Consider the following 47,163-nt stretch of genomic DNA (forward strand, 5'->3'; position numbering starts at 1 on the left):
GTGCTCAACAAACTGCCCAAACGGCAGCAACCGGAGGCGAAACAAGCCCTCTGGGAGATTTATCGAGCCGACACCAAAACCGAGGCCCATCAAGCCTTCAACCGGTTTATCCAGACCTACCAGGCCAAGTATCCGGAGGCCACCCAGTGTCTGGCCAAAGACCGGGATGTCCTGCTCACCTTCTTCGATTTCCCCGCTGAGCATTGGGCGCACATTCGCACCACCAACCCCATTGAGTCCACCTTCGCCACTGTCCGCCTCCGAACCGACAAAACCCGAGGCTGTGTCTCCAAGGACACCATCCTAGCCTTGGTGTTCAAGCTGGTCGAAAGTGCCCAGAAACGCTGGCTCAGAATTCGAGGCTTCAAACACCTCGCGGACGTGATTGAAGGCGTCCCGTTCAAGGATGGATACCGGATGGATGACAACCCCGATATGACTCCAATGCAGGACGTCGCCTAGATCCTAGCCATACACCAGATTTGACAATATCTCCGCAGTTTTCCACAACGAAGTCAGGACAAAGGGGGGCAAAACCCTGGCGCTGTTCCGGCGTCAGGGCGTCCCAGCGATCTGGGCTCACCCATGAGGCATCGGGGGATCGGGTCGCACCGTTGGGCAACTCAAATCCACTCGACGAATCAAAGGCTTTACCCGGCTCCCCAGCATTGCGCCACCATAGATACAACTCCCCCGAAAGGCTCCAATTTCGATAGCCTGTTTCACTCCCGGTCGGTGGGTTCACCATGAGTTCTCCGGTGGCGGTGCGTTCCAGCCTGAGATCGTGGTTAGCGGCGGCTAGGGCGGCAAACTGAGCCGGAGTAACCTGAAGCGCCAGCCGAGCGGGAACGCTGAGACGTAACAATTTTGGCGAAACGTATCCCATGCTTGCCCCCATGCCGTTGGACGAGGTTTATGCCCCCATTGTACTCACCCCGTCCCCTGTGCCTCTATCCCATCCCAGCCGCCTCGCCTGCTTCCTCAGCGGTTGCCGTTGAATCACCCTTATTGAATGCGTTTGCAGGCGTGGTATGGCCGCACCAGGGTTTTCGACAGGCTTCTTCGAGATGTTTTTTCGATATAGTAAGGGCTTGCAGAAACGATAGGGAATCAACCATGGCACGGCTGGCACTGCTGAGCGTATCGGACAAAACGGGGCTGGTGGAGTTGGCCCAGGCGCTCGTGAGCGAATTCGGGTTTGAGATTGTCAGCAGCGGCGGCACGGCTCGCACCTTGGCCGAAGCGGGTTTGCCCGTGACCAAGGTTTCAGACTACACCGGATCGCCAGAAATTTTGGGCGGACGGGTGAAGACCCTGCATCCCCGCATCCACGGCGGCATTTTGGCGCGGCCCGACATGGCCCAGGATGAGGCCGATCTCGTCGCCAACCACATTCGCCCCTTCGACCTGGTGGTGGTCAACCTCTACCCCTTCGAGCAAACCATCGCCAGGTTAGGCGTCACCCTGCCGGAGGCCACCGAACAGATCGACATCGGTGGCCCCACCATGGTGCGGGCGGCGGCGAAAAACCACGCCTATCTCACCATTCTCTGCCAGCCCAGCCAGTACGCCGATTATCTGGAAGCCCTACGCGCCAGCCAGGGCCAGGTGCCGCTGAGTTTCCGCCAAGCCTGCGCCCAGGCCGCGTTTTGGCACACCGCTAACTACGACCAAGCCATCGCCACCTACCTCACCCAGGCCAGCACCGACGGCGAAGGAATGCCGCCCCAGTGGGCCATGATCGGCCAGCAGCACGCCACCCTGCGCTATGGCGAAAACCCCCACCAAAGCGCCGCATGGTATCGCACAGGAGCCACCGCCACGGGCTGGGCCGGGGCCGAGCAGCTTCAGGGTAAGGAACTGAGCTACAACAACCTGGTGGACTTGGAAGCCGCCCGCCGCATCATTGCCGAATTCCCCGACGACCAACCCGCCGCCGCCGTCCTCAAGCACACCAACCCCTGCGGCGTGGCCATGGGCGATACCCTCGCCACCGCCTACCAGCGGGCCTACGAGGCCGATTCCACCTCCGCCTTTGGGGGCATTGTGGTGCTGAATCGGGCTATTGACGCCGACACCGCCCAACAACTCACGGGTACGTTCCTAGAATGCATTGTCGCCCCCGGTTGCGATGCGGCGGCACGGGAAATCCTAGCCAAAAAGCAAAACCTGCGGGTGCTGGTGCTAGAAGACCTGCTGACCGGGCCAAAACAGGCGGTGATGGCCATTGCCGGAGGCTTCCTGCTGCAAAACCCCGACACCTACCGCGACGACCCCGCCACCTGGCAGATCGTCACCGAGGCCAAACCCAACGAGGCTGACCTGTCGGAGCTGCTGTTTGCGTGGCGGGTGGTGAAGCACGTTAAATCTAACGCCATTGTGGTGACGAACCAGCACCAAACCCTCGGCATTGGTGCTGGCCAAATGAACCGGGTCGGCTCCGTGGGCATTGCCCTCACCCAGGCCGGAGACAAGGCTAAGGGTGCCATCCTCGCCAGCGATGGCTTCTTCCCCTTCGATGATTCCGTCCGCACCGCCGCCGCCGCTGGCATTCGCGCCATCGTACAACCGGGGGGCAGCCGCAAGGACGAAGACTCCATCAAAGCCGCCAACGAACTAGGCATGATCATGGCCCTCACCGGAGTGCGGCATTTCCTGCACTAGTCCAAAAAGTTAACGATGCTAACCCCGGTTCATCGCTATCCTCAGGGTGATCATGATTGGTTGCTGCTATGGCGAACTCCCGGTTGCTCACCTCAACCACCCCCACTTCGCACGGGGCCTCAACCACCTTGGTGGTGATCCTGCATGGTTTGGGGAAGCACGTTGAAGATTGGTGCCATGCCCTGAAGGAGGGACTACCCGATGCCGATGTGATGGTGCCCAAGTATCGGGCTGATCTGCTCTCGAACGTCGATCCTCGGCGGGTGGCCGATCAACTGGTGGAGTATATCCATGAGGCTGACCAAGCCCGTGCCCAGCGGGCCGATGGGGGGCAGTATGACCGGATTATCCTGATTGGCTATAGCATTGGCGGGCTGATTATCCGCAAAACCTACCTGATTGCCATGGGCTACGGCGACGATGAAACCCTTGTGCGCAAGGCCAAACCCATGCCCTGGGCCACCAAGGTAGAACGCATTGTGCTGATGGCGGCGATTAATCGGGGCATTTCTAACCTCAAGCCCAAGGCCACCCCCTGGGGGCTGTATGCCCTGCAACAGATCGGTTGGGCCACCATTCCTCGGCTGGGGTTAGGGCAGTTGTTGGCCCAAATGCAGCGGGGATAGCCCTTTGTGGCCAATTTGCGCGTCCAGTGGATTCGCCTCAGCCAAGCCGCCGATTTTCAGTTGCCGCCCACCATTCAATTGTTGGGGGATTTGGATGATGTGGTAGCCGAGGAGGACAATGTGGATGTGCTGGCCGATGCCAACTTTCGGTACATCAAGCTGCGCGATACGGGGCATTCCTCGATCTGTAACTTCCAGGATGCCGAAATGGGAGCCTATCGCCGCACCAAGTTTCTGCAAGCCGTAACCACCCCCATTGCCCAACTAGAGGGAGACGGTGTGGTGAATGGGCAGGAGGTCGGCCAAACCATTGACCATGTGGTGTTTGTCATGCACGGCATTCGGGATATGGGGCTGTGGACGATTCGGGTGAGTGAGGCGGTTGAAACTGCCGCTCAGCAATTGGGCCAGTCGGTAGAAACGATTACGGCGGGGTATGGGTACTTTCCGATGCTTCGCTTTCTATTTTTTGGGGCGCGTCAGGTCAACGTCCGCTGGTTTATGGATCGCTACACCGAAGCTCTGGCCCGGTATCCCCACGCCAAGATTAGCTATGTGGGCCACAGCAATGGCACCTATTTGCTGGCCAGCGCCCTAGAACGATATCGGGCCTGCCGCATTCACCATGTCGCCTTTGCAGGCAGCGTCGTCCCCAAGCAATACCCCTGGGATCGGCTACGGGCGGAGGGACGGGTGCAAGCGATCCGTAATGATATTGCCTCGGCAGACTGGATTGTGGGGGTATTTCCCGGCCTGTTTGAGCTGCTGCACTGGGCCGACCTTGGCACCGCTGGGCACAATGGTTTCCAAGACGATACGCCCAAGGAAAGCTCCTTTGATCGCTACTTTCAGGGAGGGCACGGAGCCGCCCTTACCCCCGCCAACCACCCGTCCCTGGCCTGGTTCATCCTCACCGGAGAACGTATCCCCCCCGACCCGACGCTTCTGGTTGATCAACAAAATGGCTTGATCGCCACCCTAGCGAAGCTGTGTTGGTTGGTATGGCTACTAATTGTCGTCGCGCTAGGGTTGGTGGGCCTGGGGGTAACCATGGGCCTCACGGGGCTAGGGCTTTCCCCAACTTTGGCATGGGGGGCATATGGGTTGCTAGTGCTGCTGTTGATGTACACGCTGTAAGGTCTGGGGGACTGGGCTAGGATGGAGGCGTTGCGCGTGCTCGATGCCCTATGGTTCCTGCCCAGTGGTTTACCAACAGTCGCCTAGCCCTGCCCACGAATCCTGCCGAGGTGGCGGAGTCTACTCTGCTTATGCCCCATCTAATCTAGCCGTCGTCCGCCACATCGCCCTCAATGCTGCCCCGTCAAGACTCTTCTGCCAAAGGAGGAGTCAAGGCCAAATGACTGCAAGCCGGAGGGGAAAGTGATTATCTACTTCGGCTACGCTCATCCTGAGGATGCGTTTGCCCTGGTGAATCTAGGGCACTGTCTTGGCATTTATCAAACTGCTGTGAGATAATGAAAGACTGTGTCTTAACTTCCATCCGCACTACTCTAGGTGAACTGTCATGGCTAAAGGCGTCCGCCTCGTCATTACCCTTGAGTGCACTGAATGCCGGACTAACCCGGACAAGCGCTCTAACGGTGTATCTCGCTACACCACCCAAAAGAACCGTCGCAACACGACGGGCCGCATCGAACTGAAGAAGTTCTGCACCCACTGCAACAAGCACACCGTCCACAAAGAAATCAAGTAAGCAACTCCCATGGCCTATTTTCGTCGTCGAGTATCTCCAATCAAGCCCGAAGAAAAAATTGATTACAAAGATGTAGACTTGCTCCGCAAGTTTGTCACCGAGCGCGGCAAAATTCTGCCCCGCCGCATCACTGGCTTGACCGCTCAGCAGCAGCGGGATCTCACCGTCGCCATCAAACGCGCCCGCATTCTGGCCCTACTCCCCTATGTGAACGGGGAAGGCTAGGCTAGGGTAGAAGGTGGCGATTGTAGGGTAGGGTTCTGGTGGAAAAGGGAACGTTAGTCGAATTCAAACACCAGGGCCAGCCCCGCCTGGGGGTCGTGGATCGGCCTGAGGGAAAGAAAAACTGGGTGGTCATCGACGAGCGTGGCCAATCCCACACCCTACATCCCAGAGAGATAGCCTACGAAGTGGTCGGCGAGAGGTACACTCCCGCCGACATTTCGGCATTTTTAAGCGAGGCGGAGGGCTATATTGATCCCTCTAGCCTGGAAGTGGCCTGGGAATTTTTGACGGAATCTGAGGAGTCTGCTGACCCGGTTTCCCTGGCGGCACTGCTGTTTTCTGACCAAAGCCCGCCCCTGTGCTACGCCGCCCATCGACTGCTGAGCGAAGACAAGATTTACTTTAAGCAAAAGGGCGACCGCTACGAACCCCGCCCTGCTTCCCAGGTTAACGAAATTAAGCACCAACAGGAGCGGGAAACCCAGCGCCAGCAGGAATGGGAATCCTTTATGGCCAAGGCGCGGCAGGGTTTGGCGGGGGAAGCTGTCGCTTGGGACAAGACGGATCGGCCCCGCATCGAGATTCTGGAGCGCTTTGCCCTGCTAGGCGAGGAATCCAGTCAGCGCAACCAGGCCGTGGAATTGCTGAATGCGATGGGCTGTGCCCCAACAGCGGCGGGCGCATTTGATACTCTAGTGGCATGGGGATTGTGGCAGCCCCACGAAAATCTGGCCCTCCGACGCAGCCAGATCCCCAGTCAATTCTCCGAGGATGTCCTAACTATGGTGCAGCAGCGGCTCCAGTCTCCGCCGCCGGATCTCGATGATCCCCAGCGCCTAGACCTGACCCACCTCAAGGTCTACACCGTTGACGATGCCAGCACCCAGGAAATTGACGATGGCCTCAGCCTAGAAACCCTGGAGGACGGTCGCCAGCGAGTTTGGATTCACATTGCCGACCCCACCCGCTGGGTCGTCCCTGGGGATGAGTTAGATTTGGAAGCCCGTCGCCGCTGCACCACGGTCTATCTGCCCACGGGCATCATCCCCATGTTCCCCGCCGAGCTGGCCACCGGGCCGATGAGTTTGATCCAGGGGCAAATTTGCTGCGCCCTCAGCTTTGGTATCGTCCTCGGCGAGGCTGGGGATGTGCAAGACTACACCATCGCCACCAGCTTGATTAAACCCACCTATCGCCTCACCTACGAGGATGTAGACGAACTGCTGGAACTGGGCATTACCGCCGAGCCGGAACTGCATGACCTGGCACGATGGTCGCAGGTGCGGGGGCAGTGGCGCGTCACCCAGGGGGCGATCACCATCAACATGCCGGAATCCAGCATTAAGGTGCTGGAGGCCGAAGACGACATTGTGATTGAGGTACTAGAGGATTCCCCCGCCCGTCAGATGGTGGCGGAGATGATGATTCTAGCTGGGGAAGTGGCCGCCCGCTATGGCCAAACCCACGATCTCGCCATTCCCTTCCGCAGCCAACCCCAGCCAGAATTGCCCTCCGATGAAGAACTGATTCAACTACCGACGGGCTGGGTGCGCGATTCCGCCATTCGCCGCTGCATGACCCGCAGTGAAGTAGGCGTTACCCCCAGCCGCCACGCCACCCTGGGTCTCGACAGTTACAGCCAAGTCACCTCCCCCATCCGCCGCTATCTGGATTTGCTGGTGCATTTCCAGATTAAGGCCCACCTGCGAGGGGATCCGCCGCCTTTCTCCTCCCACGAAGTGACTGAACTCGCCCAAGGAGCCAGCACCGCCGCCTACGAAGCCACCCTAGTGGAACGCCAAACCAAGCGCTACTGGGCCTTGGAATATCTGCGCCGTAACCAGAAGCAGGTGTGGGACGTGATGCTGCTGCGCTGGCTGCGGGAAGACGATGGCCTCGGCCTGATTATGGTGGAAGACCTGGGCCTCGAACTGGCTATGCGCTTCAATCGTTCCGTGATCCTAGGGGAACAGTTTCAGGTGCGGGTCAGCCATGCGAATCCTCGTCAGGACATCATCCGCTTCGAGGAAGTGGCCGTTGAGGATGTTGACCCCAGCCTAGCCACCCCCGCCTAATCTTCACCTAAGGCGCGACGCCCCAAAACTCCATCAGCGCTACAGCCCGTTCCGCGCCTTCGGTATTGCCCTGGCGCTCGTACATGGAACGGGCCAGTTCCACATTGGACACCGCCTGGGCCTGGAAGCCTTGGCCCCATAGCGCCAGACCCAGGTTGTAGAAGGCCGCCGGATCACCAGGGCGAGCCGCCACCACACGACGGTAGGACAACACGGCCTGAAGAAACTGCTCCCGTTCTAGCAGCAGTTCTCCTAGCAGGGCATGGGCCGCAATCAAATCAGGGTCGAGCCGTACCGCTCGCATCAGGTAGTCGAAGGCGGCGTCCCGGTTGCCCTCTTGGTAGAGGATATAGCCCATCTGGTGCTGGGCGCTGGCATTGGTGCTGTTGAGCGTGAGGGCTTGCTGGAGGGCCGCACGGGCGGCGGGAACGTTATCTTGCAACAGATAAAGGCTACCAATGCTGGCATAGAGCGTATCTTTGTTGCTGCTGGCGCGTAACCCTTGGTTAAGGTAAGTAAGCGCCTGGTCGTAGTTGCCCTGCTGAATGTAGAGGTTGCCGAGGGCTTCGTAGGCTTGGGCGTTGCCGGGGGCAAGGCGCACCAGTTCGCGGTAGGTGGCTAGGGCGGCGTCGCTGTCCCCTTGCTGAAGCTGAATGCTGCCGATGCCCAGGTAGGCGTTGGCTTCGCGGGGGTGGCTAGACAGGATCTCGCGGTAGGTGGCCAGGGCTTCCGTGAGTTGGTCGCTGTGGAAGAGGCTGTGGGCAAGGCCGTAGCGAAAGGCCAGGTTGCCCCGATCCAGGGCCACGGCGCGGCGGTAGGCGGTGACGGCTTCGGCATAATTGCCCTGCTGAATCTGGAGATAGCCGATGCCCGAAAAGATGCGAGCATTCTGGGGATCGATCTGGGCGGCCTGCTGGTAGATGACAATGGCCCCCGCCGGATCGTTGGCCGCAACTCTGGCTTGGCCCTGGCGCAGAAGCTCGTCTAGTTGCTCCTGCTGGGCTGCGCTAAGGTTACTGGAGGAGGCATTTTGGGCCAACCACAGAGGGGTCTGTTCGGCCCAGATTTCTAGCCGGGGCTGGGGGATTTCAGCCATGGCCCCCGGTGCAGCGGCCCAGGCTGCCGAAGCGCCTAAGCTCCCCACCAAACCGACCATCACCCCAGCAAAAACGTGACTCCGTTGCACAGGCCATTCTCCTTGATCGTACGTATCGATCATGCGTCGCAATTCTTCATAATAACCTTTTCATTGCCCGACCTTGAGTTGTGATGTCCCAGACCGTCCCCAGAACCCGGCCCTGGCTTTGGCTTTCGGGCCTCAGTGCCCTGGCCCTAGGGCTGCGGCTGTGGGGCTTGGGGCGCTTGAATTCTTTGATTTTCGATGAAATCTACTACGTCCCCTTTGCCCTGGGCTATCTCACCCATACCCCCCAGTTTGATGCCCACCCACCCCTCGGAAAGTACCTGATTGCCCTAGGACTTTGGCTGGGGCAATGGCTTGCGGATGGGCTTCACTGGCCCATGCTGACAGTGGAGGGGCAATCCACCAGCCTGATCGGAGGACGGGCGATGAATGCCGTTGTAGGAGCCACGATCCCTGGTTTGACGGCGATGTTGGCCGATGGCCTTAGCCACGGACAGATCCCCAGCCGACGGATTCGCTTTAGCCTGGTGGCCGCTACGTTGATGACCCTAGAGGGGCTGACCCTAGTGGAATCGCGGCTGGCCTTGATTAACCTCTACTGGCTGTGGTTTGGGTTGCTGGGACAAGTTTTCTGGGTAGTGGCTCCGCAGAAGGCGCATCCCTGCCGCTGGCGGATTCTGGCTGGGATCGCCCTGGGATCGGCCATCAATGTCAAATGGAATGGGGCGGCGTTTTGGTTGGGATTGCTGCTGTGGGAGGTCGTTCGTCCTCAATCTTGCTTACTGACCGCTGGGGTGGGTGGGGGAGGAGACCGTGCCCCTACGAGGTGGATGATTTCTGGTTGGGATGGGCAAGGAGACTGCGCCCCTAGGGGGTGGTGGGTTGGGACGCGGCGTTGGTGGTTGTATTTGGGGTTGATTCCCCTAGCGACCTACGGCCTACTCTGGTGGCCCCACCTGGCGATGACGGGGGACTCCTTTTGGGGTATTCATCACCAGCTTTGGCAGGTTCACCAAACCATTGGCGCAGGTGGTGCTTCCCATCCCTACTGTTCGCTCTGGTTGACCTGGCCACTGATGTTGCGCCCCGTCGCCTACTTTTACCAGGTTCTTTCCCCTGGGACGGTGGTGGCGATTCAGGCCATGGGCAACCCGATTTTGTGGTGGCTGTCCACGGCGGCAATGTTGGCCCTTGGTCTCATCTGGTTCAGCGGTCGGCGGCCATCGTGGGCCATCGCCCAGCCTAAATCTCAGCTTTCCCTGGAATCTTCCCTAGAATCGACGGCCCATGCAACTTCAGTAGACCCCGGTTCGGGAGAGGCTTCGTTCGGTGGAACTGCCCGTGAGTCATCCTTTGCCGTCGAGTCCTTCCTGGTGCTGAACTACCTAGCCCAGTGGCTACCGTGGCTCTTGGTGAGTCGTTGCACCTTTCTCTACCACGCCCTGGGCATGGTGGCCTTTAGCGCCCTGGCCTTGGCTTGGTTAATGTCGGTTTGGCTGGGTCATCACCGCCGATCCCATCGGGTCATGGCCTGGGCGATGCTGGGGCTAATTGTCCTGGGATTTCTCTTTTGGTTGCCCGTGTTCTTGAGTTGGCCGCTGTCTGCCGATGCCCTGCAACGCCGCTGGTGGCTCCCCACTTGGATTTAGCGTCAGGGCCAACGATAGCAGATTGCACTTGGGTGAAGTGCATTATGATGATCCCCCCTGCCCCCTTATCAAGGGGGGTACAGAAGGAAACTCAGACTACTAGGCACTGGGGGGATCTAGAACCCAGAAATGAGGTATCTCACCCCATCGAGAACCGCCATAGCAATACAATTTTTCTAGCCTATCCCCACTCTCCACTCCCTACTCCCCTTTCCCAACACCCATCAAATATAGCAGGGCCATGCGTACCGCCACGCCGTTGGTGACTTGTTCGCTGATCAGGCTGAGGGCGGGGTCGTCCATTAGGTCGGAGCTAATTTCGACGCCGCGATTGGTGGGGCCGGGGTGGAGCAGTTTGACGTTGGGTTCGCAGGCGTTGAGGCGGTTGCGGGTGAGGCCAAATTCGGCATGGTATTCGCGCAGGCTGGGTAGGCGGTGCTGGGTCATGCGCTCCTTTTGCAGGCGCAGGGTCATGACAAAATCGGCATTCTCTAGGGCGGGGGCGAGGCGGCTGTGCTGCACCACCTGGCGATGAATGGGCAGGGGCGATTGCCGCATAAAGGCTTCGGCAAAGCCCGGTGGTAGCAGGGTGGGCGGGGCAGCGAGGTGAACGTCGGCTCCGCAGGCGGTGAGTGCCCAGAGGTTAGACCGGGCTACCCTGGAATGGAGGATATCGCCGACGATGGCGATTTTGAGTCCGGCTAGGGCTTGGCTGGTGGGCTGGTCGGGGTTGAGGGATAGGGCCAGGGTGAACAGGTCGAGAAGGGCTTGAGAAGGGTGGGCATGGAGACCGTCGCCGCCGTTGAGGACACCGACGCCGCTCTGGAGGCGATCCATTTCATCGGCAATGGTTTGGGGCACCCCGGCATCCTGGTGGCGAATCACCATGAGATTGGTGCCCATGGCCAGGTAGGTTTTGGCCGTATCTAAAATGGTTTCGCCCTTGGTGAGGGAGGAGGTGCCGGGGGCAAAGTTCAGCACATCCGCCGACAGCCGTTTGGCCGCCAGTTCAAAGCTGCTGCGGGTGCGGGTGGAGGGTTCAAAGAACATATTGGTGACCACCAGCCCTTGCAGGGCGGGCACCTTGCGGGTGCGGCGCGACAGCACATCGCGAAAGCTGACGGCGGTTTGGGTCACGGTTTCCAATTCCGCCGCCGTAAAGTCTGCCAAAGACAACACATGTCGCCGTTCCCAGGTGGCTTCCGTCATGGCCTGTTTACCCTTTTACCCATCTGCTAACCCATGCCGTTTCTAACCATACCCGCAAGCGCCCCAGCCGATCTCTTCTTTTAGTGATTCGCTTTTAAAAATCTGCGCTAACATCCACTTGACGAAGGGCAGGAATGGTACACAACCATTTCTCAATTCAAGGTTTTGTGATGGCTCAGTTTTTGTGATGGGTAGGAGTGGTGATCCCTATGCAGCGTTACTCCCGGTTAGGTGAAGGGTTGAGTCGGTTTGGCCAGAAAGCCCAGAAAGCATCGATGTCCCCCCAGGCCCGTCGAGCTGGGTTGGGAATTCTGTCGGCCCTGACGCTGGCCTCGGTGATGGGTCAGGGATCGGCCCAGGCCCAGGGCTATGATATTGTGCCGCCGCTCCCCGCCGGGGTGGTGCCCGTGCCCGTCAGCCCCATGCCCCAGACTCCGGCCAGTGGTCAGCAGTTTGTGGTGTTTGTGAACGACACTAGCGAGGCCACCCTGCGCCAGGTGCAAATGGTTGAACCCACCGCCTTTCGGACGACCTTCCAAGGCCAGCCTGTGATCCAGGCGGGGCGTTTCAACCACTCCGCCAATGCCCAAATGCGGGTCAACGACCTGGCCAGTCGGGGGGTCTCAGCCCAGATGAGTGCGGCTCCAGCGGCTCAGCCCGTCTTTGCCCAAACGCCGACCATGCCCAATAATGTCTATGCCGCTTCGGGTACCCTGCCGCCACTGCCTGGGGTCACAGTCATTCCCCCCGGTGGTAGCGTATCGACCCTACCCATGCCCAGCGTTCAGCCGCCCCCGGTTAGCCCGTCCGCGTCCGGCAATGTGGAATTTGGCCAGCAGTTGTCCTACACCACTCCCGCCAGCCCTGCCAATAGCTACCCGGTGAATATGCCCCCCCCCAGTGGCAGCACCGCCATGGCCACTCCGGCGGAGGTTCCCAACGCGCCCTTTTATGTGGTGATTCCCACGGCTGAGTCCAACCTTCAGGCCGTTAGTGCACAGATTATTCAGCTCGGCACGCCAGCGGATCGGGTGCAGATGCGTACTGCCCCCCGTGGCCCCCATGTGGCCGTTGGCCCCTTTGCCGACCGAGGTTTGGCCAACCAGTGGAATAACTTTTACCGAGATGCGGGTCTTTCTAGCAGCCGAGTTTTCTTCGAGCGCTAGGATCATGGTTCATCCCATGACACTATGACGACCAAGCCATGACTCCAAAGCCGTTGTCACCCTCCTACCGGATATCCGCTAAGGATCCCGATTGGGTGGTAACGGCAGCGATCATGCAGGCCATTGAATCCGCCATGTTTGAGGCGGGGATGCCCGTGGCGGCGCTGATGGAAAAAGCAGCCCAGCGTATGGTGGCCTGGGTGATGGGGCGTTTCCCTTGTTCTACCCATGCCCAGGTGGGGGTGTTGGTTGGCCCCGGCCACAATGGCGGTGATGCTTTGGTGATGGCGCGGGAGTTGGCCCATGGGGGCTATAGCGTCCAGATTATTTCTCCCTTTGAGCGCCATAAACCTCTGACTGCTGACCATCTCCGTTATGTACACGCCCTAGGTTTGCCGATTACGTCAGCGTGGCCTCTAGGTGATGGGCGAGGAGACCTCGTCCCTACGGTGGGTTGGGCTGGGAACCAGGGTTTTCCAATGCGGATTGGGTATCAGACCGTGGATCTCTGGATTGACGGTCTGTTTGGTTTTGGCCTAGAACGTCCTGTGGAGGGGACAATAGCGGATCTGATCGCGGCCATCAACGCCCATCCGGCCCCGGTGGTCAGCTTAGATTTGCCCTCCGGTCTACACACCGACACCGGGCAGGTGCTCGGCACCGCCATCCAGGCCACCCACACCCTCTGCCTGGGGCTGTGGAAACGGGCTTTTTGTCAGGATGTCGCCCTGCCCTACCTCGGCCACCGCCATCGGATTGACTTCGATATTCCCCCCTTTGCCCTAGATGCGGGGTTGAGAAACGAGCCGCCTGTCCGTTGGATTAGTGCCCCAGAAGCCCTAGCCCGTCTACCCTTGCCGCGCCCTGTCAATACCCACAAATACCAGGTGGGGCAGATGTTGATTGTGGCTGGATCGCGGCAGTATGCCGGAGCGGCGCTGTTGGCAGGGTTGGGGGCCAGGGCCAGCGGCGTAGGGATGCTCACCCTGGCGGTTCCCGAATCTCTGCGGCTGATGGTGGTGGCCCAACTGCCCGAAGCCCTGGTGATTGGCTGTCCTGAAACCGATACCGGAGCCATCGCCCAGTTTCCGGTTGGCCTAGCCGATCAGATCAACCGCTACGACGCGATTGCCTGTGGCCCTGGTCTGTCGCGGCAGGCGGGGGCAGTGGTGGATACGGTTCTAGCCAGCGACCGTCCCCTGCTGCTGGATGCCGATGCCCTGAATCACCTAGCCGAAGGCGATCCGGTGACTACCCTGGCCCAGCGTCCGGCACCAACCCTCCTGACCCCTCACCTAGGCGAATTTCAGCGACTCTTCCCACATCTTTTGGCTCAATCCTCAGACCCCGGCCAAGCCGCCCAAACCTCCGCCGCCCAAAGCCGCAGTATCGTGGTGCTCAAGGGAGCTTGCACCGCCCTAGCCCACCCCGAGGGTCAACTTTGGTTCAACACCGAGAGCACCCCCGGCCTAGCCCGTGGCGGTAGCGGTGATGTGCTGACGGGGCTGATTGGCGGACTTTTGGCCCAGAGCATCGCGGATCAAAAAATCACGACCCAAGGCAACCGTTGGAATTTGGCCCTGGATGCGGCCCTTGCTGGCGTGTGGTGGCACAGTCAGACCGCCAGAGATCTAGCCACCCGTTACACTGATTTGGGCATTGATGGCCCCCGCCTAGCATCCGCCCTCACAGGCACCCTAGCCCATCGATGCTCAGATCCTATCCATTAACCCGATCCCATCCATTCAAGCGATCCTGATGACTAGCCTGCTTTCCCTACCACCGTTGCCAGAGGGGTTTCGCCAAGGTATTGCCTTGTTGACCTATGGGTTGCTGCTCATCTGGGCCTTGGCTGTGGTGGATTTGCTCACCGGACGGCGGCTGTGGCATCATCTGGGCATTCAGCCCCGTCGTCTAGCCGGATTGCCGGGGATTTTTGTGGCCCCCCTGCTGCACCAAGATTTTCGCCATACTGCCGCTAATTCGGCCCCTTTTATCATTTTGGGCAGCTTTATCCTACTCCAGGGGCTAGAGGTGCTGGGCCTGGTGACGGCCCTCTGCTGGCTACTCAGCGGCCTGGGCATTTGGCTGTTGGGGCGCAAGGGCACTGTCCACTTGGGGGCCAGTGGGGTCATTTTCGGCTACTTAGGCTACCTGCTGCTGCGAGGCTATTTTGATCGCAGCGTACCAGCCGTAGCCTTAGCGATTTTGGCAGGGTTGCTCTATGGCGGCACCCTTTGGGGTTTGCTTCCCCTGCAACGAGGCAAGTCTTGGATAGGCCATGGGGCGGGCTTTTTGTCCGGGGTCTGGGTGGCGCGTCACCTGGAGGCCATCCAGACCTGGTGGATGCAAAATTCTGGTTGGTAGGAGAGGGGCGAGGTCACCTCGTCCCTACCAGCCAAAGGCTGAAAATGCCCCACTGCTCAGGGCCAGATCTTCCTCCGATGGGGCTGGGGTGTCGGCCTCTACCACCCGCATTTCGGCACAGAAGGATGCCGTGCTAAAGCCGCCAAAACGTTTCACTACACTGGTTCGCAGGCGCAGATTGGGATTAGCAAACCAAAACCGCTCGATGGAACTCATGGTTTCATACTCGGTGGTGAGCAGCAGCCCTCCCTCGTCATCGATTTCGTAGCGACCAATGACGGGCACAATTTCGGCATAGCCCCGTTCGCGCAGCAGTTGACCCGTTTTGGGGTTGTCGGCATCGGGGACTAGGGAAAAGACGGTGCGCCCCTCGTGGTTTTCGTCGTCCTTATCCCAGGCCATTGACCCCTGCCAGGTCACCAGGGCACCGCCCACCGCCAGGGCTGGATCGACGCTGTGCAACTGGCAAATTTCGACAACGCTGGGGTCTTCGGCCTCCAGGGCTTCGACGGCGATGATTGATCCACCCAGTTCCGCCCGTCGGAAAGGGAGGTGGTGAGTGGTGCGCTGAGAGTTCCACTGGCCCGCGCTGAGGCGGAAGAAATCCATTACATCCATGGAGCTAGAGAGATGACAAGAAAACAACAAAACTGCCGCGAGCCTAAACTAGACTCAGACCGCACGAACCTTATGTTAACCAATCCCGCAGGCTAGGGCCAACGGTGGGAGGATCAGGAGCCGTAATGGTGATCATACGCGATGGCTGGCCCCCTGGGGCGGGCGGATGGGCGAATGCCTAGGCGCTGAGGACGGCCTGTTCAAAGGCGGCTCGATCTTCGTAGACCTCAAACACTCGATCCATGCTGGTGAGTTCAAACAGCATCCGCACCTGGTCATTGATAGAACAAATGCAAAGTTTGCGATCCAGCCCCCGCACCTGTTTCAGAATCACCACCAAGGTGCCCAGCCCGGAGCTATCGATGAAGGTAATGTCCTTGAGGTCAATCAAAATTACCTCAATCCCAGCGGCGAGCATTTCATCGACCATCTGCCGAAATTCCTCTGCCTTGGTGCTATCTAAGATGCCCTCAGGGGTAATTACTTCCAACTTCACGCTCATCGGGGGAATTCCTCTCAACAACCGACAGGGAATGCTGCCGTCCGGCATTTCGATAATACCTATTCTGGAGGAGCGTAAATCGCCCTTGGCGTTCGATCCAGGTTAATTTCTACCACGAGCTGGGTATGCCGCCGATCTTGCTTGAGGGGATCAATAAACAGGTTGGGGTGAAGGGCTCGCCAAAAATACGCTACGAATTCCTCAATTTCGGCGTTGTCCATGCCCGGTTTGCCCTGAGTTTTCATCTGCTGCTCGGCCTGCTGCCGCCACACGGTGCTAATCCGATAGTCTTGGGGATAGAGAATCATCAATCGATCCAGTCGATCCCACAGGGGCAGGTATTGGGCTAAGGCATCGTTCATATCACGGGCAAATTGGCGGTCTGCTGCCGTGCGGATGGGATCAGGGGCTTGGGCGAGTTGCTGTTCCAACAGGCCCGACGGCAGGGGCTGTGCCCCCAAAAACCAACCCTCAAACAGCACAATATCGATTCCTTGCACCACCTCCGGCGCGATTCGATCTCCCTCGCCGCCGTGGAGGGATTTATCAAAGCGGGGTACCGAAACCGCCTCCCCAGGTTGGGCTTGCCGCAGGTGATCCAGCACGGCAATACCGAGATCGACATCGTGGGTGCCCGGTGGGCCACGCCAGCGCAATCGGGGGTCGGCTTGGCGCAACTGTTGCCGATCCGCGTAGGTCTTGTATAGGTCGTCGATGGAGAAGCCTAGGGTGTCATAGTCCATGGCCCCCAGAATATGGCGCAGAATGCCGGAGAGGGTGGTTTTGCCCGTTCCCTGGCCACCTAGGATGCCTTGAATCAAGGGTCGAGGTTGGCGTTCGCGGGCCTGCTTTAGGTTGAGGGCCAGGGGCAACCAAAGCTGCCAATAGAGAATCAGGGTAGCCTCCAGGGGAGCCGGGGGAAGTGCCAGGGTGCCATGGTGGGGCATCAAGGTTCGTAGCCAGTGCAAACGCTCCTCCAGGGCGGCATCCACGGTATCTGAGGTAATGCCCCAAGCCCTAGCCCGTTCCCCATCGGCGAGTTCCCAAGCCCTTAGCGCCTGTCCCTGGGCGGGCGACACCGCCGATGTCGCCAACAGATCAGCAAGCAGCTTGGCAATGGGGAAATCGGTGGCCATGGCAAGGACTAGGATCGGCTATGGGTTCTGGAGTTGGATGAAAAGACCAGCGTGGTGTACCTGGGGGGTCTGGCCATAGCTGGCTAGGGTGACGGTCTGGACGTGCTTCAGGGCAGGTTTGGCCACAGTTTCCCACAGCCGGAACTGAGGAATCTGCTGGCGTAGATACCCTTCCAGGGCGATCCAGTCCACATGGACATAACTCTCTCCAGCCTGGGGAAACGCCTCAACGGCCTCAATCCAAGCCAGGGAACCATCCCAGCGTTGGTCAACCCCAAGGGCCTGTTCCATCAACTCCGCTGAGGTCGCAAACACTTGATCGTGACCAACCTCGGCCCGCAGCCCCGCCACCTCCGTTTGCACCTGCAAAGGCCGATTCGCACTGTCCCTAGCAACATTCTGCCGTAGGGATAGGCGCGTCCAAACCGTGGTGGGATAGCCCAAAATATCGAGACGCCCCCCACTCAACCCCTGAGCCTGAGCCCGCTCTTCTAGGGTGTCGATGGCCGCTAACACCCCAGGGCTACTCGGAGTCACCATCAACCCCTGGAGAGGTTTGTCTTTAGCGGAGAGATCGAGCCCTAGGGCATAGCGTTGGTCAACCTTCGCCCACAGTGGACTGGCTTCCCCTGACCCCAATTTATCCTCCACCCATTGGGTCAGCAACCCCTTAGAGGCAGACCCACCCAACCAGGGATCAAGCCAGGGGCTCAGGTGATCCTCCAGGTCAGGCAAGCTCAGCCCCACCGACGCTAGGCTGAGGGAATCCGACAGGTAGCGGGCCAGGGGATACCAATCTGTGATGACCTGCTGGTGAGGATCAAGCTGATGCCCAGGAGACACCACCCAAGCCGCTTCCGTCAACACTCCCTGCCGCTGAAGGCCCAGGGAAATCAGTCCCCAGTCTAGGGGAGGGCGATCCGCTGACCAAGGGGCATGGATGAACGCATTGGCCGATGGATCGGGGTGTAGCCACTGCGCTATCTGGGGCAGGTTCACCGCCAGTAGACCGATCCGGTGGCTGTCCAGGGTCTTGAGGGCCAACCGATAGCGTCCGTCGGTGCGCAGGTTATCGCCCACGGATTGCGCCGCTGCCAGTGCCCGACGCAGCACCCCCGGATCGTTGGCCACCAAAATAAACCGATTGGTGACCATGGCGGTGGCTAGGGGGGGAAACCCTGACGAAGCGGCTGATCGACCTGAGGCCCGACTGTAGATTAAACGGGTGCCACCCAGGTCTTCAAAGGCAAGGGGATCGCCAGCCAAGGCTCGATTTTGCCAAAACAATTCCAAGGTTGATCGGGCTAAATCCGCATCCCGGCAGGCCAGGGCCACCAAATACCCCGGTGCTAGGCCGTTGCTGGGATCTTGATCCAGGTCGGAAGTGACCAGAGCCACCGTGATTTCTTCCCCCAGCCAAGGCTGAAGATCCCGCTCGTAGGTTAATCCAGTCTGCGCCAGCATGGCCCGCTCTAAGCGTTCCCGGTCGGTGCGCAGGGTGGGCCGCTGCCTAGGATCCGCCAAATAATCCCATAGCTGGGCCAAACGATCCGGTCGAGCCAGCACCGACGCCACCAAGGCCGACTGCTTGGGGACAAACTGGAAGGCTTCCGGTATCGACTGCCCGCCCCGATCCAGCAGATACAGGGGAGTCCGTAGGGCCAGCCCACCTAAGAGCCCAACCCCCAACACCAAGACCAGCCCCGCCGCAAGGGCCAAGGGCAAGATAAACGTCCGAAACTTGATGGGCCGAAACTTCATGGGCGAAACCGTCAACACCGACAAGGCTCGAACCCCTAATGGGAGCGCAGCCAAGGACAACATCCCCAGTTTAGGGTGTGGCTGCATCCTTACGCACCTAGGGCCACTAGAGCGTGTTGAAATGCAACAATCTTGACGGCAAGGTCATGGTGCCCGCTGTTCTGGTCATTGGCCCTGGGTGATGTGCGACCGATCAAAGGGCTGGATCAAGCCGAAAAGTCGGGATCGATGCCGCGCCAAACCGCAATCAAACGGCCCTGAATATCCACCATATCGGCGGGGAATTCCATCACCGGGTAGCGAGGATTAGCAGGTTTGAGCTGCACCTGATTGCCGCTGCGATAGAAGGTTTTGAGGGTCGTACCACTCTCCACCCGCGCCGCCACGATGGTGCCTTCGCGTACCGCCTGGGGGTCAGTCACGGGCCGCATGATCACAATGTCGCCCTCCTGAATCATGGCGTTGATCATGCTGTCTCCGGTAACGCGCAGGGCGTAGTCACCGTGGCGAATGGGAAGCCCGTTCAGGTTTAGGCGCTCGACCGCATCGGTAAACACTTCGTTGACAAAGCCAGCGGCAATGCTACCCAGAATGGGCACACCACGCACATCCTCCCTCACCCGAATGGTTCGCGCCTTCCCTTCACTCCATTCGATGTAGCCCTTCTTTCTGAGGTGCTCTAGCCGACTTTGAATTGGAGCTGGCGACTTCAGATTCATCGCCTTCATCATCTGCCGGATGGAAGGGGAATGCTGGTTCTCTTGGATATAGTGAACCAACCAGTCGTAGAGCTCTTGCTGAGCGGAGGTTAAGGTTTCCATGGGAGATAACCGAGTCGGCGACAATAATTTTACAGAACAATTGTACCACTAATAATTGACAGATAGAACTCTGCCAGAGACTAAAACTTAGGATGCTGACCATGGACAATCGTTGATAGCGATGATCCGTAGATGTCCTGAGCCTTTAATCCGGCCCAACACTATGGAAAAAGTGGAGGTTGGCGCTGGGCTATATTTACTATAGTCCAGTTGTATTACAAAAGAAAGTTAATATCCATAGGATTTAGACATGGCCTTGTGCTTCTCCCATCCATGGTCTAAATAGAGCCTGCGCCAATGGTGTTTGACGCCGACCTTGGGGTGACCGTCTGGCGGCAACAAAAAAGACCGCCCCGTGGAGCGGCCTTGTCATTGCAGCCGTTGAACTAGGGATAGCCCAGACGACTAGCGAATGTATTCCTTGAGGATGCTGTTGCGGTTGGGGTGGCGCAATTTACGAAGGGCTTTGGCCTCGATCTGGCGGATGCGCTCGCGGGTGACGTTGAAGATCTGACCGATCTCCTCCAGGGTCTTCATGCGCCCATCATCTAGGCCATAGCGCAGACGCAAAACATCCCGCTCACGGGGGCTGAGGGTACCGAGGACGCTTTCGAGATCTTCCCGCAGTAGGCTCTTAGACACCTGATCTTCGGGGGTTTCGCCATCGGATTCAATGAAGTCTCCGAGGCGAGAATCCTCTTCCTTACCGATGGGGGTTTCTAGGGAAATGGGAAGTTGGGCCGACTTCGCAATGAAACGCAGCTTTTCGATGGTCATTTCCATGCGAGTGGCAATCTCTTCCTCGGTGGGCTTGCGGCCTAGTTCTTGGGAGAGCAGCTTGGTGGTTTTTTTAATGCGAGAAATGGTTTCGTAGAGGTGCACCGGGAGGCGGATGGTGCGGGATTGGTCGGCAATGGCGCGGGTGATGGCCTGACGAATCCACCAGGTGGCATAGGTGGAGAACTTATAGCCCTTTTCATGGTCAAACTTTTCAGCAGCGCGGATGAGCCCCAAGCTTCCTTCCTGAATCAAATCCTGGAAGGACAGTCCCCGATTCATATATTTCTTGGCGATGGACACTACTAGACGCAGGTTGGACTGCACCATTTTGTCCTTGGCCCGTCGTCCCACATGCACCCGATGCCGGAACGCACCCACGGTAAAGGTCGTGCCTTCCTCCTGCATGACCGCCGCTGCCCACTGTTCCCATTCTTCGGAGGTGAGCTCTTGACTTAGGCTTTGGAAATCTTCTTCTTCTAGGTTGTCAGAGAGGTCATCAAAAATGCGTTCCAGCTTCAGCAGATCGGCAATTTTGCGGGCCAGCTCAATTTCTTCCTCAGCCCTCAGGAGGCGAATACGGCCAATTTCCTGAAGATAGAGACGGATAGAATCTTCGGTGTAGTGACGTTTCTTAGCTGGAGCCCGACGGCGGGTGGTTTTCCCCTTAGCCCCCTTGGCGGTAGCATCTGCCTCGTCATCTTGAGCAACAAAATTCTCGTCCCCATCGGAATCGTCAACCAATAGATCGACATCGCTATCAGCTTCGATGGTTTCGAGCAGATGATTTGCTTGGGTCATACCGCGATCCTCGTGCTCCTTCACTTCAAGACAAAGGTGATTTCAAGCTAACAGTTTAGACCGTTGAATGCCCAGTACCCTGACCAGGTGAGGGGACATGGAACAGACAAGCCAGCCCTGATGCTGCTTGATTTGCCCCCACCGAGAGCCCGATGGCCCACGGTGCGCCGTGTTATCGATACCCTTCTGTCTATTGAAGGTATTGAACGAATTGGCGAGTGGCTTACTAATTCTAACCACAAAGTTTCGGGGCTGCACAAACTAGGGAGATGGCTTCCCGGCAGAATCGGCCAAATAACTGAAAAATCTATTTTTTTAGAAAATCCCCTCGACCCACCTAGTCACTAATGTAGTTCAAAGGAACTAAAAAACGTTCATTTTCCCCTGAGTCAAGCCCCTTTGGCCTTGGCCCTTAGGGGCTGGCCATGGCCTGAAGCTTGGCAACGGCATCAATCTGGGGGGCACTGAAGCCAGCCCGGTCGAGGTGGTCGAGGTGGGATCGGCTGAGGTAGCGACGGTCGATCTGGATGGCCTGCTGATAGGTGGTTTGGGCCGCAGCACTATCGCCGCTGGCCGCCAGGGCCAGGGCCAGGGCTACCCAAGGGTGAGGGTTTTGGGGTTCTAGAACAGTGGCTTCCTGGGCGTGGTGGATGGCGGCATCCCAGTTGCCAAGGCGTTGGTAGGCCAAGCTGAGGTTGTAATGAGCAATTTCGTTATCGGGCTTAAGTTCTAGGGCACGGTGATGGGTGGCGGTAGCTTGGTCGAGCTGGCCTTCCACTAAATAGACAATCCCCAGGGCATTGAGCGCTTGCACTTGGTCGGGATCCTGGCGCAAGGCGGTGGTGAGGGTGGTGATGGCGATGGGACGATCTCCCGCTAGATGCTGAGTCCAGCCCAGAATAATGTGGCTATTGGGGTTGTAGGGGTCGAGGGCGGCGGCAATTTTTAGGGTGGCCACGGATCGCTCCAGATCCCCCCCAGACCGATAGGCTAGCCCCTGCTGACGGTAGCGCTCGGCGGTGCCCGTATCCACCAAAAAGGCCGGATAGGCCAGGGCGGCCAGGGTGTCCTCAGCCCAGGTCGAGCCTTGCAGGGGGGTGATGGGTTCCGTTTGACAGCCCCCCAAGCCCCACAGTCCTGTGAGCAGTAACCCCATCCAGGTCAACCGAATGCGTCCCATAGGTGTTGACTCTATATGATTCCGAATGATTCCGATCATCCTGTAATTCCGAATCATCCCGACGCTGTTACTGTCGAGACTCATGCCTAGCCATGCCCTAGTGTTAGGGATGACGCGCCCCAGAACAAGCCCGGATCAAGCCATGGGGAAACAGCGGTTGGGAGCCAGGGGCAAATACGGGATTTCGATGGGATTTGGCGACGGACGCGGGGCATAATGGAAGGCATAAATACATCTCTATCCAAACCCTCTATCCAAGTCTCTACTCCAATCGAAAGCGTATTAACTTGTTCGCAGAGCGTTCTCCCTGAACTTTCTGGAGGTTCGCCTCTGTGGCACAACTGGGCCATATAAAAACGTCATAAAACTTTGCAATCAGGTTGGTCGGACGGGATACCGCCTAGCTAACCGTCACCGCTTAACTTTTGCTTTAGAATCTTGTCAACGGTTCATCCCGGCCCCATCAATCGGCATCCACAGTTCATTCCGCAACGGCACTCACCTATGGCTATCGGATATCTTGCCCTGGTTCTCCATGCCCACCTTCCCTACGTCCGGCATCCCGAAAGTGACTATGTGCTAGAGGAGGAGTGGCTCTACGAAGCCATCATCGAGACCTACGTGCCGCTGCTGACCATGTTTGATGGGCTGAAGCGGGACGGGGCGGATTTTAAGCTCACCATGAGCATGACGCCGCCGTTGGTGTCGATGCTGCGGGATCCCCTCTTGCAGGAGCGATTTGATGCCCACCTAGCCCAGCTCGAAGAATTGGCTGAATTAGAGGTGGAGCGTCATGCCCACAATGGCCACCTGCGGTATTTGGCGGAAACCTACGCCCAGGAGTTCAACCACGTCCGCAACACCTGGGAGAACTACAGCGGCGATTTGGTCACCGCCTTCAAGCAATACCAGGATTCTAACAACCTGGAGATCATCACCTGCGGGGCCACCCACGGCTATCTGCCCCTGATGAAGATGTACCCCGAAGCGGTGTGGGCGCAGATTCAGGTGGCGGCGGAGCATTACGAAGACACCTTTGGCCGCGCCCCCAACGGTATTTGGCTACCGGAATGCGCCTACTACGAAGGGCTAGAGCGCATGGTGGCCGATGCCGGAATGCGCTACTTCCTTACCGATGGTCACGGCATTCTCTACGCCCGCCCCCGCCCTCGCTTTGGCAGCTATGCCCCCATCTTCACCGAAACCGGGGTCGCCGCTTTCGGACGGGATCACGAATCGTCCCAGCAGGTGTGGTCGTCCCAGGTGGGCTATCCCGGCGCACCGGAATACCGCGAGTTCTACCGCGACCTAGGCTGGGATGCGGAGTATGAGTACATCAAGCCCTACATCATGCCCAATGGCCAGCGCAAGAATGTGGGCATCAAATATCACAAAATTACCGGGAAGGGGCTGGGCCTGTCCGACAAAGCCTTGTACGACCCCTACTGGGCCAAGGAAAAAGCCGCCGAGCACGCCGCTAACTTTATGTACAACCGGGAACAGCAGATCAGCCATCTCCATGGCCTGATGCAGCGCCCGCCGATTATTGTCTCCCCCTACGATGCCGAGCTGTTTGGCCACTGGTGGTACGAAGGCCCGTGGTTCCTCGATTACCTGTTCCGCAAGAGCTGGTTTGACCAAAACACCTACGACATGACCCACCTGGCCGACTACCTGAAGGCCAATCCTACCCAGCAGGTCTGCCGTCCTTCCCAATCGAGCTGGGGCTTTAAGGGCTTCCACGAATACTGGCTGAACGAAACCAACGCCTGGATTTACCCCCACCTGCACAAGGCCGCCGAGCGCATGATTGACCTGGCCAAGCGCGAACCCGAAGACGAACTGGAATGGCGCGCCTTGAACCAGGCGGCACGGGAACTGCTGTTAGCCCAATCCTCCGACTGGGCCTTCATCATGCGGACTGGGACGATGGTTCCCTACGCCGTGCGCCGCACCCGTACCCACCTGATGCGCTTCCAAAAGCTGTGGGACGACATCCTGCGCGGCAAGGTTGACTCCGGCTGGCTGGAAAAAATGGAGGCCATTGACAACATCTTCCCCAATATTAATTACCGGGTCTATCGGCCTCTGTAGGGGAAATACCTTCACGCAGCAACGCACTCGACGGGCTGACAACCCATTTCCCCTGGTTAAGAAGGGTGAGGCGATTTCGCTAGAATTCTGACCGTGCCAGCCTGAGCCCAGCAACCCATCCCCCAGGCCATCCGGGGGTATGAAGCAATGGGTTAGGGCCGTGGTGAGCAGCGCTAGGTGGAGAATCGTGACCACTATCGTCACCACGGATGACGAAGACTTTGTGGACTGGGCAGGCTCCTATCAACATGATTTGGGCCTGCACCAAGATCTAGAACGCAGGCTCCAAGATGTTGCGTAGGGTTCTGGTTGCCTCTTTTGAGGAGAACGATAGAAAACTGTGAATTCCTTGCCCTAATCCTATCCCTAGGAGGATCAGCCAGGGCCAAAAAGGGCTTAATATTGATTAACACATTGATGAACACTGGGTGCTCATGTTCCATGGATCGAGAGAATCGTACCGTGGATCAGTCGTCGTGTAATGGCCATGCTGCCAGGTGCCTAGTCACCAGGTAACCGTGTCGTGTGGTGACAGTGTCGTCAGGTGTCTAGGCGATCAGGACAATCGCAGGCTATTCGCGGTAGTCTGCGATCAGATCCCGACATCAGGTGGGTGAGGCGTGACATCAGTAAGGCAGGTATCCATGGAATCGTCGCAACAACCGGAAGACCCCAGGGTTTCCTTCCCCGCGTCTTCGGTATCTTCCCCTGGGGAGTCTCATACCGCCGCTGTCCTAGATCATTCCGATGATTCCCCATCACTCAACTCCGAAGCACCTACCCCAGAAGCCTTTCATCCAGTAGACTCCGGCTCAGCAACCTCCGGTCTAGAGGATCCTGATTCCCTCTCCGCTTACCGCTATGTCGCTCCCCGTCGCCACCGGGGCTGGTTGGGTCGTACTCTGAACGGGCTACTGTGGAGCGGTATCTTTTTAGGCACAGCGGCGACCTCCGCCTTCATTGGGGCCGGAGCGGCCTTGATGTTACCTCTGCCCGGTGTGCCAGAGGCCAATGGCGGCGGTGCAGGGCTGAGCGATCTCTGGAAAGCGGGCTTTCGCTACCAGGTGACTCGCCCGGTCAATATTTTGGTGATGGGGTTAGACGAAAATCTTGACGCCCCGTCGGGATCCGATGCTGTCTTTGGGGGCCGCACCGATACCCTGCTGCTCGTGCGCATCGACCCCCACAACGAGACTCTCCGGGTGATGTCTATCCCTCGGGATACTCGGGTGCAAATTCCAGGCTATGGTATGGCCAAAATTAACCATGCCAATGTGGAGGGTGGCCCTGCCCTGGTGGCCCAAACCATTGCCGACAATCTGGGCAATGTGCAGATTGACCGCTACGTGCGGGTCAATACGGTGGCCTTTCGCGAAATTGTAGACCTGGTGGGCGGCATTGACGTTGAAGTGCCCCACCGAATGCAGTACACCGACCAAACCCAAGGGTTGTACATCGATCTCTATCCCGGTTGGCAAACCCTCAACGGCGACCAAGCCGAACAGTTCGCCCGCTTCCGTAGCGACATGGGCGATGTGGGCCGGGTACAGCGACAGCAGGTATTGCTTAAGTCCCTACGCGAACGGTTAACCAACCCCATGGTGGTGCCCAGCTTGCCCCAGGCCGTCCGCGTGGTGCAGCGTTACGTAGACACCAACCTCACCCTAGAGGAAATGCTGGCCTTGGCTAACTTTGGCCTAGAAATTGACGCCGACGAATTTCAGATGGTAATGCTGCCGGGACGGTTTAGCAGTGCGACCGAGTTTGAAGCCAGCTATTGGCTCCCCGACTGGGAGGCCTCGGCTACGGTTCTGCGCACCTTCTTCCAAACGGAGGGGGTCGGTATCTATGCTGACAACAACAGTTCACGCTATGTCGCCAACCTCCGCATCGCCGTCCAAAACGCCTCGGACACCTCCGGGGCGGGGGCGGCTATGGCCCGCTATTTGCGGGAGAACGGCTTTGGCAATGTCTATCTCATTAACGACGCCCCCACAACCCACCGCGATACCAAGGTCATCGCCCAGCGGGGGGATCGCGATAGCGCCGAAATCCTTCAGTCGATGCTAGGTCAGGGGCGAGTGCTGTCTGAATCGACCGGAGACCTAGACTCCGATATCACCGTCCGCGTCGGTCAAGACTGGGCTACCCAGTGGGCCGAATCCCCTCCCTAGGTTCCCGGCTAGCTGGGATGCCTGTCAACGGGATGCATGTCAACGGCGGCTTGGAAGGCATCCCAGGCGAGTACATCCTGCATGAGGGATCGATAGCCGAGGACGTTGGGGTGCAGCCCATCGGCAGAGAGGCGATCCCGCCACCAGGCATCCCCTCGGTGTAGCCAGAGATCCATCACATCGAGGTAGGGAATATTGTGGCTTTCGCAGGCGAGACGGGTGGCCTCCTTGTAGCGCCACTGCTCCCGCTGGGAATAGTACAGTACTTCAGAAAAGGGCATGGCCGCTTCGTTGACGGGCACCATCCCCACAAACAGCACCGGACAAAGCTGACGGGCCTCGGCCAGCAGATCGGCGAGGGTTTGCTCAAACTCGTCAACGTCGGTGTAGTTGCGACCGAGGGCACGCCCCACGCGGGCGGAATCGTTGGTGCCCACGGAAATCACTAGGCGGTCGGGCAGACGGTTGCGAATTTCTCCCCGATAGCGAAACTCATGGGCGAGGCGTTCCCGCACCTGACTGGCCCGATCTCCCCGTACCCCTAGGTTATAAAACACCGCTCCGGGGGTGCCCGGTTCCATGGCCCTGCGTCGCAGCCGCTCCACCCAGCCGCCCCCCTCTGGATCACCATAGCCGTAGACCAAGCTATCGCCCACCACCACCACCTTCTGGGGATGGACGTGGCGCAGGGAAATGCCGGACTGGGGTTGGGCAGAACCAACGGGGGAAGGGGTTGCTAACATGCAGAGAGTCCCAAGACCGAAAACAGCAACGGCGGCGCGGCTATCGCACCGAACCCACCGGGCTAACACTGGGGGCATCCTAGCGTGACCGGGGATAATTGTTTCAATAGTTTACATAATTCCTTCCCAATTCCACGTTTCTCCAGCCCCTAGGCCGAGGGAAAGAGCTAGTTTTGGGGCTCAACCCCACCCAGGAAGGCGGTTACGTGCTGATGCACCTCTCCTCCCAGTTCAGCCATCCAAGCCTGGTAGGGGTTAACGTCGGCTAGGGGCGGGACGGGCACCAGCAGGGTGACCGCTACCCAGGGGGTGAGGGTGTGGGTGGTGAGTTGGGATCGCTGGTTGGCCCAGAACCAGCGCCGAGGAGCTGGGTGGCCTCCCCCCGGCCAGGCATACCACTGTAGGGCCACAAAGGTCTGCTGACGGTTGTGGCCCTGAATCCAATTGGCTTGGACGGGAAGGGGGTGTTGCCCATCGCGTAATTGGAGACGCTGTCGTCGTTCCACCCGCCAGTTTTGGACTCCGGCCAGGTCTACCCATTCCACCTGGGGTTGGTTGTTGTGCCAGGGCTGAGGATACAGCAATACCACCATCTGCTGGGCTAGGGCGGTGGCGTTGGTGGTGGTGTATTCATTCACGCTCCAGTCTTGGCGGTTGAGGGGAATTACCTGATGCTGAGGCGGCGACCAGTGGGGAATCTCCAGACCGTTGTTCCGCAGAGTGTTCAGGGCGGCAAGGTCAGCGTCTGTGAGTTGGGGAGCCGTCACCCAGGGCCATTGCCCCGTGAGGTAGGCGGGGGCCATCACCGCTGCCATCAGCACCATCAACAGCGCCACGAGGCCCGGTTTGACCCAGCGCATCGGCAGACTAGGGGCAGGGGAGGAACTGGGAGTCATCGCTTCGGGGTCGCTAGGGAACGGGAACGTAGGACGGCGGTTTCGGTGGTGGATAATGGCGGCTGAGGATCAGCGGCGGATAATGGCGGCAAGCCAGCCCCTATACCGAGGCTGGGGTACGGCCATCGAGCTTCAGGGTTGGCGGCACGTAATGGCGAATCAGCCGCAGCCACAGAATGAGCGACATCAGCAGCAGAGCCGAGTAGAGGTCGCCCCCCCAGCTATCGTGCAGCCAGACAAAAAGGTCGGTGTAGCCCATGCCATGGAAGTAGCTGAGCAGGGCATTGCGGATAATGTTGCCCACCACGCTAACGGCCACGGTGCCGCCAAAAAAGAGACCCATCCATAGCCTTGAGGTGTAGGCTCCCGTCCAGTAGGCCAGCATCAGGGCGACATAGAGACTGGTGAACAGCATTTTGAGCCCCGCACAGTGGGGGGCCACCTCCACGGTTTGGCCATTGACATAGAGATAAATCTGATCAACGGTGACGTTGACCCCCACCTGGGTGAGCAAAAACCCCGCCACAGCGGCAATAAACCGTTGCAGTGGCAGAATGTAGGGCTCAATCAGGTAGGGCAGTTGGGTGGGGGTGGCTAGGGCTACTAGCAGCAGGGGCATCTTTTGCAGCCGCAGCCCCGGCATCCCCTTCAGGGAGAGGCACAGTCCCGCCAGCATCAGCGGCAGGGAAAGGTTCATCCAGTCTGGGAGCCCGGTGAGGTACAGAAGACCAGCCAGCAGCACCAGCCCCGGCCCAACGGGATGACACTGGGGAGCCAGCCGTTGCCAATCCGTGCGCTTTTCCCAAACGATGTAGGCTGCAAAGGGCAACCCCAGCAGCCCATGGCTAAAGTACTCGTGCTGAATACTGATCGACTTATTCAGCCAGCCATCCACCCAATGCATCAGTAGCGGGCCATAGAGCAACGCGATCAAGGCCGTAATCAGCCAAGACAGGGAGGGGACAGGGCGACGGGAGAGCATAGGCCGGGTTGGGTTACAGCAGGAGATCGGACAATCTATCTGGGGTGGTGCGGCGGCAATCAGGAGAAACGGTCAAGACGTAACGGCTAACGTCTACCTCACCCCAGGGCCGAGGTCAGCGGGGCGGATGAGGCTGAGAGAACTGTCTCTAGCATAGCGTCTACCACCTGATCGACCTGGGCTTCTGTAAGGCCGGGGTACATCGGTAGGGAGAGAATTTCCTGGCTGAGGGCTTCGGACTGGGGAAAGGCACCGGGGCCATAGCCTAGGTTGGCAAAGGCGGGTTGTCGATGGCAGGGAATGGGGTAGTGAATGCCCGTTTGAATCTGCTGCTCCCCTAAACGGGCCTGGAGATCGTCGCGGCGGAGGGGGCAGTCCGCCGTGACCCGCACCACGTAGAGATGGTAGACATGGCCGGGGCCAGCCTCGTTGCGGATGGGAACAATGCCGTGTTCGACTAGGGGGGCGAGTTTGCGGTCGTAGGCTTGGCCCAGGGTATTACGGGCTTGGTTCCAGGCGGGCAGGTGGGGCAGTTTTACGTTCAAGACAGCGGCCTGGAGGGTATCTAAACGGCTGTTGGTGCCTGCGGGATCGGTGTGGTAGTACTTGCGGCTGGCCCCATAGTTACGCAGGGAACGCACGGTCTGGGCCACCGTTTCCTCGGAGGTCACCACCAGGCCCCCATCCCCGAAGGCACCGAGGTTTTTGCTGGGATAGAAACTAAAGGCCGCCCCCTGCCCTAGGGATCCCGCCCGTTGGCCTTCCCGTTCCGCCAGATGGGCCTGGGCGGCGTCTTCAAAGAGGATCAGATCATACTGTTCCGCCAGGGTGCGCAACCCCTGGGGCGACACCATTTGGCCATAGAGGTGGACGGGAATGATCGCCTTGGTGCGAGGGGTGATGGCCCGCTGGGCGGCGTCCAAATCGATCAGAGCGGTGGCCCGGTCGCAATCCACCAAGACGGGCGTTGCACCGCAGCGCAAGACGCCAATCAGCGTGGCCACAAAGGTATTGGCCGGAAGAATCACCTCATCCCCCGGCCCCAGGCCACAGGCGATTAGCCCCAGCGCCAAGGCATCGGTGCCACAGCCCACCCCCACCCCAAACCGCCCCTGGCAGGCGGCGGCAAAGCGGGCCTCAAAGTCCGCCACGGCTCGACCTAAGACAAAATCCCCGTCCGTCATCACCTGGGCCAGGGCCGCTTGTAGGGCGCTAGATAGGGGACGATGCTGCCAATCGAGATCCACAAAGGGGATGGGGGCCAGGGCGGTCATAGGCAAACCTGTCGGAGGGGAATAGGGTTAGGGTGCCCCAATTTTCGCCTAAGCCATCAGGGTTTCGGGATAGATGCCCAAAAAATTACCGTATATTTGCTGATTTTCCATGGCTCCGTAGGATTCATTCCCCAGGGATGCCAACACTCCCCTGGGGCGATAGACTGGGGGATCACACGCGGGCATCGCCACTGTTCTTTCATGATCGAGATCCCCCATGGACTTTGACACCGCCCACCAGTTTTTACTTCAGCAAACCCTCTCCCCCGCCGCCGACCAGCGGGAAACCTTCATCGCCTGTCTACACCAGGGGAAGCCTCCCATTCCCGGTCAGGTCACCTCGCTGTTGCTTGCCCTTAAGGTGATCTACGAAGCCCTCAAGGATGAACCCGTGCTAGATCGCACCCTGCTCAAGGCGCTGCTGGTGCTGATTGACGACAGCGGCCATCTCTATCGCCAGGGCACCACCGAGGGCGTGATTTGGCCCCCCCTGCTAGAGGACGACCTCACCCGCCTACGTCAATCGGCCCGCGCCATCGTCACCGGACAAACTGAGTAGGCCAACCATGACGTTATCGACCCGCGCCTGTGTGCTGGTGTTTGCCCGCTACCCCACCCCAGGGCAAGCCAAAACCCGCCTGATTCCTGCCCTGGGGCCAGCGGGGGCGGCGCAGTTATATCAACACCTGGCGGAACGGGTGATTACCCAGGCGCGAGCAATCCCCCACCCTGTGGACCTTGCCCTGTGGTACAGCGGGGCCACGGCAGATGCCATGCAGAATTGGTTAGGCGACGACCTGATCTACTGCCCCCAACCGGAGGGCGACCTGGGCCACCGCCTCGCCACTGCCATGGATTGGGCCTTTGCCCAGGGCTATACCGCCGCCCTCGTCATCGGCACCGACTGCCCCGCCCTAGAAGCCACTATCCTCCACCAGGCATTAGCGGCCCTCGCGGCAGGATCCGACCTCGTCCTTGGCCCCGCCCAGGATGGGGGCTATTATCTCCTAGGACTCACCTCCCCCCAGCCCGCCCTGTTTGAGAACATTACCTGGAGCACGGCGGCAGTCCTAACCCAAACCCTAGCCCAAGCCAAACGCCTCCACCTCACCCCCACCTACCTGCCCACCCTCCACGACATCGACACCCCAGCAGACTTAGTCCATCTCCCCCCCTCCTGTACCCCTCTGCGGCATGCCTAACGCCACGTCCTAACCCGACTCCCGACTCCCGACTCCCCACTCCCTAACCCGTGCCCCACCCCGCCACGATTTCCATCATCATCCCCACCCTCAACGAAGGGGCAACCCTGGGGCATACCCTAGAGCGCCTACCCTGGGGGCCAACCCTGGAGGTGATTGTGGCCGATGGCGGCAGTACGGATGAGACCTGCGCCATCGCCGAGGGCTGGGGTGCCCAGGTGGTGGTGGCTACGGGGGGACGGGGGGCGCAGCTTAACCAGGGGGCGGCGGTGGCCCAGGGCGAGATTGTGCTGTTTCTCCATGCCGATACCCAACTGCCGCCTAATTTTGAGCCCCTAGTGCGGCAAACCCTGGCTCAACCGGGGGTGGTGGCTGGAGCCTTTGACCTCGCGATTGATGGCCCTGGCTGGGGGTTGCGCTGGGTGGAATGGGGGGTGAAATGGCGTTCCCGTTGGCTGCATTTGCCCTACGGCGACCAAGCCCTCTTTCTCACCGCCGACCGCTTTCACCGGATGGGTGGTTTTGCCAAGCTGCCGATTATGGAAGACTTTGACCTCGTGCAGCGCCTCAACCGTCAGGGTCGCTTGGCCATGGTGCCTGTCCCTGTGCTCACCTCCAGTCGCCGTTGGCAGCGTCTAGGGGTATGGCGTACCACCCTGGCCAACCAGGTCATGGTGGCGGGGTATGGCCTAGGGCTGGATGTGCAGAACCTCGCCCACTGGTACCGTCGCCTAGGCTAGGTTGATCAGCCCATCGAGGCATGGAACCCTAGGGCGGGTTATCCAACGGCTTGAGTGAAGGTTGACCCGTTAGACACTTGGCCGATTTAAGGGCGCTGGAGCCAAACACCCCAGAGACCAGCGGCCTTTGCGCCGTGGAAGTCGTCCCCTTCGCTATCGCCCAGGTGCCAAGCTTGGGAGGGGTCGCAGCGGTGTTTTTGCAAGGCGGTTCGGAAAATCAGCGGGTTGGGTTTGGCGGCTCCGGCCTCAGAGGAAATAGTCACAGACTGGAAGAAGTCGGCCAGGTGCAGGGCTTCTAGCACCTTATATAAACGGGAATCGAAATTAGAAATAATTCCTAGCTCAATGCTGCGCCGCTGCCAACGTTGTAGGGCGACGGGCACATCGGGGTAGACCTTCCAGGGGGCGGCGGTGGCGAAGTGGGCGTAGAGGTCGGCAAAGAAGCTGTCGAAATCCACAAATTGGTCAATCACCCCGGCGCTGCTGAAGGTTTGCTGGGCCAGCACGCGCCACCAGTGGTATTCCCGCTGGGGAATGGTCGCAGGGTCGCAGCCGGGGAAGACCATTTCTGGGGCAGCGCTGAAGGTGCGGAAGAAAGCCTGGTTCAGAGCCTTGGCATCAGCCGTGACCCCATGGCGCTGGGCAATGTTGGCATAAATATCCCCTACACTGCCCGCCACCCCAAATAGGGTGCCCACGGCATCGAGAAAAATGACTTGGGGCAGGGGGGTGTAGGTCATGGCCGGAATGCTTCAAACTACGGGCGTTTTTGGGGTAGATGAGCCGATTATAAACGGCCCTAGCAGGAATGATCGGGCCAAAACGTCGAGTTGAAACAATATCCCTGCAAGACTTTCAGCGCTTGTGTTAGGAAAATCAGGCACTCTACCAAACACCGTCGCAGCACTCCAACCATAGCGGCTACCGTTGTCATCTCCTCGTCCAGGTGGGACAATCCCATGAACGATCCCACCCAGCTCACGTTTCTAGCACCGTCAGGATAGCCCATGGGTCAACCCTCTGCCCCTTCCGTACCCAGCCCCAGCCTTGTCCTGCGGGGAACCCTGATCGACTGCGTGGCCGACCCGTTTTTTGTGCCAGAATCCGAGGCTGTACGCTACATTCCCGATGGCCTGTTGGTGATCGAAAACGGCCACATTGCCGCCCTTGGCCCTTTTGCCGACCTGTATTCCGCCTATCAACACCTGCCCCTGGTGGACTATTCCGGCCACCTGATCACCCCCGGCTTTATTGATACCCACATTCACTATCCCCAAACCGGGATGATTGCCGCCTACGGGGAGCAGTTGTTGGCATGGCTGAACCAATACACCTTTCCCACCGAGCGCCAGTTCCAAGACCCGACCTACGCCCGCCAAGTGGCCGATCTGTTTTTGGATGAACTGCTGAAAAACGGCACCACCACGGCCCTAGTGTTCGCAGCGGTGTTTCCCGAATCCGTAGATGCTTTTTTTGAAGCGGCCCTGGCCCGTAATCTACGCATGATCAGCGGCAAGGTGCTGATGGATTGCAACGCGCCAGACTACCTGCGGGATACGGCCCAGACGGGCTATGACCAATCCAAAGCGCTCATCGAAAAGTGGCACGGTCGAGGTCGGCTGCTCTATGCCGTTACTCCCCGCTTTGCCGCCACCTCCACCGAGGCCCAACTGAAAGCTGCCGCAAAGCTGCTAGACGAATTCCCGGACCTGTATTTGCACACCCACCTCTCGGAAAATGTCAACGAAGTGGCCTGGATTCGGGAGTTGTTCCCCCAATACGACGGCTATTTAGATGTCTATGACCAAACGGGCCTCGTGCGGGAACGGTCGGTGTTTGCCCATGGCGTTCAGCTTACCGATGAGGAGTTTCGCCGCCTCTCCCAAGCCAAGGCCGCGATTTCCTTTTGCCCCACCTCCAACCTGTTTCTAGGCAGTGGGCTGTTTCGCATCGAGCAGGCCAAATCCACCGAACACCCGGTCAACGTGGGCTTAGGAACAGACGTGGGCGCAGGCACCAGTTTTTCCCTCCTGCAAACCGCCAACGAAGCCTACAAGGTTGCCCAACTGCGCGGCCAAAAGCTCTCGGCCTTCAAAGCCCTGTTTTTGGCCACCCTAGGCGGTGCCCAGGCCCTGTGTTTGGACGACAAAATCGGCAGCTTTAACCCCGGTAACGAGGCCGATATCGTTGTCCTCAACCCCCAGGCCACGCCCCTGCTGGCCCTCCGCAACCCAGCCCCCCTGGAGCATGACCTAGCCACCATCGCCGATCCCCTCTTCTCCCTGCTAATCATGGGCGACGACCGAGCCATCGCCGCCACCTACATCCTGGGTCAGCGGGTTAACCCGTAGGATCGTCCTGCCCTGGTTGGGATTCGCCCGGTCGTCCTAGTCCTCAGGTAGCACCCACTTGGGCGGCTGGGAGGCCCGCTCCAACATCTTGCGCCGCACCGCTTCGTCGGCCATCTCCAGCATTTTATCGAGGGAGGTGTCGGCAATAAATTTGCTGGCTTCCTCGGTGTACTTGAGGTTAGGGCATTCATCACCCAAAATACAGCCGTCTCGGCAATCTACCGCACAGTTAATGGCCATGGTGCTGTTTTCTCCTGCGTCGCGCAATTTGAAGGAAGGGAATATTCCTTGGAAAATTGTAACAACCTAAACCATCCCCATCGACCCCATGCTGTCTCGCTGGCCTCTGTGGATTCTCGGTCTTACGCTGCTGACCCTGCTGGGGCTGGCCTATGGCTGCTGACCCTGCTGGGGCTGACCTATGGCTATGGCCTGGGTCTACCTCCCTTTGGCGCTTTAGGAACGGAGGTTTTCCCATCACCCATTGAGAGGCTGGGATGCGCCCCAGGGGCCATGCCTGGGAGGACAACGGCAGAAGCCCTACTCAGATTCCGTCAATTGGATTTACAGTAGTAGGTATAACAATTGCATTGTCCTGCTGGATCCTAAGGGGTTATCCGGCCTCGGTGCTCAACCCACAGGGCAATAATAGGCAAACCATTAAGATAAGCAGACCATAGATAAGCGGACAAAATAATACGCGGATCATCTTCAACCCTCCTCGGCTTTGCCTCCGCCGCTGCCATGCCCTGGCTTCAACAATTGGATCAGGTCTGTGCCGATAGTCTGCCCCAGGTGGGCTACAAGGCCTACGCCCTAGGGTTGCTGGCCCAGCAGCATCTACCCGTTGTGGCAGGGCAGATTATTCCTGCCCAGGGGTGGCAAAACGCGCTCTCCAGCCTGATGGACGCCAATATATTGCGGCGGCTAGACGACCTAGAACGGCTGAAAATGGCCGGGTTTAAAGAGCTTCAGCAGATCAGCCAGCAGGCCCAAGCTGCCTATGCCGCCGCCGCCCTGCCGGATCAACTGGTGGCGGATCTCGCCGCTTGGCCCCATCCCGCCTGGATGTTGCGGGCTTCTCTGGGGCCAGCCTCAGCCCGACGGGGACAGGGCATGGATCTGGGCGTGGGACTGTTACCCGCCCAGGTGGGAGCATCAACCCTGGTGCCCCTGGCCAAAGCCCTTCAGCAGTTTTGGGGAGAGGCGCTATCGGCCCGAAATTTGGCGGTGTGGCGACATCGTCAGCCCTCCTTGGGCTACCTTCCCCTAGCCACCCTGGTCACCCCCCTCTATCCGGCCCTGGTAACGGGAACCCTGCGGCTGGGCACTCGGCGGGCCCTGTGGGACTGTGTGATGGGGTTGGGTCTGCCCCTGGTGCGAGGGGAGGCGATTCCGGCCCGAGGCCAAATGGAGTTGACGCAGCCGGATAGCCTTCAGTGGAAGCCCGGATTTCAGGAGCAGGTCTACCAAGTCAGCTTGGGCCAAGGCGACCGACGCGATCCAGCAGGGCCAGCCCACGTCGATCTAGAACGACTGGAGCCAGATCGCCCTGTCAGCGGCCTGCCCCTACGGGTGATCCAGCGGGAAGATCCAGCCCTCCTGCCCCCCCTCACCCCCGATCACATTCGTCAGTTGATTGATTTGGGTCAACGCAGTCGTCAGGTGCTAGGGGCCGATGCCGCCCTGGTGCCCCCCGCCGCTGAGTTTGATCTGGGCCTGGAGTGGATTCTTTGCCCAGGGGAACAGGGCCAGGGCTGGCAGTTTGTGATTACCCAGGTGATCCCCTACGTGGCCGCGCCCCCCGCCGTGGCTCCGACGATAGCGCCCCCCGCCCCCCGTTCCGTTCGCCCGCCCAGCCTGCCCCATCTCCCCTCGGTGAGTACGGTGGTTAAAGGGATTGGAGCCTCGGCGGGGCAAGTGCAGGGCATTGCCGTGGTAGCCCGCCAGCCCCAGGATTTGCCGCGTCCCCTGCCCCCCAATGCCATTGTGGTGTTGCCCGATCTCCAGCCCGACGTGTTCCTCCAGCTCGAAGCCGTGGCGGGCATTGTCACCGAGCAAGGGGGGGCCACCTGCCATGCGGCCATTCTGGCGCGGGAAATTGGGGTGCCCGCCATTGTGGGGGCTCCCCAGGCCACCCAAATCTTAGAAAACGCCATGCCCCTCTGGCTGGATGGGAACCGGGGCGTCGTCTACGGCCTCGATGCGGCCCGGATTCCCTCCATTGTGACCCAGCCCCCGGCCCGCTCCCCGGCCACCCCCCTAGTGGATTTGCCACCCCGGCGCTACCACGACCTCCGCACCAAAGTGATGGCCAACCTCAGCCAAATTCGGCGGCTCGACACCCTACCCGTGGAGCACATTGCGGGGGTGGGGCTACTGCGGTCGGAGTGGCTGTTGCTGGATATTTTGGAAGGCCGACATCCCTGGCACTGGATTAACCAAGGCCAGGGGGCCGAACTGCAAAGCCGCATGGTGCAGCAGATTGAGCCGATCTTGAAAGTGCTTGGCCCCAAACCCCTGCGCTACCGCAGCCTAGACCTACGTTCCCACGAATGGCAGGCTCTCGTGGGTAGTCCGCCCCTAGAACCCAACCCCATGCTGGGCCTGCGGGGCACCCTCAGCTACGATGTCGATTCCCGCCTGTTTGAGATAGAACTAGCGGCCCTAGCCACCTTGCAACGGGCGGGCTATGACAACCTGCAACTGATTTTGCCCTTTGTGCGCACTGTGGAGGAGGTGCTGGCGTGTCAGCAGCATATTCGGCAGGCGGGCCTGAACCAGGCCGAACCCTTCGCCCTGTGGATTATGGCGGAGGTGCCCTCGGTACTGTTCTTGCTGCCCGCCTATGCCCAGGCCGGGGTGCAGGGCATCGCCCTCGGCTCTAACGATTTGACCCAACTGCTGCTGGCCGTGGATCGCGATCAACCCACCATGGCCTCCGCCTACGATGAACGCCACCCCGTCATCCAAATGGCCATCGCCTACCTGATCCAAGAGGCCCAACGCTGCGGCCTCACCTGCTCCATCTGTGGGCAGGCCCCCGTTCGCCACCCCGACCTGATCGCCAACCTAGTGGCCTGGGGCATCCATTCCATTTCAGTGGAAACCGCCGCCCTGCCCTTCACCCTAGAAGCCGTGCGACAGGCCGAACAAGATCAAATTTGAGGTCTAATACCAAATCCGACTTGTTTGCCTCGGTATCAGCGGGCGAGGAGACCTTGCCCCTACGATTTGCTGGGCGGGGAATCGGGGTTATTCGATTAGAATTTGGTATAGGACGGCATCCTGGTTGATGACCTCCGGCTAGGTAGGACAGCACAGGGTAGGGAGACCCTGCCCCGGCAAGAGGATGAGGATGACATTGGAGATGGAGACTTTTCTATAGGATAGGAAAGCGTTTTAGATCGGGAGAGGGGTATGGAGACAGGGGGACAGGGGGGTGATCTCCTGGGGGGGCGCTACCGGATTCTGCGGCAGCTTAGCGACGGTGGCTTTGGCCGTACCTACCTGGCGGAGGATACCCACCGATTTCAGGAACTCTGTGTGCTGCGGGAAGGTAACCCCCAGGTACAGGGCAAGGACGCCCTGGATCAGGCCCAAAAGCTATTTGAGCGCGAGGCCAGCATCCTCTACCAGTTGGATCATCCCCAAATTCCTCGGTTTCGGGAACTGCTGCGACAGGAGGGCCAGATCTTCTTGGTGCAGGACTATGTGGAAGGCCCCACCTATCGCCATCTACTAGGCCGTCGGCAGGCCCAAGGGGGACAGTTCTCTGAAGCCGAGGTGGTGCAGTTGTTGGCCCAATTGCTGCCCGTGTTGCAATACCTGCACGGACTGGGCATTGTCCACCGTGATATTTCCCCCGACAATCTGGTGCAACGCAATGCCGATGGTCGTCCGGTGCTGATCGACTTTGGCAGTGTGAAACAACTGCTGGTGAATGTGCGTCACCAGATGGGAGTGCCCCATCCCTACCAAACCCCCCATGGGACGATTACCCGCCTCGGCCATAGGGGCTATATCCCCGCCGCCCAACAAAAGACGGGCTTCGCTACCCCCTCGGATGATCTCTATGCCCTGGGCATGACGGCCATGGTGCTGTTGACGGGCAAAGAACCCGATGAACTCTACGACGAGCGCAAAAAAGGCTGGGCTTGGCCCAATCACCTGGAGGTTTCGGCACATCTGCGAACGACGCTAGAGCAAATGGTGGCTAGGGATGTCGCTGAACGGCCCACATCGGCACAGCAGGTGATGACCGCCCTGAACCTAGCCAACCCCTACGGATCAACCCCGGACGACGGGGAGACGATGCCCGTGCGGATGCAGCCCACGACGCCGCCCCCCCCGGAACCGCCCCCGACGGTGGTGGCTCCGGCCCCGCCGCGTCCCTTGCGACTGCGGGTTTTGTCCGCCGCCACCCCCCAACCGCTGGCGGGCTATCCCAATCCTGGCGCTTTCGGCCCTGGCGATGCCGACCCAACCATTTCCGGATCCATCTATCCCCCAGATCCAACCTACACCGTACCGCCGCCACCCCGTCCGACTCAATCGCCCCAGCGCCAAGGGATGAGGGCGGGATGTTGGCCAGCGCTGGCGGGGATGGCCCTTGTGCTGGGGATGGCAGCGGGCCTAGGCTGGTGGCTGGATCCCTTAGGTTGGCGCAATTCAACCGCCGTGGCTCCAGGGGTTAACGATGCCAACAATAGCAACCTCAGTGAGGCGGAACAGGTTCGCAAGCAGGCGATTCGGGATCGGGCGACAACCCTAGGGGTGGACTGGGCCTACCTCGTCAGCCTCACGGATCAGTTCTTTTTTGAGGCCCATCCCGACCGCCAGGGTACCCCGCTCACCGACCAGCCCCAGGATGCCGCCCTACGAGACGAGTGGGACGCCCTCGCCACCGCAAATCTAGATTTAATGGAGGCTCACCTCAGTGCGGAGGCCAGGGACAAACTGGGTCGCTACAACCCCGCCGACCAGGAACGATGGCGACGGCAAATTAACCAACGCTACGTGGGCAGCAAAGCCCTAGAGAACTTGACCAACGCTCGGTTTGAGGCGCTGTTTCCAGGGCGTACCCAGCAGGGCTTTGTGGAAACTCCGGTGGATCAACTGCGGCTGGCCCTCGCCCAGGATCGGGTGACCGCCATCACCAGCGGCGATGCCCTGACCGAAATTCGCTTTGAACCGGGCCAATTTAGCCACCAGGTCACGGGGGATCTACCCCCCGGCGATGGCCACATCTACATCCTGAATGCCAGCCAGGGCCAACTGATGCGGGTTAACCTGCAAGCCCCTCCCGACGCCACCCGCCTGTCGATCTACCTGCCTGCACCCACGCCAGAACGGCCCTACCTGCTATCCAGCGCGGCCCAAAACACCTGGGCCGGGGATCTCCCCCAGTCGGGTTACTACGAAATTGTGGTGGTGGCCCAGGCCAGGGAAACCACCCCCTTCAACCTCACGGTGGGGGTCGATACGGTCACCGATGATAGCCCCAATCCGCCCCCCGCCCCGCCCAAAACCAACTAGCCTGTGCCCATGGAGCCATGGCTAATGGAGTGCTCTTTTCTTCTTTTAGTGCCTCTTTTACAATGGCCCTATGGCACAGCAAACCCATTATCAAATTCTCGAAGTTCACGAAACGGCGACCCAGGCGGAGATCAAACGGGCCTATCGTCGCTTGGCCAAGCAATTTCACCCCGATAGCCAAGCAGAATCCGCCTCCCACGACCACATTGCCCGCATTAACAGCGCCTACGAGGTGATTGGCGACCCCAGCCGTCGGGTGAGGTACGACCGGGAGCGGCAGGGGGTCGTCATGGCCAATCCAGAGGCCACCGCCCAACAACGCACCCAGCGCACCGCTAACATGCAAGCCGCCTATCGACGCCATCGGCAGGCCAGCCAATCCTCGGAGGCCCAGGAGGATGCTTGGCTGAAGCTGGTCTATGCCCCGGTGGATCGACTCATCGCCAAGATTATGTCTCCCCTTAAGGCCGAAATCCGCAAGCTCTCCGCCGACCCCTTCGACGATGAGCTCATGGAAGCCTTCCAAGCCTACCTAGAGCAGTGCGGCACCTGGCTAGAACAGGCCAAAACCAAGTTTCAATCCATGGCCAACCCCGCCAGCACCGCCGGGGTCGCCGCCGATCTGTACCACTGCCTGGGCCAGCTAGAGGATGGCCTAGAGGAAATGGAGCGCTTTACCTACAGCTACGAAACCTCCTACCTACACACAGGCCAAGAACTGTTCCGCATGGCCCGCCAACAACGCCAAGACGCCAAGGAACGGGTCAAACACCTAGGATAATCAGCCGTTGGGATAAGCTGACGCGCATTTAAATTACATTCATTATGTTTCCTTTAGGCTTGATCTTACGATCCCAGTTAATGACAAGCTCCCCCTTGAGCATCTCGAAAAATGCAGGTCTTCTTGAGACTGGCTACGAAGTTCCATGGGTTTTAGGCTCTTCGAGTTCGCAATAAGGTAATTAATCGAGGTGCCCTTGAGTAATTAGAAGATTTATCGTCGCACAGTCATCTATTAATCAATATTTTAGATACCCATATTCTAGTCTAAGTCTCATTGTGAGACGGTGCTTTTCGCTATTTTTCGAGGAGCCTCTTCGTTAAAATTCTAGGACGGTTACGAAATACCGATGGGTATTTTCATCCTTTGGAGATCTTTGTGGTGGTTTTTCCTAACCCTATTTCCCAACCGAGCGAGCATTATCGATGAAGGTGCCACCCCGGTCTGCCCAAAACTGCCCGCGCCGGGGAGAGGCTAAGGAGACCATCGGTGTTTCGGTAAATTTTCTACAGGTGATCGATTGTCCGAATTGCGTTGGCCAGATGAGCCCTATCTCAAACTAGAGGCGGCTGGCCCCTCATCGGAAATCACGGTTGTTTATCCAAAATCCCTCATTAAATGTGCGTAGATGTAGCGCAGATATCATCCCGACATCATCAACGCCCCTTAGAGTGGTAAAGGTATGTTACGTTGCAGCCTGAAATGACTCTGGCGTGTCAAGGCCATGCATTTCTCTGGGTTGTGAGCTGGCGAATCGGGCACCTAATGAGGGCTTCTATCCGTGGAATCACCGCAAAAACTGGCGTTTGTTATCCAGGCTAATCGATTGCAGGGGTTGATTTGGCAGTCCCTACTCAAGTCTCAGTCCCTAGCGGTTATCCTAGAACCCTCTCGGACAGACTTGGTAGACTGTATCAGTCAAATTGCGGAGGCGGGACTTACCCTCCCCGATCTGATTATTTTAGATACGGAAATTAGCGACATTAACCCCTACGAGTTTTGTCGCTGGTGTCGTCAGCGCTTTCCTCGCATTCAGATCTTCCTAACCCGCACCCATCGAGGTCCCATTGCTGAAACCGAGCGGCGCTGGGCAATGCAGCAAGGGGCATCGGGCTTTTTGCACGGCTTCCACCGCGAAACCCTGATGAGTGCCGCCGCCGCCAGTATGCGGTTGATTTTGGCCTCCCTAGATGCCCCCTTCCTAGACGAAAAGGCACTCCTCTCGGTACTGCTCAACATTCGCCGCCAGATGAGCCAATCTGCCCCCAGCACGACCGCCCTAACGCCCGCGAAGCCGCAAGAGTCCTACACAACGGCAAAAGGGAACGGTAATGGTGCGGATACAGGTAAGCGTCAATCCGCTACCAATGAAGGTTCTGACCTCTTCAACGACATTAGCTGGGTCGCCGCTGGCCTGCGATCTCTCAACCCGCGCAACGGTTCGTCGGAGACCAACAGCCCCGCCCCAACCTTTGCCGCCACGCCAGAGACACCACCACCCACCGTTCCCTCCAGCGACATCCCAGCCAGCACCGAGGCAACGCCCAAAACTCGCCGCTATCGAGGGGTGGTGTATTAAGGTGGGCTGAATAGTGGGATGGCATTAACGCCGATTTACCGGGGATAGGCTGGAGGCTAGCTGGCTAACGGCAGTTCGTAAGGCAGCGGCAGCACCTCATCGAGGGTAAAGGGGTAAATAAGCCGGATTTAGTCTGAATCTGTTCATCGCCTCTGGCAATCAGCGTACTGTGACCGTCGGCAGAGTTGTAGTGAATCTCCTGCAACTCGACGGCCCCTTGCTCCACGGGGTCTAGGTAAGTCTGCATCGCCCCCGCCTTGATCTGTGTCCCCCCGAGTGGACAGAGATAGTCGCCGCCCGTGGTCTGGAGAAAGCAACGGGTCGCTAGACTGGCCATCTTGCTATCTCCCACGTAGAGCAACCCGGACTGGCTGAGGGTCTGACGCACCTGTTGAATGGCCGGAATGTAGAGAGGGTCGTCGGCGTTCTGCCCTGAAACAACCTCGGTCGCTATCGGTAGTCCGAGCGGATCTAGCGTCGCCAGCATCAGCTTCCGTGGGGGCAGGTCGGGGCAATGGTCTTTGCGATGACCATACTGAAACAGCCCCGCCTCAGTGACCCTCCAAAAAGCAACTTCGCTACCAACAGGTAAACGCCAGACAGATGCCTCAGTAGGGCTTGCACCTCCTCCGGGGAGAGCACCGTTGGTAAGTAGCGCGTTGGCCTTGCTCTCACGGCATTTAAGCCCCAATCCGTAATGCTGCTCATAGTACATTTTTACGCATGAGTGTGGTGGGCTTCTCAACACCTTTGCCATTACCCTGGCCCAACGACAAGGCTGGCGAACCGTGCCCCAAACCCTCAGAGATTGGGCCAACCGGATCCATTACGTTTTTTCTTTACTGGTATGAAACTACCCTGCCTCTCCTCGTGGGAGAGGGGCTGGGGGTAAGGGCTTCCGGGGCAGCGGGCTACTGAGCATAACCCGAACTGAGGTTAAATTAGGCTAAATATTGATCCCCACCACCCGGAAATTCAGTTGTGAGCGATACTTTCTTCTGATAAGATCAGCACACAGCGGTAGAAATACTTATCAATCCCGATTCAGACGCCACGGGCAAGGCTCCTTAGCCATAGGGGTTCTCCGTGTCTGTAGGCTGAATGGAGGGCTAGGCTCAGGATCTCCTGGCCGCCATAAGTCACCAAACCGTTGCCGTGGATGGCCCTGGATTCTCTAGGCACGGCCCCTCCCCAGGAGGAGTTTTGCTGTGAGAAGGTTAGGGATTTACGCTTCACAAGCGCCACATTTTACGAGATATTTTTTGGGGTATTTCGTGGGGGTCGTGGGGTGTTGCGATGCGGCCAGCCTCGCCCACCTTGCTCAAACGGCATGACTTTAACAGGAGTTGTATAGAGGGAACCTATGATCAACAAGCCAGACAAAGTAGTTCTCATCGGTGTTGCGGGCGACTCTGGGTGTGGTAAATCCACCTTCCTCAGACGACTGAGCGACCTGTTTGGGGCCGAGCTGATGACCGTCATCTGTCTGGATGACTACCACAGCCTTGACCGCAAACAGCGCAAAGAAGCTGGCGTCACCGCCCTCGATCCTCGCGCCAACAACTTTGATCTCATGTACGAGCAGATCAAAGCCCTGAAGGAAGGCAAGAGCATCGACAAGCCCATCTATAACCACGAAACTGGCGAACTTGACCCCCCCGAACGGGTTGACCCCAACCGCATCATCGTGATCGAAGGGCTGCACCCCCTCTACGACGAGCGCGTCCGTGACCTGATCGACTTCAGCGTCTACCTCGACATCAGCGACGAGGTGAAGATTGCCTGGAAGATCCAGCGCGACATGGCCGAGCGTGGCCACACCTACGAAGACGTGCTGGCCTCCATCAACGCCCGTCGTCCCGACTTTGAAGCCTACATCGACATCCAAAAGCAGTATGCCGATGTGGTGATTCAAATTCTGCCCACCAAGCTCATCCCCAACGACGAAGAGAAGAAAGTGCTGCGGGTGCGCCTCATGCAGCGGGAAGGCGTGGAAGGGTTCGACCCCGTCTACCTGTTCGACGAAGGCTCCACCATCGACTGGATTCCCTGCGGTCGGAAGCTCACCTGCTCCTACCCCGGAATTCGGATGCACTACGGCCCCGACAGCTACTACGGCCATGAGGTCTCGGTGCTAGAGGTGGATGGTCAGTTCGACCGCCTGGAAGAAATGATCTACATCGAAAGCCACCTCAGCAACACCTCCACCAAGTACTACGGTGAAATGACCGAACTGCTGCTGAAGCACCGCGAATACCCCGGTTCCACCAACGGTAGCGGCCTGTTCCAGGTGTTGGTGGGTCTGAAGATGCGCGCTACCTACGAGCGTCTGACCTCCACCAGCCTCAACGTCGCCACCCACGCCTAGGCTAAGTTGCCTGGGTAGGTTGGGTGAGGCGAAGCGGAACCCAACACCCACGGGGCATCACCATAGTCTGACGAATCATTGTCTGGCTCATCATCAAGGAGGGGATACAGGATTGTGTCCTCTCTTTTTTGTTGGACATTCGCTAGAAAACCGCTTCTGGCAACAACGCTGGCCCACCCTGACGGGGCATCGGGTTACTGAATTTAACCCGAACTGAGGTAATTAGGGAAACGCGGCGATAACGTTAAACTGTAGATTATGGTGCTAGCCCCAGGCTCCTGTGACCGCCGCGCCCTATCCCCTTCGCAAAATGCTATGGTCAGCGTTATTCCCGCCAGTCAAGTTTCTATCGCCCTGCTCGAAGAGCGCTATGGCCTGCGGGAGACCACCCAGCCAGACTTCTTTGGGGAATGGACACAGGGGTTAGGGTCACTAACCGAGCTAGAAAAACAATATCTTGATCGGGTGAAGACCCATTTCAAACGCCTTCTAAAAAACCCGCCATTATTAGAAAACAGCGTCAAGATGGTGGTGCTTTCGCCCCTGTTGGATAGGGCTGGTTTCTATGATGACCCCTTTCATATTCAGTCGGAGGTGAGTATTGATATTGCCGCTGAGGACGAGGGGCAAATGATTCGCGGCAGAATCGATGTTTTGGTGCTGAAGGATCGGTTTTGGATCTTGGTGCTGGAGGCGAAACGCAGTGATTTTGATGCGAATGTGGCGATGGGGCAAGCGCTGGCCTATATGCTGGCAACCCCCGAATCGGAGCAGCCTACGTTTGCCATGGTAAGCAATGGCCAGAGTTTTTTGTTTTTGAAGCTGACGAAAACCCCTCAGCCCCAGTACGCCAATTCTCGCCTATTTTCCTTGGCCAATCCGGGGAATGACCTCTATGAGGTGCTTAAGGTAATGAAGCGGATTGGAAAGATGGTCACGGCTGAACCCCAGAGCGATTAGACTAGCCCTACCGCCAAGCCGACCGCTCTCAGGTGCGCCGCGCTAGCCGTGCTGTTTCGTCGGCCTCGCTTCTGGCGATAGGGTAGCCCCAAACGCGGTTACAGGTGTATGGTCTACCCAGCCCACCTCCACCCGCCTCAACGTCGCCACCCACGCCTAGGCATCAGTCCGACGAATCATTGTCTGGCTCATAATCCATAGGAGAGGATACCGCTGGGTGTCCTCTCCTTTTTTGTTGGACATTTCCCCGCTTACCAAAGAAGTCCTATGGTGCGAATTACTGATGCAAATGTAGCTAAAATTGACAACTTATTGTAGATCTGGCTCTGATTAACTTACGGATCTCACATCGATCAGGGATCGTCAACTGGCGGAATATAAGAAAAAAAGTTCGGTATTCAAGCTGAAGGCATCTTCTTCTGCCCAGTATAAAATCGAACTACGAAGGCGGTGATGCATTACGAGGCTCTTAACCAAGGGCCAACGGCTGCATCCAGCCTTCATAAGTTCTGATCGAGGTAATCTCTGATGTCCAAGTACAAGAAAATCAAGTCTGGGGTCAAAGAAGTCGCTGGGTTTGCCGCAGGTGGTGGCGCTGTAGGCTTAGGGATTGCTGCACACGTTGGGAGGATGGGGCTAGCCGTTGCTGGTGGAGGTGTCGGTATTGGCGCGGCCCCGGTTGCGGCGGCTGGGGTTATTACGGGTTTGGCGGCATACGGTTTGAAGCGGGCCTTTAAAGGCTAGATCAACCAGAACGATGGTTTTAGAGCCTGCATGATGGCTTGGCTAATCAACAAGCTGATTCTGAAAAGAATCAGATCTTGCTACGATTTCGATTCACATAAACCCCTAGGAGTTGAATATGGGCTTTGAGTTTGATGCAAGTAATACCAATAAAAAATGAAGTTGAGCATAATTTAGGCTGATTTCTGGAATTCAGCTTGGAGTAGGGCATCGAGAATGAAGTCATAGCCCGTGATGGACTGCACTTGTTCTGGCGTCAGACGGGCGAGTTCTTGGTCAACCCGCTGTTGAAGGGCCTCCAG

The 47,163-nt window shown here is 58.7% G+C and carries 41 protein-coding genes; 23 read left to right on the forward strand and 18 right to left on the reverse strand.

Annotation, left to right across the window (positions count from 1 at the left end):
• The coding region (locus H6G62_RS14460) for a transposase (RefSeq protein ID WP_190496331.1) at positions 1-462 on the forward strand (462 nt) is incomplete at its 5' end.
• Here the strand turns inward: H6G62_RS14460 and H6G62_RS14465 are convergent.
• Complete coding sequence (locus H6G62_RS14465) at positions 401-886, reverse strand: Uma2 family endonuclease (RefSeq protein WP_190496333.1); 486 nt, start codon at positions 884-886, stop codon at positions 401-403. The genes H6G62_RS14460 and H6G62_RS14465 overlap by 62 nt on opposite strands.
• Before the next feature lie 230 nt (positions 887-1,116).
• On the opposite strand from H6G62_RS14465, the gene purH reads away from it, so the two are divergent.
• The 6 genes from purH (at position 1,117) to H6G62_RS14495 (ending at position 7,304) form a co-directional block, all read left to right on the forward strand.
• Entirely contained in the window at positions 1,117-2,664 is a 1,548-nt protein-coding gene (gene purH / locus H6G62_RS14470) for a bifunctional phosphoribosylaminoimidazolecarboxamide formyltransferase/IMP cyclohydrolase (RefSeq protein ID WP_190496335.1), read from the forward strand.
• Positions 2,665-2,732: 68 nt separating this feature from the next.
• Positions 2,733-3,290 (forward strand): alpha/beta hydrolase, encoded by a 558-nt coding sequence (locus H6G62_RS14475; RefSeq protein ID WP_190496337.1) that lies wholly within the window; start codon positions 2,733-2,735, stop codon positions 3,288-3,290.
• A gap of 6 nt (positions 3,291-3,296) precedes the next feature.
• Entirely contained in the window at positions 3,297-4,427 is a 1,131-nt protein-coding gene (locus H6G62_RS14480) for a hypothetical protein (protein WP_190496339.1), read from the forward strand.
• 388 nt (positions 4,428-4,815) lie between these two features.
• Positions 4,816-5,004, forward strand: coding sequence for a 50S ribosomal protein L33 (gene rpmG / locus H6G62_RS14485; RefSeq protein ID WP_190496341.1), 189 nt, complete (start codon positions 4,816-4,818; stop codon positions 5,002-5,004).
• A gap of 9 nt (positions 5,005-5,013) precedes the next feature.
• Positions 5,014-5,229: a 30S ribosomal protein S18 gene (gene rpsR / locus H6G62_RS14490; protein ID WP_190496343.1), complete on the forward strand. Its 216-nt coding sequence runs from the start codon at positions 5,014-5,016 to the stop codon at positions 5,227-5,229.
• Positions 5,230-5,267: 38 nt separating this feature from the next.
• Positions 5,268-7,304, forward strand: a complete 2,037-nt coding sequence (locus tag H6G62_RS14495; RefSeq protein WP_190496344.1) for an RNB domain-containing ribonuclease — start codon at positions 5,268-5,270, stop codon at positions 7,302-7,304.
• 7 nt (positions 7,305-7,311) lie between these two features.
• On the opposite strand, the gene H6G62_RS14500 is transcribed toward H6G62_RS14495, so the two are convergent.
• Positions 7,312-8,523, reverse strand: coding sequence for a tetratricopeptide repeat protein (locus H6G62_RS14500; protein WP_190496346.1), 1,212 nt, complete (start codon positions 8,521-8,523; stop codon positions 7,312-7,314).
• Between the two features lie 50 nt (positions 8,524-8,573).
• On the opposite strand from H6G62_RS14500, the gene H6G62_RS14505 reads away from it, so the two are divergent.
• Positions 8,574-10,097, forward strand: coding sequence for a phospholipid carrier-dependent glycosyltransferase (locus tag H6G62_RS14505; protein WP_190496348.1), 1,524 nt, complete (start codon positions 8,574-8,576; stop codon positions 10,095-10,097).
• A gap of 201 nt (positions 10,098-10,298) precedes the next feature.
• On the opposite strand, the gene H6G62_RS14510 is transcribed toward H6G62_RS14505, so the two are convergent.
• A complete protein-coding gene (locus tag H6G62_RS14510; protein ID WP_190496350.1) occupies positions 10,299-11,306 on the reverse strand; it encodes an aspartate carbamoyltransferase catalytic subunit in 1,008 nt (335 codons plus the stop codon).
• Between the two features lie 209 nt (positions 11,307-11,515).
• Between H6G62_RS14510 and H6G62_RS14515 the strand changes: the two genes are divergently transcribed.
• The 3 genes from H6G62_RS14515 to H6G62_RS14525 are packed head-to-tail and all read left to right on the forward strand — an operon-like array spanning position 11,516 to position 14,839.
• Positions 11,516-12,472, forward strand: a complete 957-nt coding sequence (locus H6G62_RS14515) for a hypothetical protein (RefSeq protein ID WP_190496352.1) — start codon at positions 11,516-11,518, stop codon at positions 12,470-12,472.
• A gap of 38 nt (positions 12,473-12,510) precedes the next feature.
• A complete protein-coding gene (locus tag H6G62_RS14520; protein ID WP_190496354.1) occupies positions 12,511-14,202 on the forward strand; it encodes an NAD(P)H-hydrate dehydratase in 1,692 nt (563 codons plus the stop codon).
• A gap of 28 nt (positions 14,203-14,230) precedes the next feature.
• Entirely contained in the window at positions 14,231-14,839 is a 609-nt protein-coding gene (locus H6G62_RS14525; protein ID WP_190496356.1) for a rhomboid family intramembrane serine protease, read from the forward strand.
• A gap of 24 nt (positions 14,840-14,863) precedes the next feature.
• Here H6G62_RS14525 and H6G62_RS14530 read toward each other — a convergent pair whose 3' ends face one another.
• The 7 genes from H6G62_RS14530 to H6G62_RS14560 form a co-directional block, all read right to left on the reverse strand.
• Positions 14,864-15,457, reverse strand: coding sequence for a phycobiliprotein lyase (locus H6G62_RS14530; protein ID WP_190496358.1), 594 nt, complete (start codon positions 15,455-15,457; stop codon positions 14,864-14,866).
• Positions 15,458-15,635: 178 nt separating this feature from the next.
• Positions 15,636-15,959 carry an STAS domain-containing protein gene (locus H6G62_RS14535; RefSeq protein ID WP_190496360.1) on the reverse strand — a complete coding sequence of 108 codons (324 nt, stop codon included), beginning with the start codon at positions 15,957-15,959 and terminating at the stop codon, positions 15,636-15,638.
• 59 nt (positions 15,960-16,018) lie between these two features.
• A complete protein-coding gene (locus tag H6G62_RS14540) occupies positions 16,019-17,095 on the reverse strand; it encodes a glycerate kinase (RefSeq protein ID WP_190496362.1) in 1,077 nt (358 codons plus the stop codon).
• A gap of 18 nt (positions 17,096-17,113) precedes the next feature.
• Positions 17,114-18,910 carry a DUF3352 domain-containing protein gene (locus tag H6G62_RS14545; protein ID WP_190496363.1) on the reverse strand — a complete coding sequence of 599 codons (1,797 nt, stop codon included), beginning with the start codon at positions 18,908-18,910 and terminating at the stop codon, positions 17,114-17,116.
• A gap of 152 nt (positions 18,911-19,062) precedes the next feature.
• Positions 19,063-19,677 carry a transcriptional repressor LexA gene (gene lexA, locus H6G62_RS14550; protein WP_190496365.1) on the reverse strand — a complete coding sequence of 205 codons (615 nt, stop codon included), beginning with the start codon at positions 19,675-19,677 and terminating at the stop codon, positions 19,063-19,065.
• A gap of 405 nt (positions 19,678-20,082) precedes the next feature.
• Positions 20,083-21,255: an RNA polymerase sigma factor RpoD gene (rpoD, locus tag H6G62_RS14555; RefSeq protein WP_190496368.1), complete on the reverse strand. Its 1,173-nt coding sequence runs from the start codon at positions 21,253-21,255 to the stop codon at positions 20,083-20,085.
• 412 nt (positions 21,256-21,667) lie between these two features.
• On the reverse strand, positions 21,668-22,435 hold the full coding sequence (locus tag H6G62_RS14560) for a tetratricopeptide repeat protein (protein WP_199324989.1): 768 nt from the start codon (positions 22,433-22,435) through the stop codon (positions 21,668-21,670).
• A gap of 504 nt (positions 22,436-22,939) precedes the next feature.
• Between H6G62_RS14560 and H6G62_RS14565 the strand changes: the two genes are divergently transcribed.
• Complete coding sequence (locus H6G62_RS14565; RefSeq protein WP_190496370.1) at positions 22,940-24,529, forward strand: glycoside hydrolase family 57 protein; 1,590 nt, start codon at positions 22,940-22,942, stop codon at positions 24,527-24,529.
• Positions 24,530-25,173: 644 nt separating this feature from the next.
• Complete coding sequence (locus H6G62_RS14570; RefSeq protein WP_190496372.1) at positions 25,174-26,703, forward strand: LCP family protein; 1,530 nt, start codon at positions 25,174-25,176, stop codon at positions 26,701-26,703.
• 8 nt (positions 26,704-26,711) lie between these two features.
• On the opposite strand, the gene H6G62_RS14575 is transcribed toward H6G62_RS14570, so the two are convergent.
• The 5 genes from H6G62_RS14575 to H6G62_RS14595 form a co-directional block, all read right to left on the reverse strand.
• The gene (locus H6G62_RS14575) at positions 26,712-27,446 is read right to left on the reverse strand and encodes a GDSL-type esterase/lipase family protein (RefSeq protein WP_190496374.1); all 735 of its coding nucleotides are present in this window, start codon (positions 27,444-27,446) and stop codon (positions 26,712-26,714) included.
• A gap of 167 nt (positions 27,447-27,613) precedes the next feature.
• A complete protein-coding gene (locus H6G62_RS14580) occupies positions 27,614-28,342 on the reverse strand; it encodes a cyanoexosortase B system-associated protein (protein ID WP_190496376.1) in 729 nt (242 codons plus the stop codon).
• 100 nt (positions 28,343-28,442) lie between these two features.
• Positions 28,443-29,324: a cyanoexosortase B gene (gene crtB / locus H6G62_RS14585; protein ID WP_190496378.1), complete on the reverse strand. Its 882-nt coding sequence runs from the start codon at positions 29,322-29,324 to the stop codon at positions 28,443-28,445.
• Between the two features lie 98 nt (positions 29,325-29,422).
• Complete coding sequence (locus H6G62_RS14590; RefSeq protein WP_190496380.1) at positions 29,423-30,598, reverse strand: DegT/DnrJ/EryC1/StrS family aminotransferase; 1,176 nt, start codon at positions 30,596-30,598, stop codon at positions 29,423-29,425.
• A 48-nt stretch (positions 30,599-30,646) separates the two neighbouring features.
• Positions 30,647-30,784, reverse strand: coding sequence for a hypothetical protein (locus tag H6G62_RS14595; RefSeq protein ID WP_190496382.1), 138 nt, complete (start codon positions 30,782-30,784; stop codon positions 30,647-30,649).
• A gap of 31 nt (positions 30,785-30,815) precedes the next feature.
• Between H6G62_RS14595 and H6G62_RS14600 the strand changes: the two genes are divergently transcribed.
• Genes H6G62_RS14600 through H6G62_RS14610 form a run of 3 tightly spaced genes read left to right on the forward strand, consistent with a single transcriptional unit; the run spans position 30,816 to position 32,540 of the window.
• Positions 30,816-31,157, forward strand: a complete 342-nt coding sequence (locus H6G62_RS14600; RefSeq protein WP_190496384.1) for a Dethiobiotin synthetase — start codon at positions 30,816-30,818, stop codon at positions 31,155-31,157.
• Between the two features lie 7 nt (positions 31,158-31,164).
• Positions 31,165-31,800: a TIGR04282 family arsenosugar biosynthesis glycosyltransferase gene (locus H6G62_RS14605; RefSeq protein WP_190496386.1), complete on the forward strand. Its 636-nt coding sequence runs from the start codon at positions 31,165-31,167 to the stop codon at positions 31,798-31,800.
• 50 nt (positions 31,801-31,850) lie between these two features.
• Positions 31,851-32,540 carry a TIGR04283 family arsenosugar biosynthesis glycosyltransferase gene (locus H6G62_RS14610; RefSeq protein WP_190496389.1) on the forward strand — a complete coding sequence of 230 codons (690 nt, stop codon included), beginning with the start codon at positions 31,851-31,853 and terminating at the stop codon, positions 32,538-32,540.
• 86 nt (positions 32,541-32,626) lie between these two features.
• On the opposite strand, the gene H6G62_RS14615 is transcribed toward H6G62_RS14610, so the two are convergent.
• A complete protein-coding gene (locus H6G62_RS14615) occupies positions 32,627-33,280 on the reverse strand; it encodes an HAD-IA family hydrolase (protein ID WP_190496390.1) in 654 nt (217 codons plus the stop codon).
• A gap of 267 nt (positions 33,281-33,547) precedes the next feature.
• Here H6G62_RS14615 and guaD point away from each other — a divergent pair, with 267 nt between their 5' ends.
• Positions 33,548-34,891 carry a guanine deaminase gene (guaD, locus tag H6G62_RS14620; RefSeq protein ID WP_190496392.1) on the forward strand — a complete coding sequence of 448 codons (1,344 nt, stop codon included), beginning with the start codon at positions 33,548-33,550 and terminating at the stop codon, positions 34,889-34,891.
• Between the two features lie 36 nt (positions 34,892-34,927).
• On the opposite strand, the gene H6G62_RS14625 is transcribed toward guaD, so the two are convergent.
• On the reverse strand, positions 34,928-35,131 hold the full coding sequence (locus H6G62_RS14625; RefSeq protein WP_190496393.1) for a hypothetical protein: 204 nt from the start codon (positions 35,129-35,131) through the stop codon (positions 34,928-34,930).
• A 504-nt stretch (positions 35,132-35,635) separates the two neighbouring features.
• Between H6G62_RS14625 and H6G62_RS14630 the strand changes: the two genes are divergently transcribed.
• The 4 genes from H6G62_RS14630 (at position 35,636) to H6G62_RS14645 (ending at position 42,789) form a co-directional block, all read left to right on the forward strand.
• The gene (locus H6G62_RS14630) at positions 35,636-38,059 is read left to right on the forward strand and encodes a putative PEP-binding protein (RefSeq protein WP_190496395.1); all 2,424 of its coding nucleotides are present in this window, start codon (positions 35,636-35,638) and stop codon (positions 38,057-38,059) included.
• Between the two features lie 252 nt (positions 38,060-38,311).
• On the forward strand, positions 38,312-40,429 hold the full coding sequence (locus tag H6G62_RS14635; RefSeq protein ID WP_190496397.1) for a serine/threonine-protein kinase: 2,118 nt from the start codon (positions 38,312-38,314) through the stop codon (positions 40,427-40,429).
• Positions 40,430-40,499: 70 nt separating this feature from the next.
• The gene (locus H6G62_RS14640; protein ID WP_190496399.1) at positions 40,500-41,210 is read left to right on the forward strand and encodes a DnaJ domain-containing protein; all 711 of its coding nucleotides are present in this window, start codon (positions 40,500-40,502) and stop codon (positions 41,208-41,210) included.
• A gap of 781 nt (positions 41,211-41,991) precedes the next feature.
• A complete protein-coding gene (locus H6G62_RS14645) occupies positions 41,992-42,789 on the forward strand; it encodes a hypothetical protein (RefSeq protein WP_190496401.1) in 798 nt (265 codons plus the stop codon).
• A gap of 64 nt (positions 42,790-42,853) precedes the next feature.
• Here H6G62_RS14645 and H6G62_RS14650 read toward each other — a convergent pair whose 3' ends face one another.
• Complete coding sequence (locus tag H6G62_RS14650; protein ID WP_199324991.1) at positions 42,854-43,276, reverse strand: hypothetical protein; 423 nt, start codon at positions 43,274-43,276, stop codon at positions 42,854-42,856.
• A gap of 876 nt (positions 43,277-44,152) precedes the next feature.
• Here H6G62_RS14650 and H6G62_RS14655 point away from each other — a divergent pair.
• Positions 44,153-45,157, forward strand: a complete 1,005-nt coding sequence (locus H6G62_RS14655; RefSeq protein ID WP_190496403.1) for a phosphoribulokinase — start codon at positions 44,153-44,155, stop codon at positions 45,155-45,157.
• Positions 45,158-45,472: 315 nt separating this feature from the next.
• Positions 45,473-46,117: a type I restriction endonuclease gene (locus tag H6G62_RS14660; protein ID WP_190496405.1), complete on the forward strand. Its 645-nt coding sequence runs from the start codon at positions 45,473-45,475 to the stop codon at positions 46,115-46,117.
• The last annotated feature ends 1,046 nt before the right edge of the window (positions 46,118-47,163 follow it).

Origin of the sequence: Phormidium sp. FACHB-1136, assembly GCF_014697375.1 — a bacterium.
GTDB lineage: Bacteria > Cyanobacteriota > Cyanobacteriia > Phormidesmidales > Phormidesmidaceae > Nodosilinea.

What these genes read in the sequence shown, in the direction of transcription:
- H6G62_RS14465 (WP_190496333.1), bottom strand. Translation starts at nt 886, where the DNA reads ATGGGATACGTTTCGCCAAAATTGTTACGTCTCAGCGTTCCCGCTCGG.
- purH (WP_190496335.1), top strand. Translation starts at nt 1,117, where the DNA reads ATGGCACGGCTGGCACTGCTGAGCGTATCGGACAAAACGGGGCTGGTG.
- H6G62_RS14475 (WP_190496337.1), top strand. Translation starts at nt 2,733, where the DNA reads ATGGCGAACTCCCGGTTGCTCACCTCAACCACCCCCACTTCGCACGGG.
- rpmG (WP_190496341.1), top strand. Translation starts at nt 4,816, where the DNA reads ATGGCTAAAGGCGTCCGCCTCGTCATTACCCTTGAGTGCACTGAATGC.
- rpsR (WP_190496343.1), top strand. Translation starts at nt 5,014, where the DNA reads ATGGCCTATTTTCGTCGTCGAGTATCTCCAATCAAGCCCGAAGAAAAA.
- H6G62_RS14500 (WP_190496346.1), bottom strand. Translation starts at nt 8,523, where the DNA reads ATGATCGATACGTACGATCAAGGAGAATGGCCTGTGCAACGGAGTCAC.
- H6G62_RS14505 (WP_190496348.1), top strand. Translation starts at nt 8,574, where the DNA reads ATGTCCCAGACCGTCCCCAGAACCCGGCCCTGGCTTTGGCTTTCGGGC.
- H6G62_RS14510 (WP_190496350.1), bottom strand. Translation starts at nt 11,306, where the DNA reads ATGACGGAAGCCACCTGGGAACGGCGACATGTGTTGTCTTTGGCAGAC.
- H6G62_RS14515 (WP_190496352.1), top strand. Translation starts at nt 11,516, where the DNA reads ATGCAGCGTTACTCCCGGTTAGGTGAAGGGTTGAGTCGGTTTGGCCAG.
- H6G62_RS14520 (WP_190496354.1), top strand. Translation starts at nt 12,511, where the DNA reads ATGACTCCAAAGCCGTTGTCACCCTCCTACCGGATATCCGCTAAGGAT.
- H6G62_RS14525 (WP_190496356.1), top strand. Translation starts at nt 14,231, where the DNA reads ATGACTAGCCTGCTTTCCCTACCACCGTTGCCAGAGGGGTTTCGCCAA.
- H6G62_RS14530 (WP_190496358.1), bottom strand. Translation starts at nt 15,457, where the DNA reads ATGGATGTAATGGATTTCTTCCGCCTCAGCGCGGGCCAGTGGAACTCT.
- H6G62_RS14535 (WP_190496360.1), bottom strand. Translation starts at nt 15,959, where the DNA reads ATGAGCGTGAAGTTGGAAGTAATTACCCCTGAGGGCATCTTAGATAGC.
- H6G62_RS14540 (WP_190496362.1), bottom strand. Translation starts at nt 17,095, where the DNA reads ATGGCCACCGATTTCCCCATTGCCAAGCTGCTTGCTGATCTGTTGGCG.
- lexA (WP_190496365.1), bottom strand. Translation starts at nt 19,677, where the DNA reads ATGGAAACCTTAACCTCCGCTCAGCAAGAGCTCTACGACTGGTTGGTT.
- rpoD (WP_190496368.1), bottom strand. Translation starts at nt 21,255, where the DNA reads ATGACCCAAGCAAATCATCTGCTCGAAACCATCGAAGCTGATAGCGAT.
- H6G62_RS14560 (WP_199324989.1), bottom strand. Translation starts at nt 22,435, where the DNA reads ATGGGACGCATTCGGTTGACCTGGATGGGGTTACTGCTCACAGGACTG.
- H6G62_RS14565 (WP_190496370.1), top strand. Translation starts at nt 22,940, where the DNA reads ATGGCTATCGGATATCTTGCCCTGGTTCTCCATGCCCACCTTCCCTAC.
- H6G62_RS14570 (WP_190496372.1), top strand. Translation starts at nt 25,174, where the DNA reads ATGGAATCGTCGCAACAACCGGAAGACCCCAGGGTTTCCTTCCCCGCG.
- H6G62_RS14575 (WP_190496374.1), bottom strand. Translation starts at nt 27,446, where the DNA reads ATGTTAGCAACCCCTTCCCCCGTTGGTTCTGCCCAACCCCAGTCCGGC.
- H6G62_RS14580 (WP_190496376.1), bottom strand. Translation starts at nt 28,342, where the DNA reads ATGACTCCCAGTTCCTCCCCTGCCCCTAGTCTGCCGATGCGCTGGGTC.
- crtB (WP_190496378.1), bottom strand. Translation starts at nt 29,324, where the DNA reads ATGCTCTCCCGTCGCCCTGTCCCCTCCCTGTCTTGGCTGATTACGGCC.
- H6G62_RS14590 (WP_190496380.1), bottom strand. Translation starts at nt 30,598, where the DNA reads ATGACCGCCCTGGCCCCCATCCCCTTTGTGGATCTCGATTGGCAGCAT.
- H6G62_RS14595 (WP_190496382.1), bottom strand. Translation starts at nt 30,784, where the DNA reads ATGCCCGCGTGTGATCCCCCAGTCTATCGCCCCAGGGGAGTGTTGGCA.
- H6G62_RS14600 (WP_190496384.1), top strand. Translation starts at nt 30,816, where the DNA reads ATGGACTTTGACACCGCCCACCAGTTTTTACTTCAGCAAACCCTCTCC.
- H6G62_RS14605 (WP_190496386.1), top strand. Translation starts at nt 31,165, where the DNA reads ATGACGTTATCGACCCGCGCCTGTGTGCTGGTGTTTGCCCGCTACCCC.
- H6G62_RS14615 (WP_190496390.1), bottom strand. Translation starts at nt 33,280, where the DNA reads ATGACCTACACCCCCCTGCCCCAAGTCATTTTTCTCGATGCCGTGGGC.
- guaD (WP_190496392.1), top strand. Translation starts at nt 33,548, where the DNA reads ATGGGTCAACCCTCTGCCCCTTCCGTACCCAGCCCCAGCCTTGTCCTG.
- H6G62_RS14625 (WP_190496393.1), bottom strand. Translation starts at nt 35,131, where the DNA reads ATGGCCATTAACTGTGCGGTAGATTGCCGAGACGGCTGTATTTTGGGT.
- H6G62_RS14630 (WP_190496395.1), top strand. Translation starts at nt 35,636, where the DNA reads ATGCCCTGGCTTCAACAATTGGATCAGGTCTGTGCCGATAGTCTGCCC.
- H6G62_RS14635 (WP_190496397.1), top strand. Translation starts at nt 38,312, where the DNA reads ATGGAGACAGGGGGACAGGGGGGTGATCTCCTGGGGGGGCGCTACCGG.
- H6G62_RS14640 (WP_190496399.1), top strand. Translation starts at nt 40,500, where the DNA reads ATGGCACAGCAAACCCATTATCAAATTCTCGAAGTTCACGAAACGGCG.
- H6G62_RS14650 (WP_199324991.1), bottom strand. Translation starts at nt 43,276, where the DNA reads ATGCTGGCGACGCTAGATCCGCTCGGACTACCGATAGCGACCGAGGTT.
- H6G62_RS14655 (WP_190496403.1), top strand. Translation starts at nt 44,153, where the DNA reads ATGATCAACAAGCCAGACAAAGTAGTTCTCATCGGTGTTGCGGGCGAC.
- H6G62_RS14660 (WP_190496405.1), top strand. Translation starts at nt 45,473, where the DNA reads ATGGTCAGCGTTATTCCCGCCAGTCAAGTTTCTATCGCCCTGCTCGAA.